Source organism: Caballeronia hypogeia (assembly GCF_001544875.2).
In the GTDB taxonomy this organism is placed as follows: Bacteria; Pseudomonadota; Gammaproteobacteria; order Burkholderiales; family Burkholderiaceae; genus Caballeronia; species Caballeronia hypogeia.
Map to the genome: position 1 here is coordinate 57,672 of NZ_FCOA02000021.1, position 57,671 is coordinate 115,342.

Annotated in this window: 47 protein-coding genes (2 of these 47 cut by a window edge); 23 read left to right on the forward strand and 24 right to left on the reverse strand. The window is 62.7% G+C overall.

Features of this window, described 5'->3' with window-relative positions; translation table 11 throughout:
* The 3 genes from AWB79_RS25775 to AWB79_RS25785 all read left to right on the forward strand — a co-directional run.
* Nucleotides 1-221, forward strand: partial view of an SDR family NAD(P)-dependent oxidoreductase gene (locus tag AWB79_RS25775; RefSeq protein WP_061170266.1) — the final stretch only. Its footprint begins 544 nt before the window's first position; 221 of the gene's 765 nt are visible here — the last part of the coding sequence; its start codon lies beyond the left edge, outside the window; its stop codon occupies nt 219-221.
* Between the two features lie 319 nt (nt 222-540).
* A complete protein-coding gene (locus AWB79_RS25780) occupies nt 541-1,776 on the forward strand; it encodes an ABC transporter substrate-binding protein (protein WP_061170267.1) in 1,236 nt (411 codons plus the stop codon).
* The gene (locus AWB79_RS25785) at nt 1,773-4,685 is read left to right on the forward strand and encodes a bifunctional diguanylate cyclase/phosphodiesterase (protein WP_061170268.1); all 2,913 of its coding nucleotides are present in this window, start codon (nt 1,773-1,775) and stop codon (nt 4,683-4,685) included. Before AWB79_RS25780 ends, AWB79_RS25785 begins: the two co-directional genes overlap by 4 nt.
* A 762-nt stretch (nt 4,686-5,447) precedes the next feature.
* On the opposite strand, the gene AWB79_RS40610 is transcribed toward AWB79_RS25785, so the two are convergent.
* Nucleotides 5,448-5,597, reverse strand: a complete 150-nt coding sequence (locus tag AWB79_RS40610; protein WP_232471015.1) for a hypothetical protein — start codon at nt 5,595-5,597, stop codon at nt 5,448-5,450.
* A gap of 7 nt (nt 5,598-5,604) precedes the next feature.
* On the opposite strand from AWB79_RS40610, the gene AWB79_RS25790 reads away from it, so the two are divergent.
* Nucleotides 5,605-6,501 carry a right-handed parallel beta-helix repeat-containing protein gene (locus AWB79_RS25790; RefSeq protein ID WP_232471016.1) on the forward strand — a complete coding sequence of 299 codons (897 nt, stop codon included), beginning with the start codon at nt 5,605-5,607 and terminating at the stop codon, nt 6,499-6,501.
* Between the two features lie 115 nt (nt 6,502-6,616).
* Here AWB79_RS25790 and AWB79_RS25795 read toward each other — a convergent pair whose 3' ends face one another.
* The 3 genes from AWB79_RS25795 to AWB79_RS25805 all read right to left on the reverse strand — a co-directional run bounded on the left by AWB79_RS25795 (nt 6,617) and on the right by AWB79_RS25805 (nt 10,019).
* The gene (locus AWB79_RS25795; protein ID WP_061170270.1) at nt 6,617-7,567 is read right to left on the reverse strand and encodes a glycosyltransferase family 2 protein; all 951 of its coding nucleotides are present in this window, start codon (nt 7,565-7,567) and stop codon (nt 6,617-6,619) included.
* Nucleotides 7,564-8,748, reverse strand: coding sequence for a glycosyltransferase family 4 protein (locus tag AWB79_RS25800; RefSeq protein WP_061170271.1), 1,185 nt, complete (start codon nt 8,746-8,748; stop codon nt 7,564-7,566). Before AWB79_RS25800 ends, AWB79_RS25795 begins: the two co-directional genes overlap by 4 nt.
* Nucleotides 8,749-8,870: 122 nt before the next feature.
* Nucleotides 8,871-10,019, reverse strand: coding sequence for an MraY family glycosyltransferase (locus AWB79_RS25805; protein WP_061170272.1), 1,149 nt, complete (start codon nt 10,017-10,019; stop codon nt 8,871-8,873).
* Between the two features lie 547 nt (nt 10,020-10,566).
* Here AWB79_RS25805 and AWB79_RS25810 point away from each other — a divergent pair.
* The 5 genes from AWB79_RS25810 to AWB79_RS25830 all read left to right on the forward strand — a co-directional run bounded on the left by AWB79_RS25810 (nt 10,567) and on the right by AWB79_RS25830 (nt 16,949).
* A complete protein-coding gene (locus AWB79_RS25810) occupies nt 10,567-12,807 on the forward strand; it encodes a polysaccharide biosynthesis tyrosine autokinase (RefSeq protein WP_061170273.1) in 2,241 nt (746 codons plus the stop codon).
* A 28-nt stretch (nt 12,808-12,835) separates the two neighbouring features.
* Nucleotides 12,836-13,978 (forward strand): glycosyltransferase family 4 protein, encoded by a 1,143-nt coding sequence (locus AWB79_RS25815; RefSeq protein ID WP_061170274.1) that lies wholly within the window; start codon nt 12,836-12,838, stop codon nt 13,976-13,978.
* Between the two features lie 45 nt (nt 13,979-14,023).
* Nucleotides 14,024-15,142, forward strand: coding sequence for a glycosyltransferase family 4 protein (locus AWB79_RS25820; protein ID WP_061170275.1), 1,119 nt, complete (start codon nt 14,024-14,026; stop codon nt 15,140-15,142).
* 4 nt (nt 15,143-15,146) lie between these two features.
* The gene (locus tag AWB79_RS25825; protein WP_061170276.1) at nt 15,147-16,112 is read left to right on the forward strand and encodes a hypothetical protein; all 966 of its coding nucleotides are present in this window, start codon (nt 15,147-15,149) and stop codon (nt 16,110-16,112) included.
* A 63-nt stretch (nt 16,113-16,175) separates the two neighbouring features.
* Nucleotides 16,176-16,949, forward strand: coding sequence for a class I SAM-dependent DNA methyltransferase (locus tag AWB79_RS25830; protein WP_157695849.1), 774 nt, complete (start codon nt 16,176-16,178; stop codon nt 16,947-16,949).
* Here AWB79_RS25830 and AWB79_RS25835 read toward each other — a convergent pair.
* Nucleotides 16,946-18,118, reverse strand: a complete 1,173-nt coding sequence (locus AWB79_RS25835; protein ID WP_061170278.1) for a glycosyltransferase — start codon at nt 18,116-18,118, stop codon at nt 16,946-16,948. The two genes, AWB79_RS25830 and AWB79_RS25835, sit on opposite strands and share 4 nt — an antisense overlap.
* Nucleotides 18,119-18,556: 438 nt before the next feature.
* Between AWB79_RS25835 and AWB79_RS25840 the strand changes: the two genes are divergently transcribed.
* Complete coding sequence (locus tag AWB79_RS25840; protein WP_061170279.1) at nt 18,557-18,763, forward strand: hypothetical protein; 207 nt, start codon at nt 18,557-18,559, stop codon at nt 18,761-18,763.
* Between the two features lie 15 nt (nt 18,764-18,778).
* Here the strand turns inward: AWB79_RS25840 and AWB79_RS25845 are convergent, their stop codons facing one another.
* The 3 genes from AWB79_RS25845 to AWB79_RS25855 all read right to left on the reverse strand — a co-directional run bounded on the left by AWB79_RS25845 (nt 18,779) and on the right by AWB79_RS25855 (nt 23,096).
* On the reverse strand, nt 18,779-20,107 hold the full coding sequence (locus AWB79_RS25845; RefSeq protein ID WP_061170280.1) for a glucosamine inositolphosphorylceramide transferase family protein: 1,329 nt from the start codon (nt 20,105-20,107) through the stop codon (nt 18,779-18,781).
* A 130-nt stretch (nt 20,108-20,237) separates the two neighbouring features.
* On the reverse strand, nt 20,238-21,590 hold the full coding sequence (murJ, locus tag AWB79_RS25850; RefSeq protein ID WP_063963547.1) for a murein biosynthesis integral membrane protein MurJ: 1,353 nt from the start codon (nt 21,588-21,590) through the stop codon (nt 20,238-20,240).
* 267 nt (nt 21,591-21,857) lie between these two features.
* Nucleotides 21,858-23,096, reverse strand: coding sequence for a glycosyltransferase family 87 protein (locus tag AWB79_RS25855; protein WP_096031611.1), 1,239 nt, complete (start codon nt 23,094-23,096; stop codon nt 21,858-21,860).
* Nucleotides 23,097-23,908: 812 nt separating this feature from the next.
* Between AWB79_RS25855 and AWB79_RS25860 the strand changes: the two genes are divergently transcribed.
* From AWB79_RS25860 to AWB79_RS25870, 3 genes are all read left to right on the forward strand, one after another.
* A complete protein-coding gene (locus AWB79_RS25860; RefSeq protein WP_061170282.1) occupies nt 23,909-24,931 on the forward strand; it encodes a GlxA family transcriptional regulator in 1,023 nt (340 codons plus the stop codon).
* Nucleotides 24,932-25,100: 169 nt separating this feature from the next.
* Nucleotides 25,101-26,312, forward strand: a complete 1,212-nt coding sequence (locus AWB79_RS25865) for a M24 family metallopeptidase (protein ID WP_061170283.1) — start codon at nt 25,101-25,103, stop codon at nt 26,310-26,312.
* A 161-nt stretch (nt 26,313-26,473) separates the two neighbouring features.
* The gene (locus AWB79_RS25870; protein ID WP_061170343.1) at nt 26,474-27,772 is read left to right on the forward strand and encodes an MFS transporter; all 1,299 of its coding nucleotides are present in this window, start codon (nt 26,474-26,476) and stop codon (nt 27,770-27,772) included.
* Nucleotides 27,773-27,775: 3 nt separating this feature from the next.
* On the opposite strand, the gene AWB79_RS25875 is transcribed toward AWB79_RS25870, so the two are convergent.
* Both AWB79_RS25875 and AWB79_RS25880 read right to left on the reverse strand, forming a co-directional pair.
* A complete protein-coding gene (locus AWB79_RS25875) occupies nt 27,776-30,097 on the reverse strand; it encodes a penicillin-binding protein 1A (protein ID WP_232471017.1) in 2,322 nt (773 codons plus the stop codon).
* Nucleotides 30,098-30,217: 120 nt separating this feature from the next.
* Entirely contained in the window at nt 30,218-30,748 is a 531-nt protein-coding gene (locus tag AWB79_RS25880; RefSeq protein WP_061170285.1) for an Lrp/AsnC family transcriptional regulator, read from the reverse strand.
* A gap of 148 nt (nt 30,749-30,896) precedes the next feature.
* Here AWB79_RS25880 and AWB79_RS25885 point away from each other — a divergent pair, with 148 nt between their 5' ends.
* Nucleotides 30,897-31,913, forward strand: a complete 1,017-nt coding sequence (locus AWB79_RS25885) for a 1-aminocyclopropane-1-carboxylate deaminase (RefSeq protein ID WP_061170344.1) — start codon at nt 30,897-30,899, stop codon at nt 31,911-31,913.
* A gap of 12 nt (nt 31,914-31,925) precedes the next feature.
* Here AWB79_RS25885 and AWB79_RS25890 read toward each other — a convergent pair whose 3' ends face one another.
* From AWB79_RS25890 to AWB79_RS25915, 6 genes are all read right to left on the reverse strand, one after another.
* On the reverse strand, nt 31,926-32,810 hold the full coding sequence (locus AWB79_RS25890) for a nucleotidyl transferase AbiEii/AbiGii toxin family protein (protein WP_061170286.1): 885 nt from the start codon (nt 32,808-32,810) through the stop codon (nt 31,926-31,928).
* Nucleotides 32,788-33,819 carry a type IV toxin-antitoxin system AbiEi family antitoxin gene (locus tag AWB79_RS25895; RefSeq protein ID WP_061170287.1) on the reverse strand — a complete coding sequence of 344 codons (1,032 nt, stop codon included), beginning with the start codon at nt 33,817-33,819 and terminating at the stop codon, nt 32,788-32,790. The genes AWB79_RS25890 and AWB79_RS25895 overlap by 23 nt, the downstream gene beginning before the upstream one ends.
* Nucleotides 33,820-33,903: 84 nt before the next feature.
* Nucleotides 33,904-34,224: a pyrimidine/purine nucleoside phosphorylase gene (gene ppnP / locus AWB79_RS25900; protein WP_061170288.1), complete on the reverse strand. Its 321-nt coding sequence runs from the start codon at nt 34,222-34,224 to the stop codon at nt 33,904-33,906.
* A 100-nt stretch (nt 34,225-34,324) separates the two neighbouring features.
* A complete protein-coding gene (locus AWB79_RS25905; RefSeq protein WP_061170289.1) occupies nt 34,325-35,368 on the reverse strand; it encodes an EpsG family protein in 1,044 nt (347 codons plus the stop codon).
* A gap of 329 nt (nt 35,369-35,697) precedes the next feature.
* Nucleotides 35,698-37,020: an MFS transporter gene (locus tag AWB79_RS25910; protein WP_061170290.1), complete on the reverse strand. Its 1,323-nt coding sequence runs from the start codon at nt 37,018-37,020 to the stop codon at nt 35,698-35,700.
* A gap of 76 nt (nt 37,021-37,096) precedes the next feature.
* Complete coding sequence (locus tag AWB79_RS25915) at nt 37,097-37,948, reverse strand: class II aldolase/adducin family protein (RefSeq protein WP_061170291.1); 852 nt, start codon at nt 37,946-37,948, stop codon at nt 37,097-37,099.
* 762 nt (nt 37,949-38,710) lie between these two features.
* Here AWB79_RS25915 and AWB79_RS25920 point away from each other — a divergent pair.
* Nucleotides 38,711-39,442: a Crp/Fnr family transcriptional regulator gene (locus tag AWB79_RS25920; protein ID WP_061170292.1), complete on the forward strand. Its 732-nt coding sequence runs from the start codon at nt 38,711-38,713 to the stop codon at nt 39,440-39,442.
* 10 nt (nt 39,443-39,452) lie between these two features.
* On the opposite strand, the gene AWB79_RS25925 is transcribed toward AWB79_RS25920, so the two are convergent.
* From AWB79_RS25925 to AWB79_RS25950, 6 genes are all read right to left on the reverse strand, one after another.
* On the reverse strand, nt 39,453-40,280 hold the full coding sequence (locus tag AWB79_RS25925) for an ABC transporter permease (protein ID WP_061170293.1): 828 nt from the start codon (nt 40,278-40,280) through the stop codon (nt 39,453-39,455).
* Nucleotides 40,281-40,286: 6 nt separating this feature from the next.
* Nucleotides 40,287-41,540: an ABC transporter permease gene (locus AWB79_RS25930; RefSeq protein ID WP_061170294.1), complete on the reverse strand. Its 1,254-nt coding sequence runs from the start codon at nt 41,538-41,540 to the stop codon at nt 40,287-40,289.
* 37 nt (nt 41,541-41,577) lie between these two features.
* Nucleotides 41,578-42,624 carry an ABC transporter substrate-binding protein gene (locus AWB79_RS25935; RefSeq protein WP_061170295.1) on the reverse strand — a complete coding sequence of 349 codons (1,047 nt, stop codon included), beginning with the start codon at nt 42,622-42,624 and terminating at the stop codon, nt 41,578-41,580.
* A 1-nt stretch (nt 42,625) separates the two neighbouring features.
* Entirely contained in the window at nt 42,626-43,807 is a 1,182-nt protein-coding gene (locus AWB79_RS25940) for an ABC transporter ATP-binding protein (protein WP_061170296.1), read from the reverse strand.
* Between the two features lie 19 nt (nt 43,808-43,826).
* The gene (locus AWB79_RS25945; protein ID WP_061170297.1) at nt 43,827-44,966 is read right to left on the reverse strand and encodes an aromatic ring-hydroxylating oxygenase subunit alpha; all 1,140 of its coding nucleotides are present in this window, start codon (nt 44,964-44,966) and stop codon (nt 43,827-43,829) included.
* A gap of 176 nt (nt 44,967-45,142) precedes the next feature.
* A complete protein-coding gene (locus tag AWB79_RS25950) occupies nt 45,143-46,069 on the reverse strand; it encodes a LysR family transcriptional regulator (protein ID WP_061170298.1) in 927 nt (308 codons plus the stop codon).
* 175 nt (nt 46,070-46,244) lie between these two features.
* Between AWB79_RS25950 and AWB79_RS25955 the strand changes: the two genes are divergently transcribed.
* From AWB79_RS25955 to AWB79_RS25985, 7 genes are all read left to right on the forward strand, one after another.
* Complete coding sequence (locus AWB79_RS25955; RefSeq protein WP_061170299.1) at nt 46,245-47,594, forward strand: flavin-containing monooxygenase; 1,350 nt, start codon at nt 46,245-46,247, stop codon at nt 47,592-47,594.
* Nucleotides 47,595-47,625: 31 nt separating this feature from the next.
* Nucleotides 47,626-48,063 carry a RidA family protein gene (locus tag AWB79_RS25960; RefSeq protein ID WP_061170300.1) on the forward strand — a complete coding sequence of 146 codons (438 nt, stop codon included), beginning with the start codon at nt 47,626-47,628 and terminating at the stop codon, nt 48,061-48,063.
* Nucleotides 48,064-48,075: 12 nt separating this feature from the next.
* Nucleotides 48,076-48,753, forward strand: coding sequence for a DUF1028 domain-containing protein (locus AWB79_RS25965; RefSeq protein ID WP_061170301.1), 678 nt, complete (start codon nt 48,076-48,078; stop codon nt 48,751-48,753).
* Nucleotides 48,746-49,909 carry an acetylornithine deacetylase gene (argE, locus tag AWB79_RS25970; protein WP_061170302.1) on the forward strand — a complete coding sequence of 388 codons (1,164 nt, stop codon included), beginning with the start codon at nt 48,746-48,748 and terminating at the stop codon, nt 49,907-49,909. Before AWB79_RS25965 ends, argE begins: the two co-directional genes overlap by 8 nt.
* 103 nt (nt 49,910-50,012) lie before the next feature.
* Entirely contained in the window at nt 50,013-51,431 is a 1,419-nt protein-coding gene (locus AWB79_RS25975; RefSeq protein WP_096031613.1) for a purine-cytosine permease family protein, read from the forward strand.
* A gap of 195 nt (nt 51,432-51,626) precedes the next feature.
* Nucleotides 51,627-52,460 carry an N-formylglutamate amidohydrolase gene (locus AWB79_RS25980; RefSeq protein ID WP_061170304.1) on the forward strand — a complete coding sequence of 278 codons (834 nt, stop codon included), beginning with the start codon at nt 51,627-51,629 and terminating at the stop codon, nt 52,458-52,460.
* Between the two features lie 49 nt (nt 52,461-52,509).
* A complete protein-coding gene (locus AWB79_RS25985) occupies nt 52,510-53,511 on the forward strand; it encodes a LysR family transcriptional regulator (RefSeq protein WP_061170305.1) in 1,002 nt (333 codons plus the stop codon).
* Nucleotides 53,512-53,521: 10 nt separating this feature from the next.
* Here the strand turns inward: AWB79_RS25985 and AWB79_RS25990 are convergent, their stop codons facing one another.
* Nucleotides 53,522-54,958, reverse strand: a complete 1,437-nt coding sequence (locus tag AWB79_RS25990; RefSeq protein ID WP_061170306.1) for an MFS transporter — start codon at nt 54,956-54,958, stop codon at nt 53,522-53,524.
* 348 nt (nt 54,959-55,306) lie between these two features.
* Here AWB79_RS25990 and AWB79_RS25995 point away from each other — a divergent pair, with 348 nt between their 5' ends.
* Nucleotides 55,307-56,326, forward strand: coding sequence for an alcohol dehydrogenase (locus tag AWB79_RS25995; protein ID WP_061170307.1), 1,020 nt, complete (start codon nt 55,307-55,309; stop codon nt 56,324-56,326).
* Nucleotides 56,327-56,400: 74 nt separating this feature from the next.
* On the opposite strand, the gene AWB79_RS26000 is transcribed toward AWB79_RS25995, so the two are convergent.
* Nucleotides 56,401-57,671, reverse strand: partial view of a TonB-dependent receptor family protein gene (locus AWB79_RS26000; RefSeq protein ID WP_061170308.1) — the 3' portion only. Its footprint extends 823 nt past the window's final position; the window shows 1,271 of its 2,094 coding nt (coding positions 824-2,094); the start codon falls outside the window, past its right edge — the gene reads right to left on this strand; its stop codon occupies nt 56,401-56,403.

Here is a 57,671-nt window from a genome sequence, read left to right on the forward strand (position 1 = left end):
CGCCGGGCAACGTGTATTTCGAAGGTGGCGTGTGGGACTGGATCGAGCACAACGATCCCGCGCTCTTCGCGAAGGCGCTCGCGCTGAATCCCACCGGCCGCATGGCGAAGCCGCAGGAGATCGCCAACGCGGTGGCCTTCATCGCGAGTCCCGCGGCGAGTTTCGTGAGCGGCGCGAACTTTGTCGTCGATGGTGCGTTGACGCGCGGCGTACAGCTCTGACACGCATCTTCGGCACGTCCGGTCGCTTCATTTTCTTCTCGATGGCGAACGCGCGCTTTCCGGCGGCGTTCGCCGCGTTTCACTCGCGCGACTAAAGTCCGCACGCCCGCTGCCGATATGCAGTTGAAGCGCTCTTTCGGCCCTTTCGTCCTTGCTGCTCACCCGCAGTGGTGAAGCGAGACCGAACGGCGCATTCGTCACGCGCCGAAGAAGTGACTGCCGCGTCACGCCCATTCCCGACACCGAAAGTAAACCTCAAGTGCGACGAACCCGGTTTGCCTCTCTGCTCACGGGCCTTCTTGGCCTCGTCCTGCTGTGCATGTGGAGCTGCCGGCAGGAAGAGCGCGTTCAATCGGACGAGGCCGCGCCGGCGCGCACGACGATCACCGCCTTGATCTGGGCGCCGGACTGGCCCGAGGAAATGCTACGCATCGCCGCCGGTTTCAGCGAGCTCAATCCAGACGTCCACGTCAATGTGCAGTTCATGATCGGCAATTCGGTCGAGGAGAACATCAAGCCGCGCATTGCGTCGGGCAATCTGCCGGACATCGTCAGCGTGAACCCGAATGCGTATTCCGCGGAGCTCGCCGATCAGGGCGTGCTCGCCGATGTGCGCGACACTGCCGCCTGGCGCAACATGCTCGGGCCGCTCAAGAACGACTGGACGAGCCGCCAGGGCAGGGCCTTCGGCATTTCGGGCGGCGTCGCCACGACGCTCGTCTACTACAACGAGACGATGTTCGCGAAGGCCGGCATCCATTCGCCGCCGACCAACTTCCGCGAATTCCTCGCGGTCTGCGAGCAATTGAAGCGCGCGGGCTTCACGCCGATCATGTGGAACGGCGGCTTCCCGAACATGCTGGGCAACGGGCCCTTCGGCTCGGGCTTCGCCGACAACGTCGTGGCGCGCGAGCCCGACTGGAAAAGAAAGATGGCCGACGGCACGCTCGACCTGAACACGCCGGAAGTCGCGGATATCTTCGCGAAGATCGCGCTCGTCGCGCAGCGCGGCTACGTGCAGGACGCGTACATGGCGACCGGTTACGACGACGGCATCCGGCTCTTCAAGGAGGGCAAGGTCGCGATGGCGTTCCACGGCAGTTGGGCCGCCGGCCTGCTGCTGCACGGCAATGGGTTCGAAACCGGTGTGATGATCCCGCCGTGGAACGCACCCGGCGAGCGGCCCGTGCCGATTATCGGCAGCGAGACGGGCTTCGCCGTGTGCGAGACCGCCAACAGGGCGGCGTCGCTGCGCTTTCTCGACTACATCGCCGGCGGTGGATTTGCCGTGCTTCAGCAGAAGCGCCAGAACATCGCGCCGTTCGTGCAGACGCCGACGACCATGGCGAGCGATCCGAAGATCGTCGGCTACATGAAGATGGTGAACAGTTATCCGGTGACGTCGAGCCCGTATTACTCGGTGCTGCCGTCCAATTCGATCGAGCGGCTGCATCGGCTGATGCAGGATGTATTGCTGAAGAAGACCACGCCGAAGCAGGCCGCGAAGCTGCTCGACGAGTCGGTCAAGAACGAAGCGAAGATGCACTACAAATGAGCTCATTCATCGCCTGGCTGGCACGCGCGTTCGAAGTCCTCTCGCTGGATCTGCTGCGGCGAGTGGAGATTCGCTATCGCCTCATCACCGCATTCATTCTGCTTTCGCTTCTGCCGATCGTCGTGTCCGGCTATATCTCGTACGTGGAGTCGAGCGCCGCGATCAAGCGCAACGCCGAAATGTTCTCGAAGGAAGTGGTCAAGCAGGTGTCGAAGAACATTTCGCTGCGTATGGAGGAGATCGAGACGGAAAGCGGCCTGCTCGTGCTCTCCGATCGCGTGCAGGGTGCGTTGACCAAAGTTGCGAGCGGCGGGGCGAAGGAGCAGAACGAAGCGCGTCAGGACATGACGCGCTTGCTGCTGGAGCATTACGGTTCGATCGACTTCATCAACGAAAAATATCTTCTCGATCAGAACGGCCAGATCATGGACACCCAGACCTTCGCGCAACTGTCGCGCGGGGTGAAGCGGCTGGTCGCCAGCGCACCCGTGCGCAACGGACGCCCTTACTGGGGCAGCTACGACAATGGCGTCGGACAGCAGAACCTCGGCATGGTGCGCACGATCTTCGGCAAGAACAGCAATCGGCCGATCGGTAATCTCGTGCTCGTGATCCGGCCCGAGCATTTCTCCACGATCTTCGCGGACGTGGCGCTCGGCAGCAAAACGGAAATCTTCGTCCTCGACGCGCGCAACAAAGAGCTGGTCGTGCGCGCCGACGGAGCGAGCGCGAACACCGGCGCGTCCGCGCCGCGGGAGCTCGTCGAAACGATCGCGCTCAACGGCGCGAGTGCCGAGCCGAACGGTTTCACCGCCTATGAAGGCAGGCGCGGCGCGCGCTATCTCGCGGCCTACACCAACATACCGGGAACCTCATGGTTCGTGGTCAGCACGATTCCGGAAGAGAAGCTTACGGAACAGGCGCAGTCAGTACGCAACCAGATCATGCTGGTAGGCATATCGGGTTTTCTGTTGTCGATCTTCTTCGCGTACTTCATCTCGTACAGCATCTCCGCGCCGCTCAAGGAACTCGTGCGCAAGATGAAGGATGCCGTCGACGATGCGGGCGCGCCCGCCGAAGCCTCCGTCGATGCGAACGAGAAAGACGAACTCGGCAGACTCGCGCAGCGTTTCGAGAACATGAGCGAGGCGATCAGGCAGAAGATCCAGAAGATCAACGAGATCAACGCGACGCTGGAGCAGGCCGTCATCGAACGCACGGCGGAGCTCGTCACGAAGGAGCAGGAATCGCGCACGTTGATCGAGAACTCGCCGGACACGATCACGCGCTATGACCGCAGCCTGCATCGCATATACGCGAACCGCGCCTTCTGCGAGTGGACCGGGCGTGGTCTGGGCGAACTGATCGGCAAGCGGCCGTCGGAAATGCCCGGCGGACCGAACGCGCTGATCTACGAAAAGCGCCTGATCGAAGTGTTCGCGAGCGGGCAGAGCGCGCAATTCGAATTGAAGGCGATCACGCCGGACGGGCGCGAGCAGTGCACGCATATCCGTCTCACGCCGGAGATCGAATGGACGGGCAAGGTGACCTCGGTGCTCGTCGTGGGCCGCGATATTTCGGATCGCGTGGCATTCGAAGCGACCATCTGGAAGCAGGCCAATTTTGATGCGCTCACGCATCTGCCGAACCGCCAGATGTTCCATAGCCGTCTCGAACAGGAAGCGACCATCGCGCGTTATTCGGGGCAGCGTCTCGCGCTGATGCTGATCGATCTCGACCGCTTCAAGGAAGTCAACGATTCGCTCGGCCACGATACCGGCGACGTTCTGCTGATCGAAGCCGCGCGGCGCATCACGGCGTGCGTGCGCGAGTCGGACACGGTGGCCCGTCTGGGCGGCGACGAATTCACAGTTATCCTGCCCGACGTGAAGGGCGCCGAATGCATCGAGCAGGTCGCGACGCGCATCATCGCGACGCTCGCCGAACCGTTCAGCCTGGGGCCGGACGAGGTGTTCATCTCCGCGAGTGTGGGTGTCACGCTCTATCCCGGCGATGCCCGCGAACTCGACGTGCTCTTCAAGAACGCGGACCAGGCCATGTATGCCGCGAAGAACGCGGGACGCAATCGCTTCGGCTACTTCACGCCCGATCTGCAGATCGCGGCGGAGAAGCGTCTGCGTCTCACAAGCGATCTGCGCGCCGCGCTGCCGGGCGAACAGTTTCAGGTGTATTACCAGCCGATCGTCGATCTTTCGAGCAGCGAAATCCATAAGGCCGAAGCGCTGATTCGCTGGCTGCATCCCGAGCGCGGCACGATCAGTCCGCTCGATTTCATTCCCCTCGCGGAAGACACCGGCCTCATCGTGCCGATAGGCGACTGGGTCTTCAGGCAAGCCGTGCGGCAGGTGCGCGAATGGCGCGAGCGGTTGCATGCGTCGTTTCAGATCAGCGTCAACATCTCGCCGGTGCAGGTGCGTCAGGACAGCCTCATCGGCGCGCAGTGGTCTGAATATCTCGCGAGCGTCGGCATGCCGGCGGATTGCATCGCGGTCGAGATCACCGAGGGCTTGCTGCTGCACGCGGAATCGACCATCGACGAGAAGCTTCTCATGTTCCGCGATGCAGGCATACGCGTATCGATCGATGATTTCGGCACCGGCTATTCGTCGCTTGGTTATCTCAAACGCTTCGATATCGATTATCTGAAGATCGATCGTTCCTTTGTACATAACCTGGGTTCCGACGTGAACAACCAGGCGCTGTGCGAAGCCATGGTCGTACTCGCGCACAAGCTTGGACTGAAGGTGATTGCGGAAGGCGTGGAGACCACGGAGCAGCGTGACTTTCTGCTCGCCGTGGGCTGCGATTTCGCACAGGGATTTTTGTACTCGCGACCGGTGCCGGCGGAAGAATTTGAGGCATTGCTCTTTCCGGCAATGGCATCCTGAAACTAATTTAATGTTAATACTTAATCCGCAGGACGATATATTTATCGGAAGTAACCCGTATTTGTCGGACTATTAAATAGTGGAAACCCTGATAACCTTCGGGTCTTTATCTCGGCTGACGTCTCGATACCACGTACTGATTGGCCAATTTGGGTAACTACTGCTCGAAATGAAAGGAGAAAGTAGGGAAATTGCGCAAGAAATACCGGGTATTACATCCGTTACAGACGCTTACCTCGATCAAGTAAAATGTACCTATATATTACGATAAGATAGTAACCGTTCGAGACGTGAACGGTCGGACCGTTCGAAATAACGTAACGAGCCCTTTAGTTGCACCCATGGCCGCACAGCATTGCACGCGGCGCCTTCTCCGAACTGCTTCTCGCAAACGAATTGCGATTTTCCCGCAGAGATTCGCGCGAACCTTTCGAGACAGGTTGAATAGCAGTCCAAATTGATGTGTTGACTCCTCAGCAAGTCGAGTCACCTTATAACCAGGCCGAGCGGCGGCGTCGTTGAATAGTAGTCCTCATGGGAGGGCTGCGGGTTCAGCTCGTCCGTACCTGCCGTTTCCTTTCATCAAACTGAAATGAAAATGCAACTCGAAAAAGACAGCATCCAAGGTTCCGTGAATGGCGAAGCCCCTTTCGCGTTTCGTCGTAAATTCCTTTCGGCGCTCGTCGCAACGGCTGGCTCCGCGGTGCTCGCAGCCTGCGGCGGCGGCAGCGACAGCGGCGTAGCAGATTCCGTGGCGGACCGTCAGCGCCGCCGCTGGGGCAGCAACGCCGGCTCCTCGACGGCCGCGAGCACGCCGGCAGCGGCAAGCACGCCCGCATCGACGACGACGGCAGCCAGCACGCCGACGAGCACGAACAATTCGAGCACTAGCTCGAACACCAGCACGAGCACCGCAGGCGTGGTCCTCGATACATCGTTCGGCGTGAAGGGCGACGGAACGACGAACGACCGCAAGGCGCTGCAAGCCGCAATCGACGGTTCGGTCGGTCAGATTCTGCTGATCACGGGCAAGAGCCGTATCGACATGGCCGGTCTGGATCTGCGCAACAAGAGCCACATCCGCTTTGCCGATGGCGCGTCGATCAAGCTGCTGTCGTACAACGCCGAGGTCTATCAGATGATCCGCGTGTGGGACGTGGACGGCGTGGTCATCGAGAACGCATATATCGACGGCTCGAAGGAACTCAATTCGTCGAAGACCGGCGAGTGGGGCATGGGCATCTCGATCAACGGCGCGACGAACCTGACCATCGACGGCGCGACGACGATCAACTGCTGGGGCGACGGCATCTACCTCGACAACAGCTGCTCGGGTAGCAACGCCTACAGCAAGAACATCACGATCAACAACCACCACGCGATCGGCTGCCGTCGTCAGGGCATGTCGGTGGGCAGCGTGAGCGGTCTGACGCTCAACAGCCCGATCTGGGAAAACATCGGCGGCACGGCGCCTGGCGCGGGTATCGACTTCGAGCCGGACAACAACCAGACGGTGCTCGAGAACATCAAGATCAACAGCCCGACGTCGAAGAACTGCGCGGGTCCTGGCATCCAGATCTGGCTGTCGTCGTTCCCGAGCAATGTGAAGAAGACCGTGAACATCGCGATCACGAACCACGTGGACCAGGGCAGCAAGGTTGCCGCATTCTCGGTTCAGGCGCTGCCGAGCGGCTCGAACTGCACGGGCGCGATCACGAGCACGAACCCGGTTTGGGGTCGTTCGCTGTCGTCGGCTTACATCTTCGCCGACTGGGATCCGTCGGGCCCGAAGGTCACCGTCACGAACCCGAAGTAAGGCTGTATGGAGTGACGGAAGGCGCGAGGGTGCAAGCCCTTCGCCTGATGGATGGACGCGCGGGCGCGTCGTGCTTCACGCACGGCACGCTCGCGCGTTTTTTCGCGTCTGGACCTTAGGCGCTTGCAGCCGGCCGTTGTCCTCCGCCCACTGCTTGCGCGGCGCTCAACTCACTGCGGAACTTGCGACGCCAATAGAAGTAGAGCGCGATTCCGGCCGGCAACTGACTCGCGACGAACAACGGCGCCTCGCTCGTCACGATATGCCGTGCGAGCGAACGCTTCGCGAACAGACCATATGCGATGTATCGCCATGCCATCGGCATGCGCACCTTCATGTCGACCTTGGGCGACATGAACCACCTCACGCTTTCGATCGCGCCATTCGGGCACTTCACCATGTACGACTTCCCGCCCTGCGTGAGTCCCGCCTCCAGATAGTTGCCCACGTAGATGATTTCGTTCACGTGGACCATCTTGTACTCGAGTCCGAGCGGCGCCCAGACCGCGTCTTCCGCGAGGAAGCGCTCCCCTTCGAACTCGGGGAAGGGAAACTTCCTGAGCAGGTCGCTTCGGTAGACCTCGGCTTTGTCGCCCTTCACGCCGCGGTTGAAGCGCATCTCGATGTATGACGCGATCTCGCCGTTCACCGGAAAACGGCTGCCGAGCGTGTCATGCTCGGTCGTGCCGCGCAGAAAGCAGATGCCCGAGCGGTCCGCGGCCCTGTGCGTGCTCCAGATGTCGCGAATGCGCGACACCGCATTCGGTGTCACATAGTCGTCACTATCGACGATAAAAACGAGTTCGGAGCTCACCGCCGAGATGGCCGCGTTCAAGGCCGTGTGCTTGCCGCCGTTTACCTTGCGGATCACGCGTACCGGAATCTGCGACTGCGCCATCATCGCCGCGCAAAATTCGGGCGTGGCGTCGGTGCTGCCGTCATCGACGATGATCCATTCGAAGTCGCGGTCGGTCTGCTGCGCGAGGCTCTCGTAGAGTCGCGGCAGACAATGCGCCCGGTTGAACGTCGGCGTGACGATCGTAAGGAATCCAGATGACATGCTCATGCCGATTCAGCCTGCATGATCTGTGGCCCGCGTCGGCGGGAACCAAGCTCGCGATACGTGGCGAGCAGTTTGTCGAGCACGACGGTCTCGTCGAATTCGCGCAGGCCTTTTTCGTGCGCCGCGAGTCCGAGCTTGCGGGCGAGGCCGCGATCGTCGTCGAGCAGGCGGATGGCGTCGGCAAGCGCGCGCCCATCGCGCGGCGGCACGATCAGCCCGTCTTCCCCATTGCGGCTCACCACCTCGCGGCAGCCGGGGCCATCGGTCGTGATGAGCGGCAGCGCGCAGGCAGCGCCTTCGACGAGTGTAGTGGGCAGCCCTTCGCGGTAATAGCTAGGCAGCGCGACGACATCGATCTCCGAGAGCAGCGCCGGCATGTCGCTCACGTGTCCCAGCCATTCGATGAGCCCTTCGTCGGCCCAGCGGCGCACCTTATCGACACTGATCGCGGCCGGATTGCCTTCGTCCGGCGAGCCGGCGAGCAGGAAGCGCACCGAGCGCTTTTCGCTCTTCAGGATACGCGCGGCCTCGGCATATTCCTCGATGCCCTTCTCGCGGATCAGACGCGCGGCCAGCAGCACACGCAAAGGCTGACCGGGCTCGCGCGCCGCTTCTTCGCGCGGCACGAAGCGCTTGAAATCGACGCCCGCGCCGCGCACGACGCGGATGGTCCGGTCATGAACGATCTTCGCCTCCTTGAAGAGCGAGACGTCGTCGGGATTCTGCAGGATCAGCGCGCACGACTTGCCCTGAAACGCCAGCTTCATTACGTGACGCACCATCGGGCGCAGCATGCGTGCCTTCGCAGTGTTGCTGGTGAAGACATAGCCCATGCCGTCGATGGCGTTGATGCGCACCGGCACCGAGGCCAGCTTGGCGGCGATCGAACCATACACCGCGCCCTTGATCGTGAAGCCATGCACGATGCCGGGCCGCTCGCGCGCGAAGAATTGCGCGAGCCATTGAATCAGCATCAGCTCGCGCCACGGGTTGAGGCTGCGTCGCTCCATCGGCACGGGCTGCCAGCGAAAGCCCTGTTCGATCATTTGAGGGCCGTACTTGCCCTCCGGCGACAACAGCACGACTTCATAGCCTTCATCGCGGAGGCGTTTGGCGAGCGAGAGACGGAAGTTATAGAGATACCAGTCGGTATTGGCAAACAGCACGACCTTGCGGGGATTCATGAATTCTCCGAATCGCTTAACTTGACGAACGTGGATGCGGCGGAGCGCATGGCTCCGCGCGCCGCGCCACCCCGCTTCGCAAAAAAGTGCGAACGGGACGGCGCGTTTCGAATCTGGCGAGATCAGTGCAGCCGGTCGGGGGCGGCCGGCGGTCTTTCGGTGCGTGATGCGTGCCGCAACACCGAGACGGGGAGGAGCATCCAGCTCGGCGTCCTGAACCTGACGACAGCCGAATAGATCCACACATAGGCGCTCACGAAGGCGAGCGCCGACAACGCGAGCACATAGGGCGAGTTCCAGAAGAACGTCGCCGGCACGATCGTGATGAGGCTCAGCAGCCACAGATAGACCGAGCTGATCGAGTTGCGCCGCGTCGCGTGCTGCTTGTCATTGAATGCAATGCCCTTGCGCGCGATGCGCTTGTAGATGAGCGTATGCAGATGCAACGCATCGGGCGCATCGACGGCGCGGCCGCGCACGAAGCGGCGGCGATAGATCGAGAACAGCGTCTCGAAGGCCGGGTACAGCGCGACGACCGCAAAGAACGCGCTGATATTCGGATGACGCGCGATCAGCAGCACCACGAGCTCGGCCATCATGAAGCCGATGAAGTACGCACCGCCATCGCCCAGGAACACGAGCCCCGAAGGATAGTTCCACACGACGAAGCCGCCTATCGCCCCGATCATCGCGAAGGCCACGCTCGCGACGAGCCAGTCGTTCACGCTGACCGCGACGTAGCCGATCGAAGCGAAGATCAGAATGGCGACGACCGAAGCGAGGCCGTTGAGCCCGTCGACGATGTTCATCGCGTTGGTGACCCCGGCCACCGCGATCATCGTGAACAGCACGCCGACCGGCAGGAACGCGAGCGCGAAGTCGATGGCCGGCAGATCCACGCGGTCGATCACCGCGCCCATCACGAAGCAGCCGGCGAGGGCCGCGCCGAGCGCACACAACAGACGCATGCGCGGCGTCACGCGCTTGGTGAGATCTTCAGCCAGTCCGCCGATGAAAGCGGGTGTGGCGCAACTCAACAACAAGAATGCTTCGTAGGTGGGTGACGTATGAAGAAACGTGGACGTAGCGAAAGTGATGGCGGTGCCGCAGAAGATTGCGAGACCACCTACACGGGGAACCACACTTTGATGCATCTTCTGTACGGCATGAAGATCCAGGTCTAGAGAAAAGCGTGCATAGGTCCCCGCGTACCGGACCACTAGCCACGTCACGAGGAACGCGCTGGTGAAGCCCACTGCCAAGTTAATCATTTTTCCTTCTCCGGGAGCTTACTGATACGGCATGGTGCGGTGCGTGATATGTGCGTTAGGACACCATCTTTACTAAGTATTCGAAAATACTTTCGAGGTGCGAAAAAACTGAAAAAACTAATGCACGTTCACTAGTATGTTGATTTATAGCTTCGGCATAACCCCGTCCGAAACGGTATCGTAATCAACAAACCATCGGCATTCCAAGAAGTTTTTTGAAGATTTCGTAGTGGGTTGCCCTAATCGTGGTTTGTTCATTGATCAGATGAACAAACGAATGAAAAAAGGTTTGTTGCCGTTATCGACGAACGCGGTATAGCATACGGAGCGCCGCACAAATTTGCGTTCCAATAGCGTGTGTTTGAGTGGAACGACAGCTAATTAATCAGAAGAATCGCCGGCGTGGCTTTGCTATTTGTAGGCAGAAACGCCTTTATTGAGCGTCACTTCATATGAATCGCTATGAGACGAACCCGCTCCCGGCTAGAGCGGGGGCTGCCGTATCGATAACCCGTTGAACAGAAAAGTGAAATTAACAGGGGAAGCCATGGCCGAGCACATCGATCAACGCGGCATAGAGGGGAGTGGATCCTCTCCCACATTTGATCTGGTAAGTGTCATCGATAGCATGTACTCGCATCGATGGCAGATCATCATCACTTTTCTGTGCATATTCACGCTTGGCGTGCTCTATGCCACGATCGCGCCGCCTGTCTATCAGGCAAAAATAGTCATTCAATTGGAGGACACGGGGGAAAACGCTTCCCGGCCGTCCAATGACTATGTGGGCGATGTCTCATCCGTCACTGGTATCCGTTCGAATGCAGACGGAGAGATTCAGATTCTCGGTTCCAAACTCGTGATTGGCGAAGCTGTCGATACGCTTAATCTCGCCGTAAGCGCGCAACCCGAATATTTCCCTTTTATTGGACGTGCGATAGCGCGCAATTCCGATAATCTTTCTACACCCGGTATTTTCGGGATTGGTGGTTTTGCGTGGGGTAGCGAACAGATAGAAGTTCCGGTTTTTGATATTCCCAAACGCTTTTTGGGGAAGCGTTTCAAATTGAAAGCGCTGGCCGGCGATAAATACGAGTTGTCTGGCCCCGGTATCGAAAATCCGGTCACGGGCAAGATCGGCGAAACGCTCAACGTGAAGACCCAGCAAGGCCCGTTGACATTGCGCGTTGCGAGTATCAGCGGCGAGCCTGGCGTCGACTTCGTGTTGCGCCGTGATTCGCGTGCGAGCGCGGTCAACAATCTGCGCCGCGCGATGACGATCGAGGAAGAAGGCCAGAAGTCCGACGTGCTCGCGGCGACGCTGTCCGGCGGCGATCCGGTGGTCATGAGCGCGACGCTCAATTCCATCGCCCAGGCATATGTCAGACAGAATTCGGAGCGCAAGGCCGTGCGTGCGCAGGCTTCGCTCGATTTCCTGAACTCGCAGCTTCCGGCGCTCAAGCAGCAGGTCGAGCAGGCCGAGCAGCGCTACAACGACTACCGCAACAAGCACAACTCGGTGGATATCAGCGAGCAGGCGCGCGTGCTGTTGCAGCAGTCGTCGGCGGCGGATACTTCGCTCTATCAGTTGCAGCAGCGTCGTCAGGAACTGGGTCAGCGCTTCGCTCCGAATCATCCGGACGTCGTGCAGCTCGACAAGCAGATCGAGTCCGCGCGCCGTTATCGCGATTCGATCGTGGAGCGCACGCGCGAGCTTCCGGGCGATGAACAAGGCACCGTTCGCCTGATGCGTGAAGTGCGTACCTCGACCGACGTCTACTCGACGATGCGTTCGAACATGGAGCAGCTCCAGCTCATTCGCGCCGGCAAGATCAGCGCGGTGCGTGTGGTGGACAACGCTGACGTGCCGGAACAGCCGGCCAAGCCGAATCGTGTGCTGATCGTCGTGATCGCGTTCTTCGGCGGCCTCTTCGGCGCCCTGGGCCTGTCCTTCGCGCGTGACTTCTTCAAGAAGGGCGTGGTCGATCCGGTCGAGCTGGACAGCCTCGGCCTCAAGATGTACGGCGCCATTCCGATGAGCGACGACGAGGCGCGCCTCGCCAAAACCAAGCATCCCTCCGTCAACGAACGCCTGCTCGCGGTGAAGTGCCCGCAGGATGCCGCGATCGAAGGGCTGCGCGTGTTGCGCACGGCCGTTCAGGTCGCGATGATCGGCGCGCGCAACAACGTCGTGATGCTGAGCGGCGCAATGCCCGACAGCGGCAAGTCGTTCGCGTCGGCCAACTTCGCGGCCGTGCTCGCCTCGGGCGGCAAGCGCGTGCTGCTCGTCGACGCCGACCTGCGCCGTGGCCACATGCATCGCATCATCGGCTTGCCGTGGGCGAAGGGTCTCGCGGAAGTGATGGACGGGGAGCTCACCATTCAGGAAGCGATTCGCCGCGACGTGCTGCCGAATCTCGACTTCCTCGGTGTGGGCCGCTATCCGGACAACGCGTCCGAGCTCCTGCTGCGCGGTGATTTCGAACTCGTGCTTCAGCAAGTGGTGGATGACTACGACATCGTCGTGGTCGATGCGGCAGCGGTGCTCGCCGTGTCCGATGTGGGCATCGTGGCTCCCGCGGCCGGCACGATCCTGTTGCTCGCGCGCTATGGCGTCACGCGCGCAACCGAAGTCAGCACCGCGGTTCAGCGTCTCAATCAGGCAGGCTGCAAGGTGAACGGCCTCGTGCTCAATGCCGTGCCGGAAGGCGCGGGCGGCTATGCATATGCGCGACGCTACGGCAGCGCGGCATACCGCTCGTATTACCAGGAAACGGGTCAGTCCTGATCGCCCCATCGCGCCTGCCGGAGACGCAATGAACATCGTGATTTTCATCTACTCGATGCAGTGTGGCGGCGCGCAGCGCGTGACCGCCAACCTGGCGAACGAGTGGGCCTCACGGGCGATCGACGTCACCATCGTGACGGAAGTGTCGCCCGAGCAGGACTTTTATCCGCTGGAAGGCTCGATCAAGCGCCTGCACATGCCGATCGCCGCGCGCGGCGGCGGTTTGCTCGGCGCATTGGGCGGCCTCACGGCAAACTTCGCGCGCGTGCGGGAATATCGCCGCATCCTGAAGCAGGTCAAGCCCGACATCGCGCTCGGCATGATGACGGCCGCCTCCGTGCTGTCGATCCTCGCGGGCCGGGGCTTGCCGTGCAAGGTCGTCGCGACCGAGCACACGCATCCGCCGATTCTGCCGAGCAAGCTGTGGAGCACCCTGCGCCGCTGGGTGTTTCCATCGGCGGACAGAATCGTCGTGCTGACCGAGGAAAGCAAGGTGTGGCTGCGCGAGCATTGCGACTGCTCGGCGGTTTCGGTCATTCCGCCGCCGTTCGCGCTGCCGATTCCGCGCACCGAGCCGATGATCATGCCGGAGACGGTCATGGCGCCGGAGCGTCGGATGTTGCTCGCGGTGGGCCGTCTGCACGAAGCGAAGGGCTTCGATTACCTCGTCGATGCGTTCGCGGAGATCGCGCCGGGTCTGCCGCAATGGGACCTCGTGATCGTCGGTGAGGGCGATCAGCGCGCGCTGCTGGAGAAGAAGGTGGCGCAGCACGGCCTACAGGGCCGCGTGAAGCTGCCGGGACACGCGGGCAACGTGCGCGACTGGTATCAGCGCGCGGACCTCTACGTGCTGAGCTCGCGCTTCGAAGGCTTCTCGATGACGCTCGTCGAAGCGATGTCCGCGGGCGTCGCCGCCGTGAGCTATGACTGCGACTGTGGCCCGCGCGACATCATTCGTCACGGCGAGAACGGTCTGCTCGTGCGTCCCGTCGGCGATCCGCACGCGCTCGCGCAGGCGCTCGGCCGCCTGATGGAGAACGACGCAGAACGCGCTGCGATCGCGGCGCGGGCGACAGGCGTCACGCAGACCTTCGCCTTCGACAAGACCGTGGCGATGTGGAGCGACGTCTTTTCCGCAGTCGGTGTGAAGGCGCGGCCCGGGCTTGCCTGAGCCGCCTCGCGCGAACTTGGCGCATCGATCGATTACGGCCTGAACATGAAGATCTTCTTGTTGGTGAGCTCGATGGGAACGGGCGGCGCGGAGCGCGTCGCCGCGACCCTGGTGAATGCGTGGGTCGAACGCGGCGACGAGGTCACGCTCGTGCCCACTTTCTCCGGCGGCGGCGCGCTGTTCTACCCCGTCGATGAACGTGTGCGCGTCGTCCCTCTCGCCGGTCTCGTCGAGGGTGACGGACACGGATTGTCGCGCTATCTCGCGCGCGTCGCGGCGTTGCGCAAGCTGATTCGCGAATCGCGACCGGACGTGCTGATTTCGTTTCTGCCGAATGTGAGCATCATGACCTTGCTCGCCTCGCGCGGCCTGTCCATTCCCGTCATCGCGTGCGAGCACAACAATCCATCGGTCGATGGACGCTCGCGCCTCTGGACGGTGTTGTGCCGGCTCTTCTATCCGCGCGCGCGCATCGTCACGGTGCTGACCGAAAGCATCGTCGAAGCGTTTCGCAAGATGGTGCCCGGTGCGCGCAGCATCGTGGTCGTGCCCAATCCGTTGCCCAACGAAGTGTTCGAGCGCGGGCTCGCACGCAAGGAAGGCAGCGAGCGCAAGCGCGTGATGTCGGTGGGACGTCTGACGGCCCAGAAACAGTTCGATGTATTGATCGACGCGTTCGCAACAGTGGCGCAGGAACGCGATGATGTGGACCTCTGGATCTGGGGCGAAGGCAGCGACCGCGTGAGCCTCGAAGCACAGATCGCGCGTCTCGGCATGCGCGAGCGCATCTTCCTTCCGGGCACCACGGACGCGTTGTATAGTGAGCTTTCGAAGGCGCGCGCGTTCGCGATGTCTTCGCGCTTCGAGGGTATGCCGATGGCCCTGATGGAAAGCCTCGCACTGGGCCTGCCATGCGTCGCGTCCGATTGCCCGAGCGGGCCGCGCGAACTGACGCGTGATGGCCGTGACGGATTGCTCGTACCGGTGGGCGATCGTGAAGCGCTTACTGAAGCGCTGCGCCGTCTCGTCAGCGACGATCATCTGTGTCGCGAGATGGGCCGCCAGGCTGCTGATTCCATGCGTGAGCGTTACGGTCTGCAGGCCATCCTGCCGCTGTGGGACCGTCTGTTCGCAAGCGTCGGCGCAAAAACCATGAGGGCATGAGTTCATGCGCATTCGTTCGTTGCGCGGGATCACGGCAAGCCGCTACACGTTGCTCGTGATGGCCACGCTTTGTCTCGCGCGCTCGGGGCTTCCCGACGCGCAGGTCAGATTCCTGCCGAAAAACCCGAAGTGCACGGTGACGAACTTCACCCGTCCCGCGCTCCACGATCCCGTCGATCCGATGAAGTACGGCGCGAAGTGCGACGGCAAGACCGACGACACCGGCGCCTTTCAGCGCGCGATGAACGCGGGCGATGTGCTCGTGCCCGCGCGCACCTGCGTGATCGCGCATACGGTGAACATCAAGGTGAGCAATCGCCGCATGGAGTGCAAGCCGGGCGCGGTGCTCAAACGCAACGTCGCGGGCGAGCACACCATGTTCCTGTATCGCGCGGGCGCGGGCCTGATGATGAATAACAGCATCGTCGGCTGCACGTTCGAAGGCGCGAATTCGATACCGCCGGTCGTCGACTGGGATGCGCCGGGGCACTGGGATATCCCGGTGGAGACCAACGACAACGTCAGCAACTTCTATCTGGCGGGCAACACGTTCCGGCGGTTCTTCGGTCAATCGATGTTTCAGACGGGCGGCAGCAACGGCGGCAGCGGCGACCGCATCGTCTTCAACACTTTCGAAAACTGCCCGTTGTATGGTCCTGTGTTCGTCGGTCACCAGAACGGTTACGTAGGCTACAACAAGGCGATCAGTTGCACGGTGGGCGTCGAGAACGACTATTCGACCGACAACACCGGCGGCAACGTGTTCGAGTGCAATCAGATCACAACGAACGAGTCGGAGGCCAAGCTGACCGGCGGCGTGTACGGCAAGGGGACGAACTACAGCGGCAACACGGTGCGCTATAACACCATTTCGGGCCAGCACTCCCAGCTCCTCATCAAGCACCAGGACAAGGGCCGCGACGCGAAGTATCTCGACAATGATTGCGGTGGCGGCTGTAAGGTGGAGTAGTCAGCGAATGCCGGGCGCGCAGGCAACCGGAGCGCGCTCTCCAACGACAATCGGATGGCCAGCATGGACGACGACGCCCGCAACTTCAAAGACCATTGCCACGAACGGGTCGATGCCGCGCTGTCGTCCGATCACCGCTTGCAGAAGGCGGAGCGCGCGATCTTCGCGATGCTCGCGCCGCATGTGACGGGCGGCGCGCTGCTCGATATCGGCGTGGCGAGCGGGCGGACCACGCCGGCGCTTGCCGCGTTGAGCAGCAATTACATCGGTATCGACTATTCGGAAGGCATGGTCGCGATCTGCAAGTCGCGCTATCCGACGCGGCGTTTCATGACCATGGATGCGCGCGATATCGAGCGGTTCTTCGCGCACGAGCATTTCGATCTCATCGTGTACGCGTTCAATGGCATCGACGGCGCCGGTCATGAGGAGCGCCTCTCGATCATGTCCGGCATTCAGCAGGCGCTCAAGCCGGGCGGCTATTTCGTGTTCTCCAGTCACAATCGCGACTTCGCGCAGTTCGCGCATCTGGCGGAACGCCGGCCGCACGTCGGCAGCATCGGGGATTTATTGCGTCTGCCGTTGCGCTACGCGCGCTATGCAAAGGACACGCGGCGCAACGTGATCGAAACGGAATATGCAGTGGTCAACGAGTCATCAGGCGAGTATCCGCTGCCGCAGTACTACATCTCGCTCGACTCGCAAGTGCGCCAGTTGCGCACGCTCGGCTTCGACAAGCGTATCGATGCCTACGGCTACGACGGCATGCTGATCGATCGCGATCGCAAGCACGATCGCGACAGCGCGTGGATCTATTACATCGCGAGAAAGCGTTAGTCCCGCACCTTCTCCGCTGACGTCGCCGGCATGGTTGCGCGCGGCGCGCTTTCACGCGCGAGCCGCGAATGCGCGAGACGCCGATAGATGGTGTCCCAGTCGCGTGCGATCTTGTTGATGTCGAAATTGCGTTCGACGAAGATGCGGCCGCTCTGTCCCGCCGCGGCCGCTTCAGCGGCGCAAAGCTGCATGGTGTGCGCCATGCGGTCCGCGAGCGCGGCCGGGTCCTTGGCCGGGGCGAGCACGCCGACGTCATCGGACGGAAACAGCTCCTTCACGCCGCCGACATTCGTCGCGACCACCACGCGGCTTGCGGCCATCGCTTCCAGGATCACCATCGGCATGCCTTCCCACGCGGACGACAGAACGACGCCATCCGCCGCGCTCATCAGATCCGGCACATCATGACGCGGGCCGAGAAAGCTGATCTGCGATTCGAGCTTCGCCTCGGCGCACTGACGCTTGAGGTCGTCCTTTTCGGGGCCGTCGCCGGCAAGCAGCACGCGCATGTTGGTGAGTCCGCGGTCACGCAGATGCGCCACCGCGCGGATCAGATTCGAGAAGTCCTTGGCGGGCACCAGCCGGCCGATCGCGAGCCACACGAAACGATCGCCGACGCCGAGCGTGTCGCGCAGCGCGGCGCGCTTGTCCGCATTGAATTCGAAGCGCGCGAGATCGACGCCGTTCGGCACGAAGCCGCCTTTCTTCGGGTCGATCATGCCCTGCGACACGTAGTGCTCGTAGGAACTCGCGCTCACGCTGCTCGTGTAGTGCGAAAGACGGCGTGTGAACCGATACGCGAGCAGTCTGCCATGACTGCCTTCGAGCTCGTTGATGCTGTGGGCCGTGGACACGACGGGAAGTTTTGGAAAGAAAACCCGTGCAATCCGTACGAAGATATTTGCGTGCACCATGTGAGAATGCAGAATGTCGGGCCGCCATGACTTGACCAGTCGCGCGAGCTTCCAGATTGCGCGCACGTCCGGTTTGCTCGGTGTCATCTTCAGCGTGATCACGTCAATGCCCATGTTCGCGAAGTCCTGGACAAAGAATTTCGGCTCGATCATGGACACGACGAGCACGTCCCATCCGATGCGTTTGAGTCCGCGGGCGAGCAGCACGAGCTGACTCTCCGCGCCGCCGAGATTGAGGCCGGTGATGACCAACATGACACGTGCTCGCATAACTTTCGTCCTTGGTTCTTGACGGAACAGCGTCAAAAAATTTGGTGATGAAGATTCAGAAGCGAAGCTTTCCTGCCGTATTCCCTGGAAGCGCCAGGCAATCGCTTTTAACCGGGCACTGCGTTTGCTGCATCGCCGCAAGGTGACGTAATTGACGTCGTTCTTACGGTGTCCATTCGGTTTGATCCCCAGGAAAGGGAATATCGATGGATAAAACGGGGCGTCGGTGCACCAGCACACGCACGCCGATTGTTGTAACGCGGTGACGCGATGAGAGCTTCCTGCTTATGTGTGCTCCCGCACATAAAAGAACCGCGTGTTAGAATCCGTGCCATCAATGCTCCGTTTACGGGGCGTGGCGCAAGCGATCGACACGTCATGCTTTCAGCTCTCTCGTAGTCACGCGCAATTCGCGGAGAAGACATGTCCTGGCTCAACCTGATCGGAACTATCACAGTTGGGGCCGTAATGGTTCTTGCTTTGGTAGCGGTCTTCGAAATCGTCTTCCGAACGCCGCGCGAGAAACGCCTCCCCGAAGGTCATAGCAAGAAGTCAGAGCCCGCTACGGCTCGCACCCACGGCCCAACTCGCGGACAGGAATTCAAGGGCTCGAACAGCGGCGATCGCTGAATCCCCTCTTCAAGGTTATAAGCGGCTGTATCCCATCCAGGCTCGCGCACGCTTATAAATATTCATCTTGATGTCCACAACGGTGATATCACCGGCCTTGTTCCACGTGTGAAGACCTGATCGCTCCGGGGCCGCGCGCTTTACGAGCACGGGCGTCTCTTCATACTCGCATTCACTCAGCTTTGTAATTTCACAAAACCATAGTGCCGCTCCGTATTCGCGCTCGCAATCCTGTGCGGGGCGAATGAGCCGGCCATTTGCGTCCCTGAAGATATTCCCTGCCATGCGCGCGCGTCGGCAGTCCGACACGATCGGGTTGCACGGATGCGCCTCCCACGGCCCGAATGGCGAGCTCGCGTGATAGAGATGCAACTCGTCCCAGTTCGGACCGCCGCCTTGCTCGATCGTGGTGAAGAGCCACCATTTGCCGTTGTCGTGCAAGAGCGTGGTGTCGGCGGCAACGATGTCTTTCATCAGTGTCGCGTGCGGCTCCCATTTCGACGGAAACGGGGCCGCTCGATACACCTCGATCGTGCGATTGCCGGAGGTCTCCGGAATCATGAAGACATCGCCCTCATGCTCGAAGAGGAACGGATAAGAAAGGTGATACGGCAACTCGAGCACGACTTGCGGCGCGGCGTCCCAGGTCTTCGTCTCCGGGTCCAGCGCCACATGCGAAATCACGCCTTTGCCGGTCGAATAAGGCAGGTCTTCAAAGAACAAATGATATCGGCCGTCGGCGTCGCGCCACGGAAACGGGTCCGCGTAGAAGCGGTCATTGGGCGACGGAATCTGCAGCCACCATTGCGCCTCGCCGGAGCCTTCGCTATGCAATGCGATGCCCCAATGGCCACGGCGCGAAAAGCGCTTGCGGAACTGATTGACGACCTTCTCTCGCAGATGCCGAAACGCGAAGCGCAGTACGTCGGCGTTCGAAGTCCCGCCTGCTGCGCGCGCCGGTTCGATCACCGGAAACTCGTTCGGCGACCGCACGTTCGCGAGGCGCTGCTTGGCGCGCTCGAACAACTGGCGTTGCCGGTTGAGCGTGAGCGCGAGCGAGTCGCAGAAGAACAGCCGGTTGGGAATCGCCACATGCGATTCGGCGACGAGATGGACCTTGCCATCGGGCGCGCGCCACACGATCTGCAAATGCGGCGTCTGATGCAGCAGCAGCGTCTTCCACAGATTGGCGATGCCGGGCGCGCCGTTGCACAGCACTTCACAGCCCGGGATCGCGGCGCGCTCGGCGGCGGACAGATCCTGGCCCTGCGGCGGGCTGTATAACTTGCGCTCGAACGCCATCCACAGTTCGAGCGTCACCGGAATGCGCTGAGTCGTATTCATCGTCGGATGGGCGCGGTTATCTGTAAGCTGAAAAGGATTGAACCGCGAGCGCCGCACCGCTTATGTGCGCGAGCGAACTCATCGTCCATATCTGTTCGCGTGCGTTTCGCCGCCACGTTTGCACTCGCGCTCATGCGGCGTCCGAAACCGGCTTGCGCAGGCAGGCAAGATAGCCGAGGAAGTTGAGCAGCACCATCAGGGCGGTTGCGAATAGCACGCCTTCCGCGCCATAACGCGGCGCCAGTATCGCGTTCGCGGTCACCTTGATCACGAAGATCGCAATGGACATGATCGCAAGCGCGCGATAGCGCGCCTCGCTCACGAGCAATTGCAGAATGACGAGCGCGGCGAAGCCGGTTGGAACCTGAAGCAGGCCGATGCGGAAGAGCCGCGTGACCGCCGCCGTATCCTCCGCGGTGAACGCGCCGCGCTGAAACAGCAATTCGATGATCCACGGCGCGAGCAACCAGGCGAGCGCCGCGCCGGCCGAGCCGACCGCCAGCATGACCATCGACCATTTGAACGCGGTGTCGCGGGCGCGCACGTAGTCCTTGGCGGCGAGAATCTCGGCCAGGATCGGCAGGATCGCGCGGCTGATGGCGAGCGCGCCCATGCCGAGCACCAGGGCCAGCACGCGATACGCATAGCCGTAAGTCGCGATGGCGCCGTCGCCCGCTTGCGCGAGAAAGTACTGATCGAGCGGCGGGATCATGGCGGCGAATATGCCGCCGAATATCAGCATGCTGGTGGAATGGAACGTGTCGCGCCAATAGGGCGAGCGGAACGAGAGGCGAAACCGCATGCGCACGCCATCGGCATTGCGCGCGCTGAAGTGCAGCACCAGCGCTTGCAGAGCCACGCCAATCGATGTGCCGAGCATCAGCGGCAACAGCGAATGGCGATTCGGCATGGCGAGAATGCAGGCGAGCAGCACGAGCGCCGGGACGCTTTCAAGCAGCGTATTGATGTGCTTGCCGCTCGCTTGCAGACGCGCCGCACTGATGCACACGGTCAGGCTCAGCACGCCCATCACCGAGATGCCGACAAGCAGCTCGAAGCACATCTGACGCGTTTGTTCCGACAGATTGCCCGCAATGAGATGCGCAATGAGCGGCCACGCGAGCAGCAACGCGCCGGTGAGCACGATGCTGAGCAACAGGCACGCGGTTTCCAGCTCGCTCACGAATTCCGTGAGCTCTTCTTTCTTGCCGCGCATGCGCACGAAGAGCGGCACGAGCAGCACGCTCAACTCGTTCGTGAGCACGAGCGGCAAGAACGTGATGAGCGTGAGCGCGAGCTGATATGCATCGACCGTGGCGCCGATGCCGTATTGATGCGCAATCGCCATTTCCTTGAACGCCCCCGTGCCCTTACCGAGGAACACGAACAGTGAGACGATCATTGCGCCTTTGGCGATGCGTCTATGGTCGGAATGGGCGTTCAGGAAGCGTCTTCTGAGCACGCCGATCGCAGATGTCAGCACGTTTTCTCCGTTTATTTGCTGTGGAATTATCAGGCAGATATCGCTGCACGGACGTGCGGTAGGGCGCTCAACGTGATCGCGGGCGGCGCGATATGGAGACGATACAGGCGCGAAGTGTCGCGCATACGTCATAGTCGACGACTGCGACGCCAATCGTCGTTAATGTCTTATGGTATGAAAAGATGATTTACGGCGGGGGCGTGCGGTTATTCGCACCAGCAGTGAAAACCCGGCGCGCCTCGTCGGCGGCCGGATTTAATGGCAGGATCAGATCGATTGCGAATCGAGGCGCGCGAGTCCATCGCGGCGCTCACGCGCCAGCACCGCCGCCGGCGGGAAATAACGCGCGACGCACAGCGCATAGGTGATGAACGCCGACACCGTGTACGTCGCGGATCGCTCGAGGAAGAACAACAGCAGCACGGCGACCGCGCCGAGCAGCAACTCCGCGCGCGGGGAGAAGGCGGACTGCTGCATATCCGGCCTTTCGAGCGCAGTGCCGATCAGGACCACCAGCGGAAGCAGCGCGACGACCATATGTATCGGTTCGAGTACCGGCGAAGCGAGCAGCATCGTCATGCAGGCGAGCGCGTAATCCGTGCGCCTGTCGCGGCTGCGGCGGAACACGAGATAGCAGGCGAACACGCAGATCGCCGCGCCAAAAATGGTCGCGGTGGCATGCAGCGTGGCTTCCGATGCGGGCATGCCGAGGCTCGTCGAGATCGTCTGCAGCGCGCCGCGCACGGAGCTGTTACCCGGCAATCCGCCGGCCGACTGGATCTGCGCCTGGAAACGCGACATGTCCACCGTGAAGTAACTCCAGATGATCCCGAAACCCAGCTTGCTCGCGGTGAAAAGCGTGAGCGCGATCGCGCAGAGGCCGGCCGAGATCACGGTGCGCCACTCCCGCCGCAGCAGCAGCAAGCCGACGATCGCCAGCGGCGTCACCTTGAACACAACCGCGACGCCGAGCAGCACGCCCGCGCTCCAGCGATTGTCACGCTCGATGAAAAAGAAACTCGCCGCCAGCAGGAAGAACAGGAGCTGGTTCGATTGCCCGAGGTAAGCGTCGTGCAATACGGGGAAGCTCAGCAGCGTGATCGCGATGAGCAAGGCCGTCACGCGTCGATCGGCGCCTCGATACGACATTTTGGCGGCCATGATCGCGCCAATGATGCATAGCACGACCGATATGCTCGTCCACACGAGCTTCGCGGCGAAGGGCGGCAACATGGCGAACGGGGAGAAAATCAGCGCGAAGTGCGGCGGATAGCAATACACCAGAATGTCGCCTTCCGTGTTCACGCCGAGGTTTTTCAGAAATTCGAGTAGCCGGTCGGTGTTATAGATCAGCGACGGATCGTGCGCCGAGCGTAGAACCGCATCGAACGCGTAGTAGTAGAAGTTGAAATCGCTGAACGCTTGCGCATGATTCGCGCGATATGAGAGAAAGTAGTGATAGATGATGACCATGCGGATCGCGAGGAATCCGATGGCGACCAGCATGAGAAACGCGGCGATAATTCGAACGTTATCGCCCGTTCGGGCGCCTACTCGTGCATTCAGCATGGGATCCTCTGTGCGTCGCTCATCAAATGCAACAAAGAGGCCCGTCCAGCAGGCCTCATAATTTATGTGATTTTCTTCGCATGAAACGTCCATGCTAGCGGCTCATACGGCTACCGCATGCTGACAGGAACGCGGTGGCGGCGTCAATCGCGTTTCCGTGATTGTGGTGCGAAGGCGAACGCAACCAGACTTCGAGAGAATTTTAGAACGTACGTTTCCTCTGCATTAACGTCCGCAAACATGCCGGCTTCGATGTCCGCGACGACTCGCATGAACGTCATCGAATGCCTTGGAGATCGACCGCAAATACCCGGTGAACGAAGCACGATTTTCTGTTGGCCGGGGTCAACCACATCTATAATCAGGAACACGAAAAAATCGTGAGCTTGCCTGGTCCGGTCAAGAATCGCGATTCGTCTCTAAGGGAGGCGCACCATGCTGAAAAAGAAATGGGTTCCGGGATTGCCTGAGCAGTTAGACCTTTCGCTATCGCCTCATTGGCCCGCTCGGCGCCGACAGAGATAGCCATAAGCTTCCACTTCCGCGTTTTCACCGGGATGGTGTATTCACTTCACTGTGAATCGCACTGACGGATCTCGCCCGTTCGATTCGCCCGGACGGTGAAGCGGCGGGGCGAAGGCCCACGCGCTTTCATTCATTCGAATCGCCCTTGATTCGACACTTCGATGGGCAACGCATGCTTACCGTATGCTTTGCCGCTCTCCGTCAACTCCGCCTCCTCGCCACCCATGACATCGACTGCTGAAAGCCGAAGTCCTTTACGTACCACCGCCAACACCAGGAACCTGCACGAACTTCGCGTCACCCGTATCGGTTTTCTTCTGCTGGAGAATTTCTCGCTCATTGCGCTCGCGTCGGCGGTCGATCCATTGCGCATCGCCAACATGGTCGTCGAGCGCTGCGTGTACGACTATCAACTCATCGCCATGCAGGCCGGCGCCGTGCGTTCGAGCGACGGCATTCGCGTCGAGCCCGATGCGCTCCTGACTGCGACGAACGACTTCGACGCGGTATTCGTGGTCGGCCCGAACCCGATCGCGCGCAAGGGGCTCGGCACGCTGCTCGACTGGCTGCGCGCGCTGGCGAGGAAAGGCATCGCGCTCGGCGGGCTGGACACCGGCAGTTATCTGCTCGCGCGCGCCGGTCTGCTCAACGGTTATCGATGCACGATCCACTGGGAAGATCAGGACGTATTGCTGGAGCAGTTTCCGCAGCTGATCGTGTCCAACCGGCTCTACGAAGCGGACCGCGACCGTTACACGAGCAGTGGCGGCATAGCACCGCTCGATCTGATGGTGCATCTGCTCGGCGTGTCGCCCGGCAGCAAGGCGCTCGCGGCGCGCGTGCTCGAACTGCTGGTCGCCGAGCGGCGCAGCAACGAACAGCGGCAGGTCACATCGCTTCGGCAATACATCGCGGCCGAACACGCGAAGCTCGATGAAGCACTGCAGATCATGGAGAGCAACATTGAGGAGACGCTTTCGATCGAGGAGATCGCCGGCTACATGAACGTGTCGCAGCGGCAGCTCGAACGCTGGTTCCAGGAGCGGCTGGGCAAGACGCCGGCGAACGCCTATCTGGAGATTCGTCTGCTGCGCGCGCGGCAACTGCTTTATCGAACCGCAAAGCCGCTGGAAGAAGTCTGCGCGCGCACGGGCTTCAGTTCCATGACGCATTTCTCCACGCGTTACAAGAAGCAGTTCATGATCACGCCGATCGCGGACCGTCGCCGCTATCAGGCCGCGCTCTGATTTCCATTCCTGCCCGAACATGCCCGGTGCTGACGTGCACGGGCGTGCTTCGTGGTTAACCCTCGATGTCGAATTCAGAAAGTCGCGAGTCGTTTGCGAAAATCTTCGCAAGGCCGCGCGCTCCTAACATCCGCTCACACGTACTGTGTTTTCACCAAGGAGCTGAGCGATGAAGATGGAGAACCTGATCCGGATCGAGAATGGCGAAAAAGCGAAGCACACGTTCTCTGATGCGGAATACGCGAGCCGTCAGGGCAAGCTGCGCGACCTGATGGCGCGCGAGAACATCGATGCCGTGCTGTTCACCTCGTATCACAACGTCAATTACTACGCGGACTTTCTGTACTGCTCGTTCGGCCGCAAGTACGGGCTCGTGGTCACGCCGCAAAAGGTGGTGTCGATCTCGGCGAATATCGACGGCGGGCAGCCATGGCGGCGCACGGTCGGGGATTACAACATCGTCTATACCGACTGGCAGCGCGATAACTTCTTCCGCGCGGTGCAGGGCGAGATCGGCAACAAGGGGCGCGTGGGCGTGGAGTTCGACCACGTCAGCGCCGAGACGCTCGCGAAGCTGCGCGACGCGCTGCCATCCGTCGAGTTCGTCGATATCGGCGCGCAGACCATGCGCATGCGCATGATCAAGTCGGCCGAGGAGATCGCGCTCATCAAGCACGGCGCGAATGTCTGCGATGTCGGCGGCGCGGCGCTCGCGGCCGCCGTGCATGAAGGCGTGCCGGAGCATGAAGTCGCGCTCGCGTCCACACAGGCGATGGTGCGCGAGATCGCACGCCGCTTCCCGGATTCGGAACTGATGGACACCTGGACCTGGTTCCAGTCGGGCATCAACACGGATGGCGCGCATAACCCCGTCACCACCCGCCGCGTGCGCCGTGGCGATATCCTGAGCCTCAACTGTTTCTCGATGATCGCGGGCTACTACACGGCGCTCGAACGCACGATGTTCTTCGACCATTGCTCCGACGAGCATCTGCGTCTGTGGAAGATCAACGTGGAAGTGCACGAGGCCGGATTGAAGCTCATCAAGCCGGGCGCGCGCTGCTGCGACATCGCGAACGAACTCAACAAGATCTACGCGGAGTACGGCCTGCTCAAGTACCGCACCTTCGGCTATGGCCATTCGTTCGGTGTGCTCTCGCATTACTACGGGCGCGAAGCCGGGCTGGAACTGCGCGAGGACATCGACACCGTGCTCGAACCGAACATGGTCGTCTCGATGGAACCGATGATCATGCTGCCGCAAGGTCTGCCCGGCGCGGGCGGCTATCGCGAGCACGACATTCTCGTGGTCGGCGAGAAAGACGCGACGAACATCACGGGTTTCCCGTACGGTCCGGAGCACAACATCATCAAGGGCTGAAGCGGTTCCTCGAGCAAGGCCCGATTGCGGGCCTTGCGAGCAACCTCCATCGCATCATTCAGATCCGGAGACAGTCAATGAGCACGAGGAAAGCCGTTTCAGGCGATTCGGCCCTAACGGGTGTCGTGGGGTCCGCGGCGATCGCGGGCGCGGGCAATGCAATGAACGCGGGCACGAAGGCGACGGCCGATCCGAACGTCTTGCGCCGCGCGGCATGGGCGAGCTTCATCGGCAACTTCGTCGAATGGTTCGACCATGCATCGTATGGATATCTCGCGACGATCATCGCGGTCGTGTTCTTCCCGAAGACCGATTCGACGACCGGCCTGCTCGCCGCGTACGCCGTGTTTGCGATCTCGTTCATCGTGCGGCCGATCGGCGGCATCGTGTGGGGTCACTTCGGCGACAAGATCGGGCGCAAGACCTCGCTGTCGTTGTCGATATTGATCATGTCGGGATCGACCTTCGTCATCGCATTCCTGCCGACATATGCCCAGGCGGGCATGCTCGCGCCGATCCTTCTGCTGCTGGTGCGCGTGGTGCAGGGCTTCTCCGCATCGGGCGAATATGCGGGCGCGGCGGCGTTTCTCGCGGAATACGCGCCGCAGAACAAGCGCGGCTTTTATACGAGCATCGTGCCCGCGAGCACGGCTGCCGGACTGTTGTTCGGCTCGCTGTTCGTGGCGCTGCTTCATGCCTTGTTGACCAGCGAGCAACTGCATTCGTTCGGCTGGCGTCTGCCGTTCCTGCTGGCCGCGCCGTTCGGACTGGTTGGCCGTTATATCCGCGTGCGTCTGGAAGACACGCCGCGCTTCAAGGCGCTGGAGCAGGAGCAGCACGTCGCGCATGCGCCTATCGCGGAGCTGCTCGGCAAGCATCGTCGCACGATGCTGATCGCCTTCGGCGTGACATGCCTCAACGCAGTCGCGTTCTACCTCGTGCTGAGCTACATGCCTACTTATCTCTCGACCGAAATGGGCATGAGCGAAACGTCATCGTTCCTCGCCGCGACCATTTCGCTGGCCGTGTACATCGCGCTGATCTTCGTGATGGGGTCGCTGTCCGACCGCTTGGGCCGCAAGACGATGCTGATCGGTGCGTCGATCCTGTTCGCCGTGTTGACGGTGCCCTTGTTCAAGGGACTGGCGGGCGCGAGCTTCATGATGATCGTCGCGATCCAGGTTGCGTTCGGCGCGCTTCTGACGATGAACGACGGCACGCTGCCGTGCTTTCTGTCGGAGATCTTTCCGACGCGCGTACGCTACAGCGGCTTCGCGTTCTGCTTCAACGCGGCCAACGCGGTGTTCGGCGGCACGGCGCCGCTCGTGGCGACCTGGCTGATCGGCGCGACGGGCAGCAAGCTCGCGCCGGCGTGGTATCTCGTGGGCGCGGCGGCGATCGCGTTGATCGCGATGATCGCCAGCCGCGAGACCCTGCATGCGCCGCTCGCGGACGAGTGATGCTTACTGAGGCTCCGATGCCGCTTGCGCGGGCGCTTCGCTTGCGGCATCGGAAGGCGATGATGGCAATATCGGCGGCATCGACGTAAACACAGGTGGCGCCGCTTGCGGCGCCGCTTCCGTCACTTCCGCCGCCGGCTCCGCGGGCGCGCGCTTCACGCGCGCCGGATGCTGCGCCGCCGTCTGCGCGGTCTTCGGCGCACCCGGCTTCGGCGCTTTCGAGAAGGTCTCGCCGAACCATGTCCGTACGCTCGCGAGCGTCGTCTGCCAGAGGCTCGGCGTTTCCTGCGTATCGAAGCGCGCGCGTGCGTCGATCAGATGCGAGCGCAACGAGCGCTGCATGAAGTCGCCGACGATAGGCAGCGCGCTATGCGCGCCTTGTCCCCAGTAGTCGCTGCGCAGCGTGACGCGGCTGTCGTTGAAGCCGACCCACGCGCCCGCCACGAGTTGCGGCTGCATCAGGATGAACCAGCCATCGGCGTTGTCCTGCGTCGTGCCGGTCTTGCCGGCCACATCGGCGCGAATGCCGAAACGCGTGCGGATCGTCGTGCCGGTGCCGCGATTGATCACGTCGCGCATCACGTCGATGAGCTTGCGCGTCGCGTCGATCGACAGCGCGCGCTCGGGCGAGCTTTCGAACTGCGCGAGCACGTCGCCGTCCTTGTTCTCGATGCGCGTGACGAGCAGCGGCTCGAGATAGCTGCCGTCATTGGCGATGGTCCCGTAAGCCGACACCATCTCCTTGAGCGTGACCGGACTCGTGCCGAGCGCGAGCGACGGCACCACGTCGAGATGACTCTCGCGCACGCCCATGTCGCGCGCGAGCCGCGCGACGCGCCCGGGACCGACTTCCTGCATCAGTTGCGCGGTGATGCGGTTCTTCGAATAGGCGATGCCGTCGCGCAGACTGACGGGCTTGCCCGTGGGCGGCGAGTCGTCGGTGGGGCGCCAGGTTTCCGCGCCGTTCACCGGAATCTCCACGGCCTGATCGATGAAAGTATCGGCAGGCTTTGCGCCGTGCGCGAAGGCCGCGCCGTAGACGAAGGGCTTGAAGGTCGAGCCGGGCTGGCGGCGCGCTTGAGCGACATGATCGAACGGGTCCTGCGTGAAGTCGCGGCTGCCGACCCACGCCTTGATCTGGCCGTTGCGCGGATCGAGCGCGACGAACGCCGCCTGCACGCGCGTCTTGCTTTCGCACAGCGTCTGCATGAAGGCGCGATCCGCGCCGAGTTTCTTGATGGCGTCGGCATCGTTCGAACCGCTCGTGCGCAGCGCACGGTATTGATCGGTCTCGCGGATGAACGCATGCGCCAGATCCGGGTTCGCGTTCGCGCAGCCGCCGCGTCCGCCCCACGCCGCATTGGCGATCGACTGCAACTGATTGCCTTGCAAGGCGAGCGCGCTGGTCGCCATGCTCTGAAGACGCGAGTCGATGGTCGTGCGCACGACGAGGCCATCGGAATAGATGTTGTAGTCGTTGTCGTCGGCCCACGCGATCAGCCATTTGCGCAGCTGCTGCGCGAAATGCGGCGCGCGGCCGGGCTCTTCGGTCTGCCGCTCGAAATCGATGCGCAGCGGACGCTTGCTGAGCGCATCGAGTTTCGCGGCCGGCAGATGGCCGAACTTGACCATCTGCCCGAGCACGATGTTGCGCCGCTCGAGCGCGCGCTCCGGGTTCATCACCGGGTTGTAGTAGCTATTGCCCTTCAGCATGCCGATGAGCGTCGCGCTTTCGAGCACGTCGAGCTGACCGGCGGATTTGCCGAAGTACGTGCGCGCGGCCATCTCGATGCCGAATGCGTTGTAGAGAAACGGCACCGTGTTCAGATAGGTTTCGAGAATCTCGTCCTTCGAATAGACGGCTTCGATCTTGAACGCGGTGATCGCTTCCTTCACCTTGCGCGTGAGCGTCTGCGAGCGGCCGATCTCCTCGGGATAGAGATTGCGCGCGAGCTGTTGCGTGAGGGTCGAGCCGCCTTGCCGGTCGCCGGAGAACGTGCGCAACGCGGCGCCCGCGGTGCGTTTGAAGTCGATGCCGTGATGCGAATAGAAGCGCCGGTCTTCGGTCGAGATGAGCGCGTCGATCACTTGCGGTGAAATCTGCTTGAGGCTCACCCATTCGCGATGCGTCGGCTTGAATTCGGCGAGCAGCTTGCCATCGGCGGAATAGATCTGCGCGGGCTGATCGACCTTCGCCTTTCTGATGTCGCGAATGCCGGGCGTGAACGGAATCAGCACGAGCACGTACAGCAGCAACAGCGCAGGCAGGAGAAGCAGCGTGCGTGGCCGCAGATGCGGGCGCAAGCGCAACGCGAGACGGGCCACCGTTGCTCGGGCCAAAGCTTTGAATTCAGACGCGGTCACAACGAAACGGGATTGCCCGGATAAAGGAAAACCCCGAATCGTAGCGTAATTTTTCAGCAGGCTTGCAAAAAATGCCCTGCTTCAGGGGCCCGAACGCGCGCCCGCCGATTCGCCGATGGGAAACGCCGTCGTGGAAAGAATCTCGCGCAATACAACGAAGGTGCGAATCTGCCGCACACCGGGCAGATACAGCAGCTTCTCGGCGTGGAGACGATTGAAGCTCTCGCTGTCGCGCGTGCGGATCAGCATGAAGAAATCGAATTCGCCCGTGACCACATGGCACTCCATGCAGCCCGGCACCTTCTGCGCGGCCTTTTCGAAAGCGTCGAACGAGTCCGGTGTCGAGCGGTCGAGGATCACGCCGATCAGCACGAGCATGCCCGCATCGAGCGCTTTCGGATCGAGCAGCGCGACGGTCGCGCGAATCAGGCCGGCCTCGCGCAAGCGCTCGACGCGCCGCAGGCACGCGGGCGCGCTGAGATTGACCTTTTCCGCGAGCGCCACATTCGAGATCGATGCATCGCGTTGCAACTGACGGAGGATCGCGCGATCGACGCGATCGGTCTGGACGCCCGCCGGATGCGGGTTCGAGGCAGGTGCGGTTTTTTTCATTGCGTCGTCGGGCTGACAAGCGAAATAAACGAACGTAGAAGGCGCGATGCTTTATGAAACGTTAGGCGTATCGCATTTTTTTCGCAACCCGGTCTATCTCGCGAATCACTACGATGAGGTCCTGTCCATCATCACGAGGATGCCGACCATGAACCTGCAACGTTTTCCCCGCTATCCGCTCACATTCGGGCCGACGCCCATTCAGCCGCTCAAGCGTCTTTCCGCGCATCTCGGCGGCAAGGTCGAGCTCTACGCAAAACGCGAGGACTGCAACAGTGGTCTCGCCTTCGGCGGCAACAAGACACGCAAGCTCGAATATCTGATTCCCGAAGCGCTCGCGCAGGGCTGCGACACGCTCGTGTCGATCGGCGGCGTGCAGTCGAACCAGACGCGCCAGGTCGCGGCGGTGGCCGCGCATCTCGGCATGAAGTGCGTGCTGGTGCAGGAGAACTGGGTCAATTACTCGGATGCGGTGTATGACCGCGTCGGCAATATCCAGATGTCGCGGATGATGGGCGCGGACGTACGCCTCGTCGCAGATGGCTTCGATATCGGCATTCGCAAAAGCTGGCAGGAAGCGATGGAAAGCGTGCGCGCGGCGGGCGGCAAGCCGTTTCCGGTGCCGGCGGGCTGCTCGGAGCATCCGCTGGGCGGACTCGGCTTCGTCGGCTTCGCGGAAGAAGTGCGCGCGCAGGAAGCGGAGCTGGGTTTCAAGTTCGACTACATCGTCGTGTGCTCGGTCACGGGCAGCACGCAGGCGGGCATGGTCGTCGGCTTCGCGGCGGACGGGCGCGCGCGACGCGTGATCGGCATCGATGCATCGGCGAAACCGGAACAGACGCACGAGCAGATCACGCGCATCGCGAAGCATACGGCGGAGCTCGTCGATCTCGGGCAGGACATCACGCGCGACGACGTGATTCTCGATACGCGCTTCGGCGGCCCCGAATACGGCTTGCCGAACGAAGGCACGCTGGAGGCGATTCGTCTGTGCGCGCGCTTCGAAGGCGTGCTGACCGATCCCGTCTACGAAGGCAAGTCGATGGACGGCATGATCCGGATGGTGCGCAACGGCGAGTTCCCCGAAGGCTCGAAGGTGCTCTACGCGCACTTGGGCGGCGTGCCCGCGCTCAACGCGTACAGCTATCTGTTCCGCAACGGTTGATGTCTTTATCGATCATGCGGATGCGAGAAACGACCGCCTGAACGCGTCGAACAGCGCGGCGATGGTTTGCGCGTCGTCGCCTTCGAACACCGGCATGCGCGAGCCGAGCATATGCGCGAGCAGCGGCGGCGCGGGATCGTCGGGGCGCAGGATCGCGAGAATCTGCGCCCGGACATCGTCGCCGCTCGCGATCGTCGCCGTGTCGCGGCCGAGCAGCGCGGCCCCGGCGATATCGGGATCGTGGCCGTGCGCTTCGACGAGATCGAAAGCATCGGAATAAAGCCGGTCGAGATTGCCGGCCTGCGCATAGCGCGCCATCAGAAACAACAGGTCGATGGCGTCCTTGCGGTCGGCCGCGTGCCGGTCCTGCCACGCGACGATCTTGAGCATGGCCTGCGCCGGCAGCGAAGCGACGGGCACCACGAGATCCGGCGCGATGCGCACGGGCAGGGCGGCATCGAGCGCCTGCCGGAAACCCGCGACGTTCATGCGCACCGACCAGTCGGGCGGCCACGCAATTTCGCCATGCTCGTCCTGCACGCCGCCGAACGGCACGATATCGAGCCAGGTGCGCGCGCCGCTCTCGGACGCGCTGTAATTCAGCCGATGCGCCGAGCCTTTCGGCGCCTTGAAATTGCCCGACGCCAGCAGCGCGTTTCGCAAGGCTTCGTGGCCGGTCCAGCTTTGAATCGAAATGCCGATATCGACATCGGCGGTCGCGCGCATCGCCTCGATGTCATGGACGTGCGTGAGGAGAATGTCGCGCGCGCTCGCGCCGCCGACGAACCACGCGATACGCGTCGCGGCGGATGCGTCGACGACTTCGCGCAGCATCGCGCGGGTCGGCCCGACGAGCGGCCGGTGCGGCAGGAGTTCAAGCGGCAAGATAGCGTTCACGCAGCATCCTCGCGGTTTCGAGATTGCGCGAGTCGCCGCTCGCGACGAGATCGGCGTAGACGAGCAGCGGCGCGACGACGTTCGGCGGAAGTCCTTCGACGGGTGCGAGCGCCACGGGCGCGCGCAGGAACTCGACATTGCCGGCGGCATCGGGCCGCAGCCGCGCCCGCATGATCCATTCGCGCGGCACGGCATCGGCGCAATAGGCGGTGACGGTCGCGGGTTTGAGATAACCGGTGAGCAGCGCGGCAGCGGGTTCGCCGCCGAACTGGCACACGCCGGGCAAATCGGGCGCGTCGCGCCACCAGTCGCTCGATTCGGCGCGATAGCGGCCGAGCAGAAGCGATTCGCGCAATTGCCGCGGATAAAGCGTGACCCATTCGTCGATCAGCTTGTCGCGGTCGGCGAATTGCAGGCCGCTTCCATCGGGCCGCTCGAATACGTCGCGATGATCGACCAGCGCGCGCATGGCGTTCTGCACCGTGCCGTGACTGACACCCGCGCTCTGCGCGATCTCGCGGTAGCCCCGTTCCAGCAGCGACGGCGTGACGAGCAGCGCGAGCGTGACGCGCAGCGTCGATTTCGTCCAGGTGCGCGAACGGGCCGCGCGGCTCTGCTCCACGCGAGGGCGTCCCGAGACGATCACGACGCTATTGCCTTCGACGAGGCTGGCATTGCCCGCGAGGTCGAGCGCATCGACGCCCATTTCGCGGCATGCGCCGATCATGTTCGGCGTGAGATGACGCGTGACGAGCGCCGGTTTCACGCCGTTGCCGTTTTGCGCGGCCGAAGCGCTGAAAGCCGACAATGCGCCGAAACGGTCGATGTTCTCGCGCACGAGCACGGGTCGTTTGAAACGCGCCGTGCCGATGCGGAATTCGATGGCGGCATCGTATTCACCGCCGGCGGGCGCGCGGGCGCGCCGCGCGTCGAGGCCGGTCGCTTCGCTGAAGGCGGCGGCTGCGGCTTCGACGAATTGCTCGATCCGGTGATCGACCCTGGGCGGCATGACGGAGTTCCGGTGTCCAATTTTTCGGATTGTACACGAAACGTGGACAGCGAGAAAAATTGGACAGTTACTTCGTCGCGCGCTTTAGAGATAGCTGCAGACGTAGTCGAGCGTCTCGATCACGTCGATATCGAAGCGGCTCTTGCCCGGCACCGAAAACGACTCGCCAGCGCCATACGTCTTCCACTCGTCGCTGCCCGCGAGGCGGATGCGGCACTGCCCGGCCTGCACTTCCATGAGTTCCGGCGCGTCGGTGCCGAAGTTGAGCGTGCCGGGCAGGATCACGCCGAGCGTCTTCTTCGTGCCATCGGCGAAGAGAACGGTATGCGACACGCACTTGCCGTCGAAATAGACGTTGGCGCGTTTGATAACGGAAACCTGATCGAATTGCGTTGCGGCCGTCATGGCGGTGTTCCTTGAAATCGACGAGAGTGGATGCGGACTGCGCGCACGCTCGACTCCGCATGGCGCGCAGGCCCGTCATCATACAGCCCGCCGACTCGGATCATCCGATGAAATAGTTGTACACGCCGCGCCCATACGCGAGGTAAGCCTCGGAGAAGATCATGAAATACAGAATGATCGTCAGCCACAGGGTCACGCCGTTCTTGACGCGTATCTCCTGAGCGAAGAACGGCAGCATCAGCGAGATGTAGTAGAACACGCGGTCCTTGCCGAAAGGGAACAGCGTGAAGGCGAAGACGAGATAGACCACCAGCCCGAAGTGCATCAGCGAGAGATCGCGCAGCGAAGCGCGCAGACGCAGCTCGCGAATATACGGAAGCGATTTGATCAGCAGGATCGAGCCGATCGCGTAGGAGAGCATCAGCACGAGCAGATTGACCGAGAACTCCGCCGTATAACCGGCATAGTCGCCCACGCGCCGGCCGCCGAAGGTATCGAACAACATCTGCGCGCTCATCGACAGCAGGCCACCCGCGATGCTCACCACCGGAATCGCGACGCGATCGTTCGAGCCGGCGAGGCGCGCGGCGATCAGCAGAATGGTCGGGAAGGCGATCGTCGTATGAATCGTGCTGGCGATCAGCATGCCGAGCACCGGCCGCCTGAAGTTGATCGCGAACAGCATTGCGATGCCGAACGCGAAGCCCTGGCGAATCTGGAACAGACCCGTGATGCACAGCGCCGAAGGCACCACGATCCACAGGAACAGGCCGAGCAGCGGACGCCTCAGCCGCGCGAGCGCGCAGAACACGAGACCGTTGGCGAGCGCGACAGTAATGCGGATCGCGGTGTCGGGCGTGAAGCCCAGCGAGTTGATGGAAACGATCCACAGACGCCAGCCGATTTCATCGGTGACGATGCGCGGTATGAGGCTCAGGCCGAATCCGCGCCGATCGAAGTAGTGGACGAGCCAGTTCCAGTCGGTATAGCGGAAGTAGGCGAGATACGCCTCCTGGTCGGGCAGGCGCCAGACCTGCCGTTCCGAGGTGCACAGCAAATATATGATGTATGACGCGATGAAAATGAAAGCCCATCCCGACCACGTGGCGAGGAAGGCCGACTCTTCGCTCGGCTTGCGGCTCATATCGAAAGAGCCGGGGGACTTGCGCAACGCCAGATTTTTCATGGTCTAGATAGAGTGCGGGAGCTGCGCCCGGGCGTTCGTATTTACCTCGATGAAAGGCGCGTGCAATCGATATGTCCGCTTTCGTCAGCGTTAATCGCAGTGCCGGAGGTTGAGACACTAACGGTTTTTGCTCCGCCAGAGTGCGCGGTTCTGCACACAGGAAGGTATCTCGCGCCGCGCAATCGAAGCGATGCAGCGACACAATGCCAGAAATGCAAAACGGGCGATGCGGCTTCGACCGCATCGCCCGTCATCATCGCCCGTCGCGGGCGATGCCAATCGTCAGATCAACGGTTCACGAGGCGCTTGGGCATCAGGAGAACCAGCAAGCCGCCGATCGTGAGGCACGCCGCCAGCGTGTACACGCCGAGATCGGTCGAGTGCGTCTTGTCGATGATCCAGCCGATCACATACGGGCTGATGAAACCGGCCAGATTGCCGAACGAGTTCACCACCGCCACGCCCGTCGCCGCGGCCGCGCCGGCGAGGATCGCCGTCGGCAGGCACCAGAACTGGCACAGCGTGGTCATGACGCCCATCGTCGCGACGGTGAGGCCGATCATCGCCAGCGTGACGTTGCCGCTGCCTGCCATCACCGCGGCGATCCAGCCCGCCGTGCCGATCAGGCCGGGAATCGCGACGTGCCAGCGGCGTTCGCGGCGTGCATCCGAGCTGCGCCCGACGACGATCATCGCGATCGCGGCGGCGGCGTACGGCAGCGTCGTCAGGAAGCCGATCATCAGCGGATCCTTCACGCCCGAGCCCTTGATGAGCGTCGGCAGCCAGAAGCCCACGCCGTACAGGCCCATGATGAAGAACAGGTAGATCACGGAAAGCGCCCAGACCATCGGGTTCGTGAAGCCGTCCTTGAACGAATGCGATTCCACGCCGGCTGCATCCGCGGCCACGTTGGCGGCGAGCGTCTGCTTCTCGGAGTCGGTCAGCCATTTGGCCTGTTCGATGCCACGGTCGAGCAGGAAGATGATGGCGAAGCCCAGCACGAGCGAAGGAATCGCTTCGAGCAGGAAGAGCCATTGCCAGCCCGCGAGGCCATGCGCGCCGCTCATCGCGTGGAGAATCCAGCCGGACAGCGGGCCGCCGATCACGCCGGAGATGGGAATGCCCGTCATGAACATCGCGATGATCTTGCCGCGTCGCGCCGCCGGGTACCAGTACGTCAGATAGAGAATGACGCCGGGGAACAGGCCCGCTTCGGCGAGACCGAGCAGGAAGCGCAGGATATAGAAGGTGGTCGGCGTGTGCACGAACATCATCGCGGCGGAGATGATCGCCCACGTGATCATCACGCGCGCGATCCAGAGCCGCGCGCCGACCTTGTGCAGAATGATGTTGCTCGGCACCTCGAAGATGAAGTAGCCGATGAAGAAGATGCCCGCGCCCAGACCGTAGACGGTTTCGCTGAAGCCCAGGTCTTTCAGCATCTGCAGCTTGGCGAAGCCGACGTTCACGCGGTCCAGATACGCCGCGACGTAGCACAGAAAGAGCAGAGGAATGAGGCGCCAGGTCACTTTCGCGTAGAGCGTGGACTCGGATGTGTCCGCGCGCTGAAACTCGGGCGACGTCGCGAGCGCTTGTCTCGACGTGGTCATGGGGATGTCTCCGACTTTTTTGGGGGAATCTCCTCGCCTTTCTCCGAAGGCGAGGACTTGCTTCAAAAACGAACGATCAGTCGAACATGTCGGGTTGCGTGGCGACCAGGTCGTTCCAGATGGTCTGGAAATGCAGCCAGCCGATATAGTCGCTGCCCACGTGCTCGCGGCTGTAGCGCGCGCGGTCTTCGGGCACGAGCTTCGGCGTGATGCCGGTCGCCTCGATCATCAGTTGTTGCTGGCAGCAGCGCTCGAGCGCGATGAACCAGAACGCGGCGGAATCGATGCTGTGGCGGCTCGCCGTGAGCAGGCCGTGATTCTGGTGAATCGCCGCCTTCACGCCCTGGAACGCATTCGCGACCTTGTTGCCGCCCTTCACCTCGACGGCGACCTTGCCCGCCTCGTCGCCGATCACGACGTGGTCTTCGAAGAACGCGCACGCGTCCTGCGACATCGGGATCAGCGGCTTGCCGAGCGCCGCGAACGCGGTGCCGTAGACCGTGTGCGCGTGGCACATCGCGACGATGTCCCGATGCTGCTCATGCACCGCCGCATGCAGCACGAAGCCCGCGCGATTGATCGCGTATTTGCCCTCGACGACATTGCCCTGATGATCCGCGCAGATCAGGTTCGACAACTTCACCTGCGCGAAATGAACGGCCATCGGGTTGGTCCAGTACAGCGACGGATGCTCCGGATCGCGCACGGTGAGGTGGCCCGCGAAACCGTAGTCGAAGCCCTGCAGCGCAAACGCGCGGCAAGCGGCGACGAGGCGCTCCTTCAGATACTGGCGGTGCTCCGCATGGCTCGCGAAGGTAGGCAGCTCGGGGAAGATCAGGCCTTCCTGCTCCGGCTGATAAATCGACACGCGGCCCTTCAGGTCGATTGCGTCTTCGGTCTTGGCAGGTGTCTCGATGACTTCGCTCATGTCTCGCTCCATGCGGATTCGGTGGAATGTCGAGCATGGTGCCGCGCGTCATGACTGAGCACAAACGAAGCTTGTTCAACAAAACATGAATCACATTCATGTGAAGACGCTACAAGGCCGTTCGCTAACCCCCTCGGCGCGAAGGTGTACGCAATGCAACATTTTTGCTCGCATCGCGTGTTCGTTGCCGATCATGCGCCCGCGCTTGCGCAAGTCTGTATGAATTCCCGCGAAGCCTTGCCCACCAAGGCGCGAGGCCGGTGCGGCATGCAGCCGGACGATTTAGAAATCGGAAAAGATGACCAGGTTTGCAACATTTTTCGCACGCGACTCTTTATCGATATGACAAGGACTTTGCACGCCATGCACGGTGCGCTCGCGCCGGTTGCAAATCGCCGAACCCCAGTGCTGACGGGACATTCCCCAGAAGAAAACGTTTGTCTGAGGCAATCGACCGACCGTCAAACCGTATGAAGGTCGCCTTTCACGATTGAATCAATTTTGATCGCGCGCCATCTCGTGGCCAGCGCGTCCGGGCGCAAACCCTCACAGGTATAAGGATTGACGTGCGCTGGCACACCTCTCGCTTATGTATGACCACGCACGGAGACCACCGCACGCAACTAATAACTACAAGCGGCATTTGTGCTACGGGGCTGGTCGCAACAGGATTCGGGGTAAGCGCGAGGCGCATGCACGAATCCTGTTGCGGACCGGAAGAAAGTAAAAGCGCGCAGCGCACACGCACGAGAATAAAAGAACATGTTGACACTTCAATCCGATCTGCACGGCAACCATCTGTTGGGCGCTCTTCCGCCGCAAGAATGGCAGGCCATCGCTCCTCACCTCGAACTCGTTCAACTGCGCACCGAGCAGTTGCTGTGCGATTCGGGGCAACGCATTCATCACGTGTACTTCCCGACCACGGCGATCATCTCGCTCCTGCATACGATGGAAGACGGCGGTTCCGTCGAAGTCGCGGCAGTGGGCCGTGAAGGCATGTCGGGCGTGCCGGTGCTGACGGGCGGCGACACCATGCCGACGCGCGTGCAGGTGCAGTGCGCGGGCGTCGCGTATCGCATGAGCGCGGGCGCGTTGCGCGAGCACTTCGGCCGCTCCGACTTCCTGCGCCGCGTGATGCTGCTGTACATGCAAGCCCTTCTCACGCAGGTCGCGCAGACGGCCGCGTGCAACCGCCATCATTCGCTGTCGAAGCAATTGTGCCGCTGGCTGCTGATCCAGACCGATCGCACCCCGTCGGACCATCTGCGCGTCACGCAGCAAATGATCGCGGACATGCTGGGCGTGCGTCGTGAAGGCGTGACCGAAGCAGCCGGCAAGCTGCACGACCTCGGCCTGATTCATCACAGCCGCGGTTGCATCAAGGTGCTGGACCGCGCCGGACTGGAAGAGCGCGCTTGCGAGTGCTACGGGATCGTCAAGCGCGAATTCGACCGGATGTTGCCGCGCCGCCAGGCCGAAGCCGTCGTGTAAAAGAAGGCGCTCAGACGAGGGCGCGGCTGGCAGCGGCCGCCCGCCCACGAAGCCAGTTGATGCTGGCGAACAGCAGCACGGCGAAGACGATTAGCATCGTTGCGACAGCGAGAATCGACGGATCGATCGAGTCGCGAATGCCGCTCCACATCTGGCGCGGCACGGTGCGCTGATCGGGCCCGCCGATGAACAGGATCACGATCACTTCGTCGAACGAGGTCGCGAACGCGAACACGCTGCCCGTCGCGATGGCGGGCGTGATGAGCGGCAGGGTCACGCGCCGGAAGGCGATCCAGGGTGTCGCTCCAAGACCGGACGCGGCGCGCAAGAGACTCTGATCGAACGACAACAGAGAAGCCGTCACCGTGATCACGACGAACGGCGTGCCGAGCGCCGCGTGCGCGAGGATCACCCCGGGATACGAGTTCACGAGCCCGAGCGGCGCGAAGATCAGATAGAAGCCCGCCGCGACGACGACAATGGGCACGATCATCGGCGAAATGATGATTGGCATGATGACGGAGCGCAGCGGGAACTGCGTGCGCGAGAGGCCGAGCGCCGCGAGCGTGCCGAGACACGTGGCGATCAGGGTCGACGCCGCGCCAATGGCGATGCTGTTCAATAACGAGCGCTGCCAGTCGGGGCTCGTCAGCGCCTGTTCGTACCAGCGCAGCGAAAAGCCCTGCAATGGATACGAAAAGTAAGAGCCGGTATTGAACGACAGCGGGATGATCGCGAGAATCGGCGCGACCAGAAAGAACAGTACGAGCGCGGTATGCACGCGCACCCAGCGCGACGCGACACGTTCGGTCAGTACCCGGTTGCGTGGTTCGTTCATGGTGGATCAGCCGAAGCGCAGACGGTCGATGCCGACTACGCGGTTGAACAGGAAATAGAAGATCGCCGTGAAGATCACGAGGTACGCGGAGAGCGCGCCCGCGAGGCCCCAGTTCAGTTGCGTGTTGGTTTGCAGCGCGATGAGCTGGCTGATCATTTCATCGCCGGCGCCGCCGAGCAGCGCAGGCGTGATGTAGTAACCGAGCGCGAGCACGAAGACCAGGAAGCAGCCCGCGCCGACCCCCGGCAGCGTCTGCGGAATGTATACGCGCACGAACGCGGTGAACGGATGCGCGCCCAGCGATTGCGCCGCGCGCACGTACACGGACGGTACGCCCTTCATCACCGAGTAGATGGCGAGGATCATGTACGGCAGAAGCACGTGCGTCATGCCGATCAGCACGCCGGTGCGGTTGAAGATGAGCGGCAACGGATGCGTTGCGAGGCCGAGTCCCGTCAGCACGCCGTTGATGACGCCGCCTGGCTGCAGCAGCACGTACCACGCGGTCGTGCGCACCAGCAGCGAGGTCCAGAACGGCACGATCACGAACAGCATCAGGCGGTTGCTGCTCCGCGCCGGCAGATTCGCGAGCAGCCACGCGACCGGATAGCCGAGCACGAGGCACAGCAGCGTGACGGATGCGCTGATCGATATCGTGCGCAAGAAGGCTTGCCGGTACACCGACGAGTTATCCGGCACGAAGGCGACGCCGCCTTGCGGGCTCACCTGCGCGTCGACGGCGGCGAGCAGATAGTCGGGTGTGGGCGTCGTCGCGGCGCGTTTCAACTGACGCCAGGTTTCCGGCGAGTTCCAGCGTTCGTCGACTTCGATCAGCGCGGGCTTCCACGCGGCCGGGCTTGCGTCGCGCACGCTGCGCGCGGTGCGCATCAGCAGGCTCCGAAACTCGGGCAGCGCGAAGTTGAGCCTGCGCGCGACCGTGCCGAGGCGGCCGTTTTGTTGCGCATCCCTGAGGCCGGCGGCGAGCAGCGCGAAAGTGCGCTCGTCGGGCACGCCGCGCCCGCCCCACGCATCGAGCGCACGCGAAAGCGCGGGCATGCTGTCCGGCACCTCGCGATTCTCCACGCTGCGCGCGAGCAGCAACGCGATCGGTGCAATGAATGTCGACAGCAGGAACACGATCAGCGGCAACGCAAGCAACAGAGCCTGCACCGACGCGCGGCGGCGGGCACGGCGGTACGACGCGCGGCCGTCCGCTCGCGTCGGCGTGCCCGTGGCGGGAGCGTGAATCGATGCAGGCATGTCGTTCCTTTGTGGGTCCCTTAAACGCGGGCGCGCATCATTGCGTCAGCCAGACCTGGAAGCGCTTGTTGATCTGATCGGCGTTGTCGGCCCAGAAGTTCGCATTGATCTGCACGGCGCGCTTGAAGTTATCCGGCGCGGTCGGCAGGTCGGCGAGACGCTGCTTGTCGATGAGCGCGATCGCATCCTTGCGCGGCGGCGCATAGGCGATGTACTTCGACAAATCCGCGTAAGACTTCGGCTGCGACGCCGAGACGATGAACTTCGCGGCTGAATCCGCGTGCTTCGCGCCGGTAGGAATGCCCCACCATTCGAAGTCGTACACCTGTGCGTCCCACACGGCCTTGAACGGCTTGTTCTCCTTCTTCGCGGCGTCGTCGATGCGGCCGTTGTAGACCTGCGTCATCACCACCGCGCCGTCCGCGAGCAGTTGCGGCGCCTGCGCGCCCGACTCCCACCACACGATGTTCTTCTTGATCGTGTCGAGCTTCCTGAATGCGCGATCGACGCCCGCGGGCGTGCCGAGCACCTTGTACACGTCCTTCGGATCGACGCCGTCGGCGATCAGCGCCCACTCCATCGATACCTTCGGCGACTTGCGCAGGCCGCGCTTGCCCGGGAATTTCTGCAGGTCGAAGAAGTCGTTGACCGTGGTCGGCGCGGTCTTCATCCTGCTCGCGTCATACGCATAGACCGTGGACCAGACCATGCTCGCGACCGCGCAATCGCTGATCGAGCCGGGAATGAAGTCGCTCGTCTTGCCGAGCGTCTTCTTGTCGAACTTCATCAGGAGGCCTTCGTCGCAGGCGGTGATCGCGTCGTTGGTTTCGAGGTCGATCAAATCCCATGTCGTGTTCTTCGCCTGCTCCATCGCGGAGAGTTTGGCGAGGCCGCCGTCATACGATTCGGTCGAGAAGTCGATGCCGGTCGCCTGTGTGAAAGGATCGAAATAGGCTTTCTTGGCAGCCGCTTCATACGCGCCGCCGAAGGTCACGACGGACAGCGTCTCCGCTGCGTGGGACGGAATAGTTGTAAACGCAACTACTGCGAGTGCGGCGCATTGTGCCTTGATGTGAGTGCGCATGTCAGTTGGCTCCTGCGGGTGCGGTCGAGATGAGGGAAGGGGACGGCGGTGTGGTGGGGGCCATCGCGGGCGCGCTCTTCGGCGCCATCGTCGCGAGAATCTTGCAGTCGTCGTGACGCCAAGCGATTTCGATCGTGCTGCCTGCGGCGGGCAGCGCATGACGCTGCGTATTGGGCACTTTCACGACGAGCGAATCGCGCGGCCCGAGCGACAGATGCACGCGATGATGATCGCCGCAATACACGAGTTCCTCGACGCGCGCACGTACGACATTGCTGTGCCCATCCGCGTGCACGCCGTCCGCGCCGGGAATGTGCGCGCGCTCGGGGCGCAGCGCCAGCATCGCTTCGTCGCCTGCGCGCAGGCCATGTTCGGCGCGTCCGCGAATGATGCTGCCGTCGGAAAGCGCGAGCGTCGCCCAGCCGTCGCCCGTGCCGACGACGCGCCCCGTGAGTCCGTTGTTCTCGCCGACGAAGTTCGCGACGAACGCATTCTGCGCATTCTCGTAGAGCTCGCTCGGCGTGGCGGCCTGCTGAATGCGGCCATCGGAAAAAACGGCGACGCGGTCCGACATGGTCAGCGCTTCGGCCTGATCGTGGGTCACGTAGACGATCGTCAACGCAAGCTCGCGATGCAGCCGCATGATTTCGTATTGCATGGTCTCGCGCAGGCGCTTGTCGAGCGCGCCGAGCGGCTCGTCCATCAACACGACGCTCGGTTCGAACACGAGCGCGCGCGCGAGCGCCACGCGCTGCTGCTGGCCGCCCGAAAGCTGCGCGGGCCGGCGATTGGCGAGATGTGGCAACTCGATCATCTCCAGCGCGCGCTTCACGCGCGCCTTCTGCTCGGCCCGGCTCACGCGCCGCACGGAAAGCGGGAACGCGACGTTCTCCGCAATCGTCAGATGCGGAAAGAGCGCGTAGTTCTGAAACACCATGCCGATGTCGCGCTGATGCGGCGGCTTGTCGTCGAGTCGTCTTCCGTCGAGCCGGATCTCGCCCTGGGTCGGCGACTCGAATCCCGCGAGCATCATCAGCGTGGTCGTCTTGCCCGAGCCGGAAGGGCCGAGCAGCGAAAGGAATTCGCCCTTGCGCACGTCCAGGTTCAGGTCCTCCACGACGTAATGCGCGCCGTCATACGATTTGCTCACGCCCGAGAAGGAGATGAAGGAAGGGTCTGCCATCGTGATCGCGTCCTGTCTTTCAATGCCGTGCGAGCTTCGAGGCGAGATAGCGCCCGAAGTCGTAATTGGGCCGTTCGAGATGGCTCAGGTTGCCGGGCTTCGCGAGCGGCGCATGCACGCCGCGAAACACCGCTTCCACGCCGCGCCGGTCTTCCGCGTTCACATCGTCGAGCAGTTTCTTGAGCGTCGACATGTGTGCGTTGGCTTGCGGATCGGCGATGAATTCAGGCGCGAGCCCGCCGCCGAAGCGGATATGCACCTGACCGACGCCGCGCGGCTGCAACACGAGATACCAGAAGTAACCTGGCGTGAGCGTGACGAGATGCGTCGGATAGATTGCGAGCAGCGCGGTGGTCTTGCGCCAGTGTCCGGTCAGCCGCGTGTTGTCCGCATGCGCGTTGCCGATGGGCAGGCTCGCTTCCTTCGTGATCCAGTGATAGTTGAACGCGGGATAGCCCGGTGGACATTCCATCTCTTCGAGCTTCGAATGCGGGCCCACGGTTGCGCGATGCAGCATGGGCAGGTGATAGCTCTCCATGAAGTTTTCGGCGAGAAGCTTCCAGTTCGTGTCCCACACGTGCTCTTCATAGAAAGTTTCGATGTAGTCGGACATGCCGTATGCATCGATGAGCGTGGTCAGTTCCGCGAGCTGCTGATTCACGGGCTTCGCGTTTTCATCGAGCGTCACGTAGATCCAGCCTTGCCATTCCTCGCAGCGAATGGCGGGCAGCTTATAGCTTTCCTTGCAGAAGCCCGCCTGCCGGTCCATCAGCGGCGCGCCCTGCAGTTCGCCGTCGAGCGCATAACTCCAGGCGTGATACGGACACACGATGCGCCGCTTGTTGCCACGCCCTTCGAGCAACACCGACATGCGATGCAGGCACACATTCGACATCGCACGGAGTTGCATCTGCTCGTCGCGCAACACGACGATGGGTTGCGCGCCGATCTGCGTCGTCAGATAGTCGCCGGGCTCTTTCAGCGCGCTTGCGCGGCCCACGCATTGCCATTCGCGCGCGAAGATCTCGCTTTCCTCCAGCGTCAGGAATTCGGGCGAGGTATAGACGCCCGGCGGCATGGCATGCGCGTCGCTGAAAGATCGTTCGCAATTCGACTGCAACTGGTCGATGAGCGTTTGGACCGCGATCGTTCTTGCCATGAAGGTCTCCGTGTTTCCTTCCTGTGGAGGCGCGTCAACGCGAGATTCCAGGCATTGCGCACGACATGAACATCAATCTATCAAGCCAATTTGCCAGCCAAAATATTGTTTTCGGATACAAAGCAAAGCTTTTGCCTATGCAGCGCCGGCGGCATTCACGCGGCGCGCAGCGCGCATCACGTATCGATATGCAAGCGCCGGATATAGGTTTCGCAGAATGACGTGAAGCGATGCACGACTTGCCGCGGCCGCATGGTGCGTGATTGCGCGATGCCGAGCGTCGTCGCGCTGACGTTGTCCTTGAAGCGCTTAATCACGAAGTCTTCGCCATCCACGGTGCGATTGGACTTGAGCGGAAAGTTGAGGATGCTGTAGCCGAGACCGTTCGCCACCATCCCGCGCACGACCTCCGGCTGCGACGAGCGGAACGCGGGAACGGGCCGGCTGCCCACTGCATCGAAGAGCGCGGCGAAGTACTCGCGGCTGTGCGGCAGATCGAGCATCACATAAGGCTCGGGCAGCAGATCCGCGAGCGATACCTTGCGTGCGCGCGCGAGGCGATGCGTCTTCGGCAGGATCGCATACGGCGGCAAGGAAAGCAGCGGGGTGAAGGCGATGTTCTCGGTCAGATCGAGACTGTATGTCAGCGCGAGATCGAGCGAGCCGTCATGCAGACCACGCAGCAAGCCGTCCTGATGCGCCTCGACGGTGCGAAACGAAATGCCCGCGTGACTCGCCGTGAAGCGGCTGATGAGGCCCGGCATCAACGGCGGCGCAAGCGAGACGAGGCAACCGAGTGCGATGGAACCGGTCATGCCTCCATCCATTTCCTTCGCAGCCATCTGGAGTTCTTCTGCGATCTTGAGCAGATTGCGCGCTTGCCCCAGCAAGTCGCGCCCTGCCTGCGTGAGCGACAGGCCACTCGCGTGATGCCGTATGAAGAGTTGCACGCCGAACGACTCTTCGAGGTCCGCGAGCGCGGTGGAAATGGAAGGCTGCGAGATATGCAGACGCTTCGCCGCCGCGGTGAACGACAAGGCTTCCGCCGTCACCACGAAATAACGCAATTGACGCAGGGAATAGCGCAAAGGGTGGTTTTCCATCGATGACGCTCCATGGATCGGGTGTGAACGGGCGGCATTGTCCGGCGCTCAAAAATCATTGCATAGCCAAATCCGATGCTATGCATTTTTTAAATATATTTTTCGGATTCTGTCGGGACGCGTAGATTTTCACGAAGACATCACGGATACAACGGCCTTTCAGAAGGACATAACCATGACAGTGGAAACAACGTCAATCGACACGCTCGTGGTCGGCGCCGGACAGGCCGGCGTCGCCATGAGCGAACACCTGAGCAAGATCGGCGTGCCGCATCTCGTGCTGGAGCGCGCGCGCATTGCCGAAGCCTGGCGCACGGGCCGGTGGGATTCGCTGGTCGCCAACGGCCCCGCATGGCACGACCGTTTCCCGAACCTCGACTTCGCGGATTTCGACCCCAATGGTTTCGCATCCAAGGAGCAGGTCGCGGAATACTTCGTACAGTACGCGCAAAAATTCGATGCGCCGATCCGCACGGGCGTGGAAGTGACGAAGGTTGTGCGCAATGTCGGCCGGCCCGGATTTACTGTCGATACATCCGAGGGAACTATCGAAGCCAATCGCGTGGTCGTGGCGACCGGCCCCTTCCAGCGACCCGTCATTCCGCCGGTCGCGCCGAAGAGCGCAACCCTCACGCAGATTCATTCCGCCGACTATCGCAATCCGCAGCAACTGCCCGAAGGCGGCGTGCTGGTGGTGGGCGCGGGATCGTCGGGGGTGCAGATCGCGGATGAGTTGCAGCGCTCGGGCCGGCGCGTTTATTTGTCGGTCGGTGCGCATGATCGTCCGCCGCGCGGTTATCGCGGACGCGACTTCTGCTGGTGGCTCGGCGTGCTCGGCGAATGGGATGCGGAAGTGATGAAGCCCGGCCGCGAACACGTGACGATCGCGGTGAGCGGCGCGCGCGGCGGTCATACAGTGGATTTCAGGCGACTCGCGCATCAGGGCATCACGCTCGTCGGCCTGACGAAGTCGTTCGACGAAGGCGTTGCGAAGTTCGAAGCCGATCTCGCGGACAACATCAGACGGGGTGACGAGAACTATCTCTCCTTGCTCGACGCCGCCGATGCCTATGCCGCGCGCAACGGCCTCGAACTTCCCGAAGAGCCCGAGGCGCGCTTCATTCCCGCCGATCCGGATTGCATGACGCATCCGCTGCTCGAACTCGATCTCGCGCAGGCGGGCGTCACGTCGATCATCTGGGCGACGGGTTATGCGGTCGATTTCAACTGGCTGAAAGTCGACGCCTTCGACGACACCGGCAAGCCGAAACATCAGCGCGGCGTGGCCAAGGAGCCGGGCATCTATTTCCTCGGCCTGCCGTGGCTTTCGCGACGCGGCTCGGCGTTCATCTGGGGCGTGTGGCACGACGCGAAGCATATTGCCGATCACATCGCGACGCAGCGCAAATATCTCGCTTACTACGATGCGCCGCGGCGTCACATCGAAGAAACACGCGTGGAATGCGTCGAAGGCACGCCCGCCGAATCGCGCGTGCATAGCGTCAGTGAGATGGGCGTCAACTGATTTCCAACTTTTTCAGCATCAAGGTATTTCGATGAGCCAACCCACGCATACCCGTATCCGCATGTTCAACACCAAGGATACGTACCCCAATCAATCGCTCGACAACGATCTTTGCCAGGCCGTGCGCGCGGGCAATACCGTGTACGTGCGCGGTCAGATCGGCACGGACTTCGACGGCAAGCTAGTCGGGCTGGGCGATCCGCGCGCGCAGGCCGAGCAGGCGATGAAGAACGTCAAGCAGTTGCTCGAAGAGGCCGGCAGCGACCTTTCGCACATCGTCAAGACGACGACCTATCTCACCGATGTGCGCTATCGCGAGCCGGTCTATCGCGAAGTCGGCAAGTGGCTGAAGGGCGTATTTCCGATTTCGACGGGACTTACCGTCGTCGCGCTGGGTCAGCCCGAATGGCTGATGGAGATCGACGTGATCGCCGTCATTCCCGATGGCTGGACGCCGCCGCAAGCGTAAAACGGAGCGCACATGACTTTCTCGATCGTCGGACGTTGTGAAGAGACCGGACAGCTTGGCATTGCGATCAGCTCGTCGAGCATCGCGGTGGGCGCGCGCTGTCCGTGGGTGCGCGCGGGTGTCGGGGCGGTCGCGACGCAAAACGTCACGCTGCCCGCGCTGGGGCCGCAGGTGCTCGATCATCTGCAAGGCGCGAAGCTCGATCCGGCCACGGCGCTGGATCGCGCATTGGGCGCGAACGAATGGAGCGAGTATCGGCAGGTGACCGTGGTCGACGCGCAAGGCCGCACGGCGTTTTTCAGCGGCAAGGAAGCGCTCGGCACGTATCACGCGGTCGCGGGCAATCAATGCGTCGCGGCGGGCAACATGCTCGCGAGCCGCGAGGTGATCGAAGCGATGATTTCCGCGTTCGAAAACACCTCCGGCGCGCTCCCGGAGCGTCTGCTCGCGGCGATGCGGGCCGCCATGGCGCAAGGTGGCGAAGCGGGCCCCGTGCATTCGGCCGCGCTGAAGATCGCGGGGGAGATGAGCTGGCCGCTCGTCGATCTGCGCGTCGACTGGGCGGACGACGATCCCATCGGCAAGCTCGAAGCGCTATGGCGCGCGTACGAGCCGCAGATGCGGGACTACGTGACGCGCGCGTTGAACCCGACCGCCGCGCCGAGCTACGGAGTGCCGGGCGATGAATGACATGACGAGCCGCGATCTGCTCGAACGGCTGATCGGCTTCGCGACGGTCAGCCGCGATTCGAATCTCGCGTTGATCGAGTTCGTGCGCGGGTACCTCGCGGAATGCGGCGTCGAGAGCGAACTGTTTTACAACGACGCACGCACGAAGGCGAACCTGTTCGCGACGATCGGCCCGCGCGATCGCGGCGGCATCGTGCTGTCGGGACATACGGATGTCGTGCCGGTCGATGGCCAGCCATGGACGGTCGATCCGTTTCGTCTCGTCGAGAAGGACGCTCGCCTGTACGGACGCGGCGCCGCCGACATGAAGGGCTTTCTCGCCTGCGTGCTCGCCGCCGTGCCGATGTTCAGGCAACGCGCGCTCAGATTGCCGATTCATCTCGCGTTCTCATACGACGAAGAAGTCGGCTGTCTGGGCGTGCGGCCGATGCTCGAAGAACTCGCGAAACGCCCGCACAAGCCGCTGCTGTGTCTGATCGGCGAACCGACTTCATTGAAGCCGGTGCTCGGCCATAAGGGCAAGCTCGCGATGCGCTGTCAGGTGAAGGGCGCGCCGTGCCATTCCGCTTATGCACCCTACGGCGTCAACGCGATTCAATACGCAGCGCGTCTGATCAACCGGCTCGACGAAATCGGCGATCGGCTGGCGCAACCCGAGCATCACGACGAACGTTTCGACCCGCCGTATTCCACCGTGCAGACAGGTGTGATCAAGGGCGGCCGCGCGCTCAACATCGTGCCTGCCGAATGCGAATTCGATTTCGAAGTGCGCGCGCTTCCCGGCTTCGATGCGAACCGCGTCGCCGATGAATTGCTGACCTACGCGCAAGCCGAACTGCTGCCCAAGATGCGCGCCGTGAAGTCCGATACCGACATTCGCCTCGAACCGCTTTCCGCGTATCCGGGTTTGGCCACGTCGCCAGAAAGCGAGGCGGCGCGTCTGCTTTCGCGGCTGACCGGATCGGTCGATTTCGGCACGGTCGCCTTCGGCACCGAGGGCGGCCTGTTCGATCAGGCCGGCATACCGACGATCGTCTGCGGTCCCGGCAGCATGGATCAGGGCCACAAGCCGGACGAGTTCGTGAGCGTCGAACAACTCGATGAATGCGGCGCCATGATGACGCGGCTCGCCGATTACCTCTCGACTCAAGACTGATTTCATTCACGCCTCGTGCGATCCCGACGCCTTCGCGCGTCATGGCATCGCTTTGCCATCGAATCTTAAGCGCGCATCGACGCGCACGAAACAGGAGACGACTTTGAACACTCCGCAACGCAACGCTTCTACGCTGATCGAGAAGCACACCATCGGCTATGTGCCGCCCGAGGATCGGCACGGCAAGGTGCGCGATCTCTTCACGCTATGGTTCGGCGGCAACATCGCGCCGCTGCCCATCGTGACCGGGGCGCTCGGCGTGCAGATGTTTCATCTGAATTTGCTGTGGGGCATCGTCGCGATCATCGTCGGGCAGGCGGTGGGCGGCGTGCTGATGGCGCTTCACTCCGCGCAGGGGCCGCAGATGGGCATCCCGCAGATGATCCAGAGCCGCGCGCAGTTCGGGACATGGGGCGCGCTGCTCGTCACCGTGATCGCGGGCGTGATGTATGTCGGCTTCTTCGCGTCGAATATCGTGCTGGCGGGCAAGTCGCTGCATGGCATCGAGAGTTCGGTGTCGGTGCCCGTGGGCATCGTGATCGGCGCGCTGGGGTCGGGGCTGATCGGCATCATCGGATATCGCTTCATCCATATCCTGAATCGCATCGGGACATGGGTGCTCGGCATCGGCATCTGCGTGGGCTTCGGCTACATCCTCACGCATGTTTCGACGGGCGATTTCCTCACGCGCGGCGGCTTCAATTTCGCCGGCTGGCTCGCGACCGTTTCACTGTCGGCGCTGTGGCAGATTGCTTTTGCGCCCTACGTATCGGATTACTCGCGCTATCTGCCGTCGAACGTGCGCGTCTCGTCCACGTTCTGGGCGACTTATCTCGGCTGCACGATCGGCTCGACGCTCGCCTTCGTGTTCGGCGCGGTCGCGGTGCTCGCCGTGCCGCCGGGCGTCGATGCAATGGACGCCGTGCATCAGGCGACCGGTCCGCTCGGCCTGCCGATGCTCGTGCTGTTCCTGTTGAGCGTGATCAGTCACAACGCGCTGAACCTGTACGGCGCGGTGCTCGCGGTGATCACGTCGCTGCAGACCTTCGCGTATCGATGGATTCCGACCGCGCGTGCGCGCGCGGTACTGTCCTTCGTGATTCTGATCGCGTGCTGCTATGGCGCGATCGGCGCATCGACCAACTTCGTCGCCAATCTCGTCGACCTCGTGCTCGCGCTGCTCGTCGTGCTCGTGCCCTGGACCGCCATCAACCTGATCGACTTCTACGTGATCCACAAGGGCAAGTACGACATCCAGTCGATCTTTCAAGTGGATGGCGGCGTCTACGGCCGCTTCAATCCGCAGGCGCTGATCGCTTATGCGATCGGCATCGCCGTGCAGATTCCGTTCATGAATACGCCGATGTACGCCGGGCCGGTGCCGCAGTATCTCGATGGCGCGGATCTCTCGTGGCTCGTCGGGCTTGTGCTGACATCGCCGTTGTACTACTGGCTGGCGTCGCGCGATACGAATTACCGGCGCAGACAGAATGCGCACGTCGCGGCCAACGCGGCACGTTGAAATCAGAAAGGGGGCGGGTCGGATTATTTCCGCCCGCGCGAATTTCCGTTCTCTGCGATAAACCCAGCGTAAGCCGCGCTTATGCAAAACAAAAGCGCCGCTTGACTCTTGCACGTTCCGCATTCGCCTGGCATACGCTGTGAAGGTGGGCATGGCGCACCGGTTCGCCGTGCCCGCGCGAACCGAGGGTCTCCCATGCAGAACGCGTCTTACGGACAACTTCATCGCGGCGACGCGCCGATCCTGCTGGCCGCGCCGCATACAGGCACGGTCGTGCCGGACGAACTGCTCGCTCATCCGGCCTGGCGTCCGGTCGATGGCCGCCTCTCCGATCCGGCGGGCGTCGCACTGCTCGCGGCGGCGCGCGAACGCGGTGTGACGAGCATCGCGGGGCATCTGCATCCGTGCGTGATCGACTTCAACGTGGCGCTCGACAATCGGCCGCTTTCGCAGCGGCTCAATCGCACGGGACTGTGCCGCACGCATACGTCGCGTGGCGAGGCGCTCTATGCGCCAGGAAGCGAGCCGAGCGAGCAGGAAGTCGGGGAGCGCGTGCTGCGCTATTGGCGCCCGTTCCACGACGCGCTGACCGGCGAGCTGCTCAGGCTGCGCGACCTGCACGGCAACGTGCTGCTGCTGGTGTCGCACGCGAGTTCGTGGCTGTCGCCGTATCGCTCGCATGCGGGCGCGACCGATTGCAATGCAGGCACGCATCAGGGCGCATCGTGCGACCGGCGGCTCGTGTCCGCGCTGACCGAAGCCGTGCAGGCCGCGGGGCGTTCGTGGGTCGTCAACGGCAAGCTCGCCGACGCGTTCGCCGCGCAGCGCTACGGCCTGCCGGAGAGCGGCATCCATGTGATCGAGGTCGAGGTCGCGGGACGCTGGCGCAGCGAGCTCGAAGCGCAGGAACACTCGCAAGATGCCGACATGCGTGCGATTTTCGACGCGCTCGGCGCCGCACTCAAGAGCCTGCCGCCAGCCGATGCTCGCTTCGACTCCCGCCTCGTCGCCGATGGCCCGTCAGCCTGAAACGCCGACATGCCGTGTGCTAAATTCGGCTTTCACTTCGCCGCAGACCATGAAAGAGACCGCACCTGAACAGTATCCGGACTGGGACCTGCTCGCGAGCTGGGTCGCCGTGGTCGAGGCCGGTTCCATCTCGGACGCGGCCAACCGCCTCGCGATCTCGCAGGCCGGCGTGTCGCAACGCATCAAGGCGCTGGAGTCGATTCTCGACACCACGCTGCTCGACCGCGCAACGCGCCCCGCGCGTCCGACGGCGGCGGGCCAGCGGCTTTTCGAGCACGCCACGGTCCTGTTGCAAGCCGCCGACCAGATGGTCGAAAGCGTGCGCAACGTGACGCGCGCGAAGCGCGTCGTCGTCCGTCTCGGCTGCGTGGATTCCTTCGCGGCGACCATCGGTCCGATCATCATCAAGGCGCTCGCGGGCACGTCGCATCAGATTCGCCTGTGGTCGGGCATCACGCCGACGCTCGACGGCCAGCTCGAAGCGCGGCAGCTCGACATGGCCGTGACCACGACCGGCCTTTCGCAAGCGCCCGGCATTCGCCGCAGGAAGCTGTTCTCGGAGCCGTACTTCGTCGTGTTGCCGAAGAGCTTCGAGGTCGATCGCTTCACGACCATCGCTGAATTGAGCCGGCATCTGCAACTCATTCGCTATAGCGCGCGCTCGGTCATCGGACAGCATGTCGATGCCTATCTCGCGTCGAACGCGGAGAACATCGAGCGCACCTGCGAATTCGATGCCACCGATCCGATGCTCAGTCTCGTCGCCGCCGGTCTCGGCTTCGCGATCACGACGCCGCTATGTCTGTGGCAGTCGCGGCATTACGTGCCGGACGTGCGCGTGGTGCCGCTGTCGTCGTTCTCGCGGCACGGGCGCGTGTATCAGGCGTTCAGCCGGTCCTTCTATCTGTCCTATCGCGAGAACGAGCTCGGCAATCTGCCGACCGAACTGCACGACCTGTTGAGACGCGCCTACGAGCGCCAGATTTCGCGCGACATCGCGCAGGCGCTCGCGTTGCCGCACGAGGAAGTGTGTCTGCCGGACGAAAAGTGAGCATCGAGAATCAAGCTTCGCCGCGCGCCGCGCGCAGATGAATGCCGAGCGCCCGCCGCGCGCTCAATGCAAGCAACGCGCACGACAACGCGTTGAACAGGAACAGCCCGCCGGGACCGACCACCGTCATCAGCGCCGACGCCAGCGCCGGTCCCGTCATGCCGCCGAACGAGAACAGCACTAGCAGCGTCGCTGAAATCGCCACGCGATGATGCGGCTCCGTGCGATCCTGCACGTGCGACACGATCAGCCCGTATTGCGTGAACGTCACCGCGACATAAGCGAGCGTGCCGACCCACGTGACGACGCGGAAATCGAAGCAGAACAGCACGAGGCTCAGCGCGCCCGAGATCGACGCCGTGTAGTAGACCAGCCGGCGGCGATCGACCTTGTCGGAGAGGCGGCCCATCGGCCATTGCGGCACGAGCGCGCCGATCAGCGCGACGCCCATGAAGGTCGCGAGCTCGCTCGTCGAAAAGCCCGAGCGTTCGAGATAGACCGGCATCATCGCGTAAAAGCTGCTGTAGATGAAGCCCGCGAGCACGCAACCCGGCACCGCGAGCGGCGCGGCCGCCATCATGTCGCGCACGCTTTCGCGCCAGGTGCGCGCGGGCACGCGATTCAGGCTTTCATCGGCGACCTTGACGGGCCAGCCTTCCAGCAAGGTCACCGGCAACACGGCCGCGGCGAACAGCGCGGCGGCGATCGAGAACTGCTGCGCGCCCGTGCCCGCGCCGACGTTCAATAGAAACTGCCCGGTGCCCACCGCGAGATAGTTGATGGCCGCGTAAGAGCCGAACACCTGCCCGCGCTTCTCGTTCTCGACCGTGCCGTTGAGCCAGCTTTCGATGGACGTGTACAGGCCCATGAACGCGAAGCCGGTCAGCAGACGCACGGCGCCGAGCGTCCACGGCGACTGCGCCGCGCCGAAGGCGAGCGCGAGAATCGACGCCGCCGCCGAAAACGCCACGAAAGTCCGATGCTGCCCGATGCGGTCGATGAGCCTGCGGTTGATCACCGCGCCGAGAATGAAGCCCGCGTAGTAGCAGGACTGCACGAGGCCGATCACGAGCGTCGGATAGCCGGATTGCAGAATGCGCAGCGGAATCAGCGTCTGAAACAGGCCGTTGCCGACGATCAAAAGCGCATAGCCGCACAGCAGACCGACCAGCGCCTTATAGCCGCTGGAAAAGCCGGCCGGCGCCTGCGCGGGCGCCGACGCCGCGGCCGGTTCGGCGCCCGCGGGCGGCGTCTGGCGGCCGAACAGCTTGGCTTCGGTGAGCGGCCCGGTGCGCGCGACGGCGGGCGCGTCCTGATCGGTGCTTGCTTCCTCTTCGCGGGGGCTCTCGTTCTGTGTTTCGTCGTGCACAGGACCGGGATCGCGGGTGGGATCTTGCGCGACTTCGTTCGCTGAATCGCGCGTGAATTCGTGTTCGATTTTGGACATGACGCCCTTGACGGTTCGGAAAAGCGCGGCTCGCTGGGTTCGGCCGTGCCCGCGTGCGACAACCCGACGATGCTAACCGGAAGAGGGGCATCCTCGCGATGGATTCAAGGGAAAACCCTGATCTCGGCACGCTGCGCTGCAACGATTTGTCCCAGCATCGCCGCGATTCGTCTGCCCGGGCGTTGAATCACGCGCGCTTATGACGACGCCAAGCCGTGCTGATGACGCGCCGAGCGGGCTCCGGATGCGTTTCATGGATACCTGTCAAACTCGCAGCTTTGGACGTTTCCCGTGCGCGGGCGTGCAACGCGCGCCGCGCGTGTTTCTCCCATCAAAAGGAGCGAAGCGATGCCAACGATGCAGGCAGTGCAGGTAGCGAAAGCAAACGGTCCACTGGAAGTCGTCGAGCGCGAGGTGCCGGACCCGCCCGCGGGACACGTGCTCATCAAGGTGCAGGCGTGCGGGATTTGCCACAGCGATTCGCTCACCGTCGAAGGTCTGTGGCCCGGCCTGCAATTTCCGCGCGTGCCGGGACATGAAATCGCGGGCGTGATAGAGAAGGCGGGCGCGGGCGTCGAAGGCTGGGAAGCGGGGCAGCGTGTGGGCGTCGGCTGGCACGGCGGGCATTGCGGCCATTGCGAGCATTGCCGTCATGGCGACTTCGTGCTTTGCAAGACCGCGCTCGTGCCCGGCATCAGCTACGACGGCGGCTACGCGCAATACATGGTCGCGCCGCAGGAAGCGCTCGCGCGCGTGCCCGACGACCTGGCCGATGTCGACGCCGCGCCGCTCCTGTGCGCCGGCATCACCACCTTCAACGCGTTGCGCAACAGCGGCGCGCGCGCGGGCGACGTGGCCGCGATTCTCGGCATCGGCGGGCTCGGGCATCTCGGCGTGCAGTTCGCGCGCAAGATGGGCTTCGTCACGGTCGCCATCGCGCGTGGACAGGACAAGGCGCCGCTCGCGAAGCAGCTCGGCGCGCATCACTACATCGACAGCGGAGCGCAGAATGTCGCCGAAACGCTGCAGGCGCTCGGCGGCGCGCGCGTGATCCTCGCGACGGCCACGAGCGGCAAGGCCATGAACGCGACGCTCGGCGGCCTCGGTCTCAACGGCAAGCTGATCATGGTCGGCATTTCCGAAGAGCCGGTCGAGGTGCCGATCACGCAATTCATCATGGGCCGCAACTCGGTGCAGGGCTGGCCATCCGGCACGGCGGCGGATTCGCAGGAAACGCTCGCCTTCAGCGCATTGTCGGGCGTGAAGCCGATGATCGAGGAATATCCGCTCGCGCAGGCCGCGGAGGCCTACGCGCGCATGATGAGCGGCAAGGCGCGCTTTCGCGTCGTGCTCACCATGGGGCATTAAAGCTAGGGCATTGAAGCCGGGGCATTGAAGCTTGCGCCGTCCGGAGAGACACTCGGACGGCGCAAGCATCGGCATCAGAACGCGTAGCGCATGCCCGCGAAGATGCTGCGGCCTTCGCCCGGATAGAAGATCGCGGTCGATGACGCCGTGCGCGCGTCGGCGATGGTGCTCATATCGCTGACATAGCGCTTGTTGGTCAGATTGCGCGCATCGACGAATACCGACAGGCCGCTTTTGAAGTCCATGCCCGCCTGCACGCCGAGCAGCGTGTAGCCGGGCACGCGCAGGGTGTTGGCGTCGTCGGCCCAGGCGCCCGCCGGGACCCAGTCCACCGATGCCGAGATATGAAAGCCGTTCGGCCGCGAGTAGCCCAGCGCCGCGCGGATCACGTTCACCGGCACGCCCGCGATGCGGTTGTTGCCATACACCGGATCGTCCTTGAAGCGGAAGTCGCTCAGGTTCCACAGGCCGGAGACGGTGATGCGGTCGCCCGCGCCAGGGGCCGTGATGTTGCGCCATACCTCCATTGACACGCCCGCCTCGATGCCCTGCAGCACGGTCTTGTTCGCATTGAAGGTCGATGCGGGAATGTCGGGGCTCGTCGTGTACTGAAGCAGTTGATCGCGCACGAGCGAGCGATACGCGGTCAAATCCCAGCTCACGCGGTCACGCGTGCCGCGCGTGCCGAGTTCGAGCGTCCACGCGTGTTGCGACGAAAGGGGCGTGAAGCGCGTGGTGCTCGAAAACGTCTGCGTGAGGTCGCTGAAGTCCGGCACGTCCTGGCTGCGCGTGATGTCGATATACGCCTGAATCTCGCGGTTCGGCTGCCACATCAGCCCGAGCTTCGGATTGACGCCGCTGAACGATTCGCTCGCCGACTTGTAGTTCGGATCGGCGGCGAGCCCGCCATGATCGACATACTTGCGCACGTCGTGCAGCGCCTTGAAGCCGGCCATCAGCGCGACCGTCGGCAGGAAGAACAGCCGGTCCTCGACGTAGGCCTCGTAGTTATAGGCGCTTTGCGTCGAGTCGAGCGTCTGCGCGCCTTTGTTGCCCGACACGTTCACGTATTGCCGCGCCTGCGTGTTGCCGCCGAAAAAGCGCGCGCCCGCGATGATGTCGTTGCGCATGCCGCCCGCGTTGAACGTCGCCGAGTAGCGCGGCGCGAAGCCGTACGTCCAGCCATCCTGATCGATGACCTGGAAGATCGGGTGATAGAGGCTCTTGTGAATCGCCCACGTCACGAAGTCGAGCTGGCCGACATCGAGCTTCACGGTGGTCCTGTTGGCGATGCGCTCGGTGCGCGTGTCGCGCGCCTGATCGCCGGCGAGCGCGCTGGGCGAGG

What these genes read in the sequence shown, in the direction of transcription:
- AWB79_RS25780 (WP_061170267.1), top strand. Translation starts at nt 541, where the DNA reads ATGTGGAGCTGCCGGCAGGAAGAGCGCGTTCAATCGGACGAGGCCGCG.
- AWB79_RS25785 (WP_061170268.1), top strand. Translation starts at nt 1,773, where the DNA reads ATGAGCTCATTCATCGCCTGGCTGGCACGCGCGTTCGAAGTCCTCTCG.
- AWB79_RS25795 (WP_061170270.1), bottom strand. Translation starts at nt 7,567, where the DNA reads ATGAGCATGTCATCTGGATTCCTTACGATCGTCACGCCGACGTTCAAC.
- AWB79_RS25800 (WP_061170271.1), bottom strand. Translation starts at nt 8,748, where the DNA reads ATGAATCCCCGCAAGGTCGTGCTGTTTGCCAATACCGACTGGTATCTC.
- AWB79_RS25805 (WP_061170272.1), bottom strand. Translation starts at nt 10,019, where the DNA reads ATGATTAACTTGGCAGTGGGCTTCACCAGCGCGTTCCTCGTGACGTGG.
- AWB79_RS25810 (WP_061170273.1), top strand. Translation starts at nt 10,567, where the DNA reads ATGGCCGAGCACATCGATCAACGCGGCATAGAGGGGAGTGGATCCTCT.
- AWB79_RS25815 (WP_061170274.1), top strand. Translation starts at nt 12,836, where the DNA reads ATGAACATCGTGATTTTCATCTACTCGATGCAGTGTGGCGGCGCGCAG.
- AWB79_RS25820 (WP_061170275.1), top strand. Translation starts at nt 14,024, where the DNA reads ATGAAGATCTTCTTGTTGGTGAGCTCGATGGGAACGGGCGGCGCGGAG.
- AWB79_RS25825 (WP_061170276.1), top strand. Translation starts at nt 15,147, where the DNA reads ATGCGCATTCGTTCGTTGCGCGGGATCACGGCAAGCCGCTACACGTTG.
- AWB79_RS25830 (WP_157695849.1), top strand. Translation starts at nt 16,176, where the DNA reads ATGGACGACGACGCCCGCAACTTCAAAGACCATTGCCACGAACGGGTC.
- AWB79_RS25835 (WP_061170278.1), bottom strand. Translation starts at nt 18,118, where the DNA reads ATGTTGGTCATCACCGGCCTCAATCTCGGCGGCGCGGAGAGTCAGCTC.
- AWB79_RS25840 (WP_061170279.1), top strand. Translation starts at nt 18,557, where the DNA reads ATGTCCTGGCTCAACCTGATCGGAACTATCACAGTTGGGGCCGTAATG.
- AWB79_RS25845 (WP_061170280.1), bottom strand. Translation starts at nt 20,107, where the DNA reads ATGAATACGACTCAGCGCATTCCGGTGACGCTCGAACTGTGGATGGCG.
- AWB79_RS25855 (WP_096031611.1), bottom strand. Translation starts at nt 23,096, where the DNA reads ATGCTGGTCGCCATCGGATTCCTCGCGATCCGCATGGTCATCATCTAT.
- AWB79_RS25860 (WP_061170282.1), top strand. Translation starts at nt 23,909, where the DNA reads ATGACATCGACTGCTGAAAGCCGAAGTCCTTTACGTACCACCGCCAAC.
- AWB79_RS25865 (WP_061170283.1), top strand. Translation starts at nt 25,101, where the DNA reads ATGAAGATGGAGAACCTGATCCGGATCGAGAATGGCGAAAAAGCGAAG.
- AWB79_RS25870 (WP_061170343.1), top strand. Translation starts at nt 26,474, where the DNA reads ATGAACGCGGGCACGAAGGCGACGGCCGATCCGAACGTCTTGCGCCGC.
- AWB79_RS25880 (WP_061170285.1), bottom strand. Translation starts at nt 30,748, where the DNA reads ATGAAAAAAACCGCACCTGCCTCGAACCCGCATCCGGCGGGCGTCCAG.
- AWB79_RS25885 (WP_061170344.1), top strand. Translation starts at nt 30,897, where the DNA reads ATGAACCTGCAACGTTTTCCCCGCTATCCGCTCACATTCGGGCCGACG.
- AWB79_RS25895 (WP_061170287.1), bottom strand. Translation starts at nt 33,819, where the DNA reads ATGCCGCCCAGGGTCGATCACCGGATCGAGCAATTCGTCGAAGCCGCA.
- ppnP (WP_061170288.1), bottom strand. Translation starts at nt 34,224, where the DNA reads ATGACGGCCGCAACGCAATTCGATCAGGTTTCCGTTATCAAACGCGCC.
- AWB79_RS25905 (WP_061170289.1), bottom strand. Translation starts at nt 35,368, where the DNA reads ATGAGCCGCAAGCCGAGCGAAGAGTCGGCCTTCCTCGCCACGTGGTCG.
- AWB79_RS25910 (WP_061170290.1), bottom strand. Translation starts at nt 37,020, where the DNA reads ATGACCACGTCGAGACAAGCGCTCGCGACGTCGCCCGAGTTTCAGCGC.
- AWB79_RS25915 (WP_061170291.1), bottom strand. Translation starts at nt 37,948, where the DNA reads ATGAGCGAAGTCATCGAGACACCTGCCAAGACCGAAGACGCAATCGAC.
- AWB79_RS25920 (WP_061170292.1), top strand. Translation starts at nt 38,711, where the DNA reads ATGTTGACACTTCAATCCGATCTGCACGGCAACCATCTGTTGGGCGCT.
- AWB79_RS25925 (WP_061170293.1), bottom strand. Translation starts at nt 40,280, where the DNA reads ATGAACGAACCACGCAACCGGGTACTGACCGAACGTGTCGCGTCGCGC.
- AWB79_RS25930 (WP_061170294.1), bottom strand. Translation starts at nt 41,540, where the DNA reads ATGCCTGCATCGATTCACGCTCCCGCCACGGGCACGCCGACGCGAGCG.
- AWB79_RS25935 (WP_061170295.1), bottom strand. Translation starts at nt 42,624, where the DNA reads ATGCGCACTCACATCAAGGCACAATGCGCCGCACTCGCAGTAGTTGCG.
- AWB79_RS25940 (WP_061170296.1), bottom strand. Translation starts at nt 43,807, where the DNA reads ATGGCAGACCCTTCCTTCATCTCCTTCTCGGGCGTGAGCAAATCGTAT.
- AWB79_RS25945 (WP_061170297.1), bottom strand. Translation starts at nt 44,966, where the DNA reads ATGGCAAGAACGATCGCGGTCCAAACGCTCATCGACCAGTTGCAGTCG.
- AWB79_RS25950 (WP_061170298.1), bottom strand. Translation starts at nt 46,069, where the DNA reads ATGGAAAACCACCCTTTGCGCTATTCCCTGCGTCAATTGCGTTATTTC.
- AWB79_RS25955 (WP_061170299.1), top strand. Translation starts at nt 46,245, where the DNA reads ATGACAGTGGAAACAACGTCAATCGACACGCTCGTGGTCGGCGCCGGA.
- AWB79_RS25960 (WP_061170300.1), top strand. Translation starts at nt 47,626, where the DNA reads ATGAGCCAACCCACGCATACCCGTATCCGCATGTTCAACACCAAGGAT.
- AWB79_RS25965 (WP_061170301.1), top strand. Translation starts at nt 48,076, where the DNA reads ATGACTTTCTCGATCGTCGGACGTTGTGAAGAGACCGGACAGCTTGGC.
- argE (WP_061170302.1), top strand. Translation starts at nt 48,746, where the DNA reads ATGAATGACATGACGAGCCGCGATCTGCTCGAACGGCTGATCGGCTTC.
- AWB79_RS25980 (WP_061170304.1), top strand. Translation starts at nt 51,627, where the DNA reads ATGCAGAACGCGTCTTACGGACAACTTCATCGCGGCGACGCGCCGATC.
- AWB79_RS25985 (WP_061170305.1), top strand. Translation starts at nt 52,510, where the DNA reads ATGAAAGAGACCGCACCTGAACAGTATCCGGACTGGGACCTGCTCGCG.
- AWB79_RS25990 (WP_061170306.1), bottom strand. Translation starts at nt 54,958, where the DNA reads ATGTCCAAAATCGAACACGAATTCACGCGCGATTCAGCGAACGAAGTC.
- AWB79_RS25995 (WP_061170307.1), top strand. Translation starts at nt 55,307, where the DNA reads ATGCCAACGATGCAGGCAGTGCAGGTAGCGAAAGCAAACGGTCCACTG.